The organism is Pseudomonas sp. W2Aug9, from assembly GCF_023127755.1.
GTDB classification, from domain to species: domain Bacteria; phylum Pseudomonadota; class Gammaproteobacteria; order Pseudomonadales; family Pseudomonadaceae; genus Aquipseudomonas; species Aquipseudomonas synxantha_A.
This window is the reverse complement of the sequence record NZ_SPKL01000037.1, coordinates 367,999-424,619: the sequence shown is the minus strand read 5'-3', so window position 1 is coordinate 424,619 and position 56,621 is coordinate 367,999. Positions and strand designations below refer to the sequence as shown.

Here is a 56,621-nt window from a genome sequence, read left to right as displayed (position 1 = left end):
GCGACGTCGATCGCCTGCAACGGACGGATCGGCGCGGGCGAGCGATGCTCGAAGTAGCTTTTGACCACCGCCGGTGGCAGGCCAAGGGTGCCGGCCATCAATGCGATGCTTTCATCGGGTTGGTCGAGTGATAGTCGCTGCGCCTTGCCGAGGGTCTGGATAATGGTGGCGATGGCCTGGGGATGTTGCTGGGCGAACGGGCCGTTGACCACAAAAAAACTGCCGGCAGGGTTAAGGCCCTGGCCATCACCCAGCACGCGAGCAGAGCCGTCGACTACGGCGGCCGAGTAGTACGGGTCCCAGACCACCCAGGCATCGACCTTGCCTTGTTCGAAGGCCGCACGGCCGTCAGAAGGCGACAGGTACACCACGTTCACGTCCTTCCATTGCAAACCGGCGCGCAGCAGGCTCTTGAGGAACAGGTTGTGTGCACTGGAGCCCTTGAGCAACGCCACGCGCTTGCCCTTGAGCTCCGCGACGTTCTGCACGGTGCTGGCCTTGGGCACCAGCACCGCTTCGGTCTTGCCGTCGTTGGGCTCGACGGCGAAGTACTGCAAGTCGATGCCTGCCGCCTGGGCAAAGATCGGCGGGATGTCGCCGATATTGCCGATGTCCAGGCTGCCGGCGTTGAGTGCCTCGATCAGCGGCGGGCCGCCGAGGAATTCGGTCCATTGCACCTGGGTGCCGGGCAGCGCAGCTTCGAAGAGCTTGTGCTCACGGGCGAGCACCATACTCACCGAGCTTTTCTGGTAGCCGATGCGCAGGGTGGGAGGTTCGGCGGCGAGCGCAGGCTGGGCCAGGACGGTGAGCGCCAGCAGCGAACCCCCTAGTAGTTTTTTCAGTTTTTTCATGGGTTGCCTCATGGTCGTGATCGTGAGCGGGTTGGCCGTGTGCAGTGAGTCAGGCGTGGCGTTCATTCCAGGTACAACCGCAGGCGGCCGTTAAGGGCGCGGGCCATGTAATCACTGACCGAGCGCTGGGAAACTCCTAGTTCGGCCGCGATCGCGGGGTACGTCAGGCCATTGAGTCGGGACAACAGGAACGTCGCTCTGACCTTGGCCGGCAGGCCGTCGAGCCACTGGTCGACGGCCTGCAGCGCCTCGCACGTCTGGGCCAGGTTTTCGGGGGACGGCACGCTAAAGGCTTCATCGTTATCCAGGGCGTCGAGATAGGCGCGCTCCAGGTCACGTCGCCGCCACAGCTGATACATCAGGCGCTGGGCAATGGTGGTGAGCAAGGCGCGAGGCTGACGGATCGGGGCGACGTCGAGTGCGCTCAGGAGCTGGACAAAGGTGTCGGCGGCGATGTCTTCGGCATGTGCACGGGAATCGAGTTGACGATACAAGCGGCTGCACAACCAGGCGTAATGGCTGCGGAACAGTGCGCCCACGTAGGCGGGGTGAGAGGTGTCGGCGCCGGACATAGTGGCTCCTGTCGAGTAGGGTGCGCGTTATGTCCGGTGTTCCGGTAGAGCGATCCTAGCAATGCCTCTTATTCTTTAATAATATTTAAAATGCATTTTTATATAGCTTTATTGAATATCCGTATAGCCAAGGCTGGCGGCTTGCCGTTGGTAATCCAACAGCACCTGATAGTCGTCTTCGCTAGCGGGGAGCACGGCTTGCACACCAAGGGTTTGCGCCACCTGCGGCAGGTCTTGCAACGCCAGGTTCATCGCTTCGCGGACCTGCTTCAGCTGCACATCGCTCAAGCCCGGCGGGCCGATATAGGGCAAGGTCGGGCTCGGCGCGCTGCGGGTAACCATGCGCAAACCCGCGACCTCTTCGGGCGCGAAACGCGCCAGGTAGTCGTAGGTCACGCTGTCGATGGCAGCAAGGTCCGCGCGATCTTCACGCAGCCAGCGCAGGCTCTCACGGTGGGCACCGCTGACGGCGACGCTGGCGAAGAAACGCCCGTCGCGCTGCAACGGTGCCAGGCAGTGGCGCAGTAGGTTCATGCCACTGTTGGAGTCGTGGCCGTTGATCACCCCGCGGCTGTTGTAGAACTGCGCCAGGATAGTACGTGGGTTGTCAACGCGGCTCAGCAACAGGCTGCAGTGTTCGCCATTGCTGCTATGGGGCAGCTCGTAGCGGGGGCGACCGACGACGCGAACCTGGCCACGCAGTTGGGTCATCAGCGGGTAGCCGCAGGTTTGGGTGACGAGCAATTCTGGCGCCAGCCACAGGCCGGGCAAGTCGAGGTGGTCGGCGTTACGCCGATGCAGGCCCAAGCGCTCAAGGATGCGCGCAAGCCACTGTTGATTGGCTTGCTCGATGGGCTCCGGGGCGACATACATGCGCAACTCGGCATAGTGCTCACTCATGGGCATCTCTCAGGCAAAGGGGTGCCGAGGGCTGTCGATAGCCTTGAGGCCATGGCGGCCGATCAACTGGCCGTAGCCTTGTACCAGGAACCCACCGCTGCGCGTCAGCCACTGCTCGCGGCGGGCGCGATACACCCTCGGCAGCAAGAACCAGGGAAGTTTCGGCAGGTCGTGGTGCACCAGGTGCAGGTTGTTGTTGAGGAACAGCCAGCGCCAGGGCCAGGACGCTTCGTTGAGCACCGTGCGCTGTTCCGGCCGCGGATGCGGGCGATGTTCATAGTAGGAACGGATCGACGCCAGCGACAAGGCCGGCACGCTCACCAGCAGCAGGTAATGCCACACCGGCAAGGCACTGTAATGGGCGATAAAACCCAGCATCAACAGGGTCACGGCGCCGTGGGCCAGCCACATCGGCCAAACCTCTGGCAGGCGTTGCCATTGATCGTGCACCAACCGGCTGATGGCCAGGGGTGCCGCCAGCAGCAAGCGACCGAATACGGTCTTGGTCAGCCAATGCACGCTGCGTTGCAAGCGCGAGCTGGCGTCCCACTGCTGTTGGTTAAGGTAGCGGCTTTCCGGGTCGATGCCGGGCAGGGTCAGGTCTTCGTCGTGATGATGCAACAGGTGGCTGTCGCGATACAGGGTATAGGGGTACCAAACGGCAAACGGCGCGTAACCGAGCAGTTTGTTCACCAACGGCAAACGGGTGGGATGGCCGTGTAGCAACTCGTGTTGCAGCGACAGCCAGAGGGTCACTAATGGGATCAGCAACAAGGTGCTGCACCACAGGCCCAGCCAGTGGCTGGCAAGCAACACACCGAACCAGCCGGCATACACGCCGAGCAACAGCAGCCAGGTCGGCCATTCGGTCTTCGCAGTAAAACTTGCAGCCAGGGCTTGAATTTCCCGGCGGTGGCTCAGGTCAAGGTAGTTGGCCATCGGCAGCTCAGAGCAGGTGTTTCCTACTCTGTGCCGCGAGACGCGCCAATCTTGCAGATCCTTTGGTTCTAAGCTTGTAACTCAGTGACCGAACAGGCCAGTCTCGGACTTCTTGGCTTTCTTGTCCGCACGCTTTTCATCGGCGGTCTTTGCCGGTTTTTTCTTCGCGGCTTTCTTTGAATCCATACCTTTGGCCATGATGCATGCTCAACTTAAGGGGATGTAGCACTGGGTATACCACCTATTGCCCGGCAGAAGGCGCTTATAATCCCCAGCCCTGACCCCGCTGGCCCAAAGACCATGCCCGAACTGCACATCGAACCGCTGGCAGAGCCTCTGTGGCCACTGTTGAACAAGTTTTACCGCAGCCACAACTCTTCGATGAAGGCCCTCAAGGGCGGCCGTTTGTGGGTAGCTCGCGACGGCGAGATCGTGGCTGGGTTGTGCTTGAGCCCGGTGGTGGGTGGGCAGTGGCTGACGGGGGTGTTTGTCGATCCGGCCTATCGCGGCCAGGGGTTGGCGGCACGCTTGATTGAGCAGGCGGTAGCCGCAGTGGAGGGTACGGTGTGGCTGCTGTGCCATCCGGATCTGGAGGGGTTGTATCAGCGTATGGGGTTCAGTCAGGACACGCTGCTGCCGCAGTCCCTCAGCGAGCGGTTGGTGCGCTACAAACGGAACAAGCCGATGATTGCGATGGGGTTCTCAATCACCTGAATGATGCCGGATAAAAATGTGGGAGGGGACTTGCTCCCGATGGCGGAGTGTCCGTCGCTGAAATGTCGACCGGTCCACCGCTATCGGGAGCAAGCCCCCTCCCACATTGGGACCTCAGGTAGCCTGGTGTTTATTCGTCAGCTGTCGGATCCAATTCCGGAAACATCACTTCGATAAACCCGAACTTGCTGAAATCAGTGATCCGCGACGGGTACAGCCGACCGATCAAGTGGTCGCACTCATGCTGCACCACCCGTGCATGAAAGCCGTCAGCAAAACGCACAATCGGCTCGCCCTTGGGGTCGAAACCTTCGTAGCGGATCTGTTGATAACGGTTCACGGCGCCGCGCAAACCCGGCACCGACAGGCAGCCTTCGAAGCCCTCTTCCAGCACCGGGCTCAGGGGCGTGATAAGCGGGTTGATCAGGATGGTCTGCGGTACAGGCGGCGCCTCCGGGTAGCGTTCGCTGGCCTCGAAACCAAAAATCACCAGTTGCAGGTCGACACCAATCTGCGGTGCAGCCAGGCCAACACCGCCCACGTGTTCCATGGTCTGGAACATGTCGTCGATCAGTTGCCACAACTCGGGGCTGTCGAACATTTCCGGCGGTACCGGTGGGGCGATACGCAGCAGGCGTTCGTCGCCCATTTTCAGGATTTCACGGATCATCGCGGCACTTCTTCAGGAGTGGGCTTGGAGTGGTCCCGGCCTAGGCCCGAGACGTGCTGTTTTTCATCGGTGTGACCGGGTTCGTCAAACTCCTTTTCACCTGGGTCCTTGCCTTCGGCCGACATGTGTTCGATCACGGCATTCATCTCCGCACCCAGCAGTAACACGGCGGAGGAAATATAGAAGTACAGGAGCAGGACAATGATCGCGCCGATGCTGCCATACATGGCGTTGTAGTCGGCGAAGGTCTTGACGTAATAACCAAAGCCCAGGGAAGCCACGATCCACACCACCACGGCCAACACCGAGCCTGGGGTAATGAAGCGGAATTTCTGCTCGACGTCCGGCATCACGTAATACATGAGTGCCACGGCGAACATCAGCAGGATCACGATCAATGGCCAGCGCAGGATGGTCCACAGGGTGACGACGAACTCCTGCATGCCGATCTGCCCGGCCAGCCACTCCATGACCTGCGGGCCAAGCACCATCAGCGCAGCGGCGGCCAGCAACATGCCGGCAATGCCGACGGTGTAGAAAATCGACAGGGGGAAGCGCTTCCAGATCGGCCGGCCTTCGACGACGTCATAGGCCGCGTTCATCGCACTCATCATCAGGCGTACGCCCGCAGAGGCGGTCCACAGCGCGATGACGATACCAACCGAAAGCAGGCCGCCCTTGGACTGTTGCAACTGGTCGATGACCGGGTTGACCTGCTCCAGCGCCTGGGGCGGCAACACCAGCTCCGACTGCAGGCGCAGCCAGGTGAAGAAGTCCGGCAGATGCAGGAAACCGATCAGGGCAATCAGGAACAGCAGGAAGGGAAACAAGGAGAACAGCATCTGATAAGCCAGTGCCGAAGCGTAGGTAGGCATCTCGTCATCGACGAATTCCTTGACGGTGCGTATCAGCACCTTGTGCAGCTTGAGACCATCGAGTACCGGAAAAATCATAGCGTCTCCTTTCGCCGCAAAGAGGTTGAGTTCGTGGGCGACTCAGGGGCCGTTTTCTACATCAAAGTAGCCCATTTGGCGACTTTGAAACAATTTCCAAAATTTAGTTGCAACAGTTCACACAAAAACGGCCATCCGTGGATGGCCGCCATACTGCTGGGCAAACCCAGGAGAACGCCTTATTCGGTGGCTTTTTTCACCGCGTCCTTGGTTTTCCCGACTGCTTGCTGCGCTTCACCTTTTTTCTCTTGGATCACGCCTTCAGCACGCAGCTTGTCGTTGTCTGTGACTTTGCCGACACCCTGCTTGATGTTGCCGACCGCTTCGTTCGCCAAACCTTTTGCCTTATCCGATGTGCTGCTCATGGTATTTCTCCTGGAACAATCGAGGGTTTTGGTCATTACGTAGAGGTTGACCCAGGGCGCTTCGGCAGAGTTTCAATTATTTTCGCGAGGCATTTTATCGCCTGCCGCAGGTTTGGCTTTATGTTTTGCGGCCAACCCACGAGAATGCCCGGCACATTCAGGCTGCAACGCTGAATAACAGATCCCGTAGGAAGGTTATGAAACTCAATAAAGCACAGGCTATCGCCCGCAGAAACCAGGAACTGGGCGGTGCCGTACTCGGCGTCAACAACTGCCATTTCACCGACCTGGACCACAAGCGCAACATCTGGTGGTTCGACCTGCCCGTTGCGCGGATTGCCGTGGGCCAGTACGAGTGGATCCATCTGCTGATGCATAACGCCGAGACGGACCAGTTGTTGCACCTGAAGGTGCCGACTGTGTTTCTGCGCGAAAAGCTGGAAGGGTTGGTGGTACGCAATGCGGGCAAGCGCAAGCCGGAGATTACCCTGGAACTGAGCGCCGACAAGGACTCGTTCCTCAAGGATGTGCGCCCGGCGGGTGCCGGCGTGAGCTTTGCCCAGTTCACTCTGTAACCATCGCCCCTAACCGGCGAGAGCGTGACTGCTGTGCCAGCAGTCAGGCTCTCGCGCACTTTCAGGCGGTTGCCACTGACCGACCGGCAATGCGCTGAGCCAGGGCGATGGCAAACAGGCAAAACAGCGACATGACCAGAATCCCCATCATCAGCCCCATGGCGGTGCTGGTGTGCCCCTCAGAGAAAAAGAACAGCGCCACTGCCGCGCCCGCCATCTTGATCGCGCCTTGCAGCGCACTCCCGGTACCGGCATGTTTTGCCTGGCCATGCAGACTGATCCCCAACAGCAAGGGTGAGGACAGGCCACAGCCGAGAGCGACCAAAAAGCCATACGCCACCAGCGCCGGGGCCGTGACCAGCTTGAATGCCTGGAGAACCAGCGGAGCGAGCGCCGCCAACACCGTCAGCGCCACCAGGGACGTCATCAGGATGCGCTCAGGCGAGTAACGATTCAAAAACCGCTTGGTCAGGTAAGAACCCAAGACGATACCCGCAGAGTAGCCAACGAACAGCAGGCCGTTTTCCTGGCTCTGCAGATGGAACTGCAATTGATAGATGAATGGGCTCGCGGTGAAGTAGCCGATGGTGATCGCAAACAGTACCGCAGAGACCAGGCTGTAAACCATGAAGTTGAAGTCGCGCAGCAGTACTTTGAAACCCTCAAGCCGTTTGGAAGGCACGCCCTGCAGCGGAGCTGTTTCAACCAGTGTGGCCTTGATAAATACGGCGCCGAGCAGCGTGATCAGGGTCAGTGCGTAGAAATTATATTGCCAAGGAAGTGCAGCAGTAATAAAACCACCCAGCACCGGCGCAAGCGCAGGCGAGACCTGGGACGCCATGGAGAACACCGTCAGCGATTTGGACAACTCGGTTTTATCTTTGAACGTATCGCTCAATATTGCCCGGCTTATCACGGGGCAACCGCCAGCACCGATACCTGTTAACAAACGAAACAGATAGAGCGCCTGAATACTGTCCGCCGTCGACGTCAGGTAATTGCCCAAGGCGCCGAGGGCAAGGGAGACCATAATCACCGGTACCCGCCCTTTTCTATCGGAGATCGGCCCATACACCAACTGGGACAGTGCAAAGCCTGCCAGATAGAAGACCACCAGGTTTTGGGACTGCGCGTCAGTTACTGAAAATACCCGTGCAATCTCCGGCAAGGCGGGGTTGTACAAGTCAATGGAAAACAACCCCAATACCAGGATCAGGCAGGAGTTGGTGATCACCATTCTAGAATTCACGACAGGCTCCTTACAGTAATGGATGGTCTTTCAAGCGTGTGCCGTATTCGCTATTGGGCGTGGTATGTCGCCCGTCGCATTTGATTTCAATCAGATGAGGTGCGGCGGTGCTCATGATGCTTTCAATACAATCTTGCAAGGCCTGTGGGGAGTCCACGCACGTCGCGCTCACGCCCAGGCTCTGGGCAAACAGGCACCAGTTGTAATCGGGAATTTGCGTCAGCGCGGCTAAGTTGTCTTTGTTATTGAAGTAACTTGCCGAATAGGACCGGTTATTGAAAACGACGAAGACGATATTCAACCCATGTTTCGCGGCGGTCGATAGCTCAAGGCCCTGCATCAGCATGCAGCCATCACCGGTAATCACCATGGTTTTGCCATCGGGGCGGGCGAAACTTGCACCGATGCCTGCCGGGATACTCCAGCCCATCGGGCCTAATGTGGTTGCCGATAAATAGGCCGCCGCTCCCCGCGCGGTCCAGTAGTGGCCGAAGAAGGATCGATGGGAGCCCGAATCGACACACACCACGCCATCACTGGGGAAAAACGCTTGCAGCACCGGGATATAGGCGGCGGGATGGTCGGCAAGATTGCCCGTAGCTTTGGCATCGACCGGGTAATGCAGCGGCACCCGTTGAAGATCATTCGACCATCTGGAGCGACTCTCCTGGCTGGCCTCCAGCTCTTGTGCGTGAACCTCGCTGACCAGCCTCAGGAAACCCTCCCCCGTCGCCACCACACCGTGATCAATATCAAGATACCGTCCCAGATAATCTGGGTTCTCATCCACCTGGATCGCGCCAAATTGAGGCCTTAGCTCATGGGACCAGAGCATGGTGCTCCATTGAGTGGTATCGAGCCCAAGGAGAATCACACCGTCCACACCGCCCTTGAACGCCTCGATAGCGCGCTTGTTTCCCGAATAACCGTAAACGCCCAAAGCGTTGGGATGGTCCTCCGGGAACAGCCCTTTGGCGCTCAAGGTGGTCGCGACCGGAATCGAAAAGCGCTCGGAAAATGCCAGGAGCGCAGCGCCAACCTTGGAGTTTTTGCAACGTAGCCCCGCGAGAATGACGAGATTGGTCGAGCGCTTGAACACGGCCTTGATCGCCGCGCTTTTGATCTTTTCAACGGCAAGCGCTTGGTTGCTCCACGACTCCAGTACGTTGGCAGCGATATCGGCGCGGCTCGTGGATTTCTCGTACAGTGCTTCCTTGCTGACGGCCAAGTAGGTCGGGCCTTTTTCCAGGCCTTTCAACAACCGCACCGATTCGCGCAAAAACGCCGACAAGGGTTGCCCTGCCTTGACCTCGAGGGCACTGCGGGTGATGGGTTTGAATACATCACACAGATTCACGCCGGTTTGGCTCCCGTCCTGCAGCACGTTTTGCATTTCCAGCGATGACGCAATCTGGCCCGACAAGAGCAAGACCGACTGGTGGTCCGTGTAAGCGGAAGCGATCCCGGTCAGCGCGTTGGTAACACCCGGCCCGCCTATCACCAGGCACACCCCGAATGTTTCACTGGCACGCGCATAGCCTTCGGCCATATAGGACGCGCCTGTTTCACACGCTGTAACCACCGGTTCAATGTCAAGCGTTGTAGAGCCATCACTGGGATAACAACGCATAAACGCATTGATCAACTTGCCAGGCACCATGAAGAAGTGCGTAACCCCCAAAGACTGAAGTTGGCGAAGAATGTAATGTGCACCGGTTTCGCCAGTACTTTGCAATTCCATTGCAAATCCCCTGTTCAGATCTCGATAAATGTGATGTTCTCGCCCTTCATCTTCAACACGGCATCTTGTGAAAAAGAAGAGGGGTAGCGCACATTGGGCATATCGGCAAAATATGGCTTGGGGCTGTTGGGCAAATAGTCCGAAACATGCAGACTGCGCTCAGCCCGGGCACGCAGGTAGGTAATGTAGGATGCGTTATGTTTGGTCGAAGCAGAAACAGTCCACTGAATGGCCAGCTTTGTTTCCACAGGCGTCTGATCCGGCGCACTGCTGCGATGAGTTACTCGATTATCCCAAATAACCAGATCGCCGGCCTTACTCATGATCGTGCGCTCGAATTTTACCGGCTCGGCGAGCCTGATCTTGACTTCATCTTTACTGAGCTTGTGCGACCCCGGCAGTAAGGTGATGCCGCCGCCCGACACAGGATCATTATCTTGAAGATAATAAGCACACTGTAAGAATTCGGGAAATGCGCTAGGCGAAATCACTTCGTCGGGAAGAAAGTACGCATCATTGTGCCATGGTATATAAACGCTCTCGCGCACCGTAAAATTCGGTAACAGCGAAAAATCCGACTGAAAAATATCCTTTATCGCCTGAATAGCACCAGGATGGAGCAGTGCATTGACCATATCACTAAATTGCAGAAACGCCGTTGGCAACAGCGTGCTCTGCTCGGTCTCTGCCAAACTATGGACATACGTTTTACGCAACTTTTCCACCTGCTCGCTGCAGAGTACTCCTGGAATAACGACGTACCCATCCCGCTCAAGCTTTTCTCGAAAGTTCATGATCTATAATCCGTTATATAGAGGGTGACCCAGGCCACCCTCCCTTTAATTCAAAGATAAAAAGTCAGACTTCAACATGCTTGGCAGCTGTCGAGCTTTCTTCAAACGACACGCCCAGACGTTCAAACTCCTGGAAGAAATCCGGAAAGGAACAATGAACGTCCTGATAACCATCCAACTCATTAAGCTGTTGGCACCGCAAGGAAGCCACAAACAATGACATGAAAATTCGATGGTCACCCCAGGCTGACAACACTGCATCACCGGCGTAACTCGGTTCACCACGAATAACGAAGCCATCGTAGACGCCGTTTTTAAACAACGGCTGTATGTCCACACCCATTTTCACCAGCTCGGTCACCATCGCCTCAATGCGTGGCGACTTGTGCAAGCGCGTAATGGAGCCGCCGGTCACTTTGAACTCACCCTGCACATAAGCACCGATCGCCGCCAGTGTCGGCACAATATTGGGGTAATCACTCGCATCGAAATGATACTTGCCTTTTAACTCAGCCAACTTATTAACAATGCGTACTTCATTGGCAGCGTCATTGAACTCAACATTGACGCCCAGCGCCTCGGCCACTTTGAGAATCGCACGCTCGCCCTGCAAACTCTTGCTGTTCATGTTCTTGAGCGTCAACTCGCCCGGAAAGATGATGCCGGCCGCGATCAAATAGGACGATGAGGTGTAGTCACCGACGATCGTATAGTTCGCGCTGCGATAGTGGCCGGGATACACCGTAATTTGTGAATAGTCAGCGTTCACCTCATAGCTGATCCCCGCAGTGCTGAGGGTTTCCAAAGTCTGCTTGATATACGAAAGCGACAGAATTTCACCGCGGATATTCACCACCGTAGGTTGTTTGGCGAGGGGGGCGCAGAACAGAATCGCAGTGATGAATTGCGAGCTGATATTGCCCTCAATCGTACACTCTCCCCCTTTATAACCCCCCCAGTTCACAATCGGGGCCTTGCCACTGTGGTTGATGCATGAAATATGGGCCCCCAGCCCTTCCAGGGCGACAAACAAAGGCTCCATGACACGCCCCCGCAGAACTTCATCACCGGTAATAACCGCCGGCGTCGTTGTAAAGCACGTCAACGCAGCAAACACTCGAAATACCAACCCGGAGCCTAGAGCGTCGATCACCTTCTTTTCGGGCTTGATCAAGCCGCCTGTGCCAGTTACCACTAATCTGCCTGGTTGCTCCTCAATAATTGCACCAATACTACGACATGCCTTTTTCATTGTTTCGGTTTCAAGGCAACGAAGGTCGTTGTAAATATAAGAAGTTCCCGAGGCGAGGCTGGCGGCAATAATTGCCCGTTGTGTTTCAGGTTTTGAGGACGGGATGGTGGCGATAGTGCCGATCGATGAGGTAGGAAAGACTTTCAAGCGTTTTTGGGTCGACATGCATTGCTCCCTAAGACAGTAGATCCAATGTGATCGGCGAGCGGGCATTACGCTCACCGACGCGACAGAAATATCTTGTTACAACCACTAAAAACCTATCCTAGGGTTTAACGCGTTTCAAATAACAAAATGGAATAAGATTGGATCCAATCTATGACTCATTGAATTTTTTCGTTTTACTTCAATCCGTTACGGCACACAAAAAAAAGCAAAACCCATAAAAAAACCGCCATCGCTGGCGGTTTAAATTTGAAAAATTCTAATATTTCATATGGCACAACGACATCTTTGGCTATCCATTAGAAGATACCCGGGTAGGCGCCGCCATCGATAAGGATGTTCTGACCGGTCACATAGGCAGCCTGATGACTGCATAAAAAAGCGCACAATGCAGCGAACTCAGCCGGGTCACCAAAGCGCCCCGCCGGAATGGTTGCCAGTCGACTTTCAGCCATAGCGTTCGCTGTTTTTCCTGAACGCTCTGCCGCCACTTGAAAGGTATTTTCCAATCGCTCGGTTTTGAACGCACCGGGGAGAATATTATTGATCGTGGTGTTTCTCGACGCGAAGTCTTTCTGACGCGCCAAGCCCGCCACAAAACCGGTAAGCCCACATCGGACTGAGGTTGAAAGCCCCAATGCATCCAGGGGCGCTTTAACCGCGCCGGAAGTTATATTGATTATCCGGCCGAAGCCTCGACCTGCCATGGAATCGATCACTGACTTGATGAGTTCGATAGGTGCCAACATATTGGTATCAATTGCTGCACGCCACTCTTGATCGGTCCAATCACGAAAGTTCCCAGGCTTGGGCCCCCCGGCATTATTGATCAATATATCAACTTGCGGGGCAGCATCGACCAATGCCTGGCGAATCGAAGGGTCAGTAATATCACCTACCACCGTGATGACTTCTCCCTCAGGGTTTCTGAGTTTCAAACGCTGTGCGGCAGCCTCTAAGTCAGGCGCGCCCCGTGCGTTAATCACGATGTTTACCCCCTCGTCCGCAAGCGCCTGGGCACAGCTATAACCCAACCCTTTACTGGCAGCGCAGACGACAGCCCATTTACCTCTAATCCCTAAGTCCATCATCACTCCTCGATCAGCCGTCAACTTGCAAGCGTCGCGTATTTAGCGAGCGTGCGTCGTTATTAGTCGATATCACACAAGCCCGTGGAGTGACAAGCCGGGCATTACGCCGCGCCAGAGGCAAAAAAATACCCCTCAGCGAGGGGTACTTTTCAATTCACGCTTTACCGGGCTATTTCTTCACACCCAGCTTTTTCAGTTCTTCATCACGCAATTCACGCCGCAGAATCTTGCCGACGTTAGTTGTAGGCAACGCATCACGGAACTCAACAGCCTTGGGCACCTTGTAGCCGGTGACGTTGGCGCGCATGTGCTCCATCACCTGGTCCTTGGTGAGGGTGGCGCCTGGCTTGACCACGATGAAGATCTTGATGTGCTCTCCGGACTTCTCGTCCGGCACACCGATGGCTGCGCACTGCAACACGCCCGGCAGGCCTGCCAGTACGTCTTCCAGTTCGTTGGGGTAGACGTTGAAGCCGGAGACCAGAATCATGTCTTTCTTGCGGTCGACAATGCGCATATAGCCGTCTGGCTGGATGATCGCGATGTCACCGGTTTTCAGCCAACCTTCGCTGTCGAGCATCTCGGCGGTGGCGTCTTCGCGCTGCCAGTAGCCCTTCATGACTTGCGGGCCCTTGACGCACAGCTCGCCGGTTTCACCCAGCGCCAACTCGGTACCGTCGTCGGCGATGACTTTACACACTGTGGACGGTACCGGAATGCCAATGGTGCCGATCTGGATATGCTGGATCGGGTTCACCGTGGCCACCGGGCTGGTTTCGGTCATGCCGTAGCCTTCGCAGATACCACAGCCGGTCACGGCCTTCCAACGCTCGGCGGCCGCCAATTGCAGGGCCATGCCGCCCGACAGGGTGACTTTGAGCGCGGAGAAATCGAGTTTGCGGAAGGCTTCGTTGTTGCACAGCGCCACGAACAGGGTATTCAAGCCGACGAACCCGCTGAACTTCCACTTCGACAGTTCCTTGACCATCGCCGGCAGGTCACGCGGGTTGCTGATCAGGATGTTGTGGTTGCCGATCAGCATCATCGCCATGCAGTGAAAGGTGAAGGCATAGATGTGGTAAAGCGGCAGCGGTGTGATCAGGATCTCGCAGCCTTCGTTGAGGTTGGACCCCATCAGCGCCTTGCATTGCAGCATGTTGGCGACGAGGTTGCGGTGGGTCAGCATCGCGCCCTTGGCCACACCGGTGGTACCACCGGTATATTGCAACACCGCCACATCGCTGCTGGCCGGGCTGACATCATTCACCGGCTGGCCATGGCCCTTGGCAAGCACGTCATTGAACGTGATGGCCTGGGGCAAGTGATAGGCCGGGACCATCTTCTTCACGTACTTGATCACGCTGTTGATCAGCAGGCGCTTGAACGGCGACAGCAGGTCGGCGACTTCAGTGACGATCACATGCTTGACGGCGGTCTTGGGCACGACTTTTTCAGCCAGGTGCGCCATGTTGGCCAGGCAAACCAGGGCCTTGGCCCCGGAATCATTGAATTGATGTTCCATTTCCCGCGCGGTGTACAGCGGGTTGGTGTTGACCACGATCAGGCCGGCACGAATGGCGCCGAACACGGCGACCGGGTATTGCAGGACGTTGGGCAGTTGCACGGCGATTCGATCGCCAGGCTTCAAGTCGGTATGCTGTTGCAGATACGCGGCAAATGCCCCGGACAATTCGTAGAGTTCACCGTAGGTGATGGTCTTGCCCAGGTTGCTGAAAGCCGGTTTGTTGGCGAAGCGCTGGCAGGACTGCTTCAGTACCGCCTGAATATTCGGATACTCGTCTGGATTGATCTGTGCAGCAATCCCGGCGGGGTACTTATCCTTCCAAAAGTCTTCATTCATGGAAGCCCACTCCTCAGCGACGCGAATTCATCATCGCATTTGATGCGATTATTATTGGTGTATGTTTTTAGGTGAATCTGGCGCTTTCAAGCAGGCCGAGACGTCACAAAGCGCGCCGAGAGTAGCAGCTTTGCCGAGGGCCGCCTAGAGCCAAAAGAGGGCCCTACAGTCATAAACATGACTCAAGAATATCCAATGGTCACTTTTAGAGCAAAAATTCTATATCAATGAAATACGCTCTGGAATGGGCTTTCCTGGGCGACGGATAACAAATGTGGGAGGGGGCTTGCTCCCGATAGCAGTGTGTCAGTCAACAGAGTCTTTGGCTGATCCACCGCTATCGGGAGCAAGCCCCCTCCCACATTTTGACCCTATTTCAATTCAGGCGATGTCGCGAAGCTCGCGCCGCAGAATTTTCCCCACCGGCGTCATCGGCAAAGACTCCCTCAGCACAATGTGCTTGGGCACCTTGTACCCCGTGAAATTGGCCTTGCAGTACGCCTTCAGCTCCTCAATGCTCACCCCTTGGGCCCGCGCTACCACGAACAGCTTCACCGCCTCCCCCGTGCGCTCGTCCGGCACGCCGATCACCGCGCAGCTGGCTACGGCCGGGTGGGCCATCACCACATCTTCGATTTCGTTGGGATAGACATTGAAGCCGGAGACGATAATCAGGTCTTTCTTGCGATCAACAATGCTGACATAGCCGTCGGTGTCGATCACGGCAATGTCACCGGTCTTGAGCCAGCCTTCAGCGTCCAGGGTTTCGGCGGTGGCCTGGGGTTGCTGCCAGTACCCCTTCATCACCTGCGGGCCCTGGATGCATAACTCGCCGCGCTCACCCAACGGCAGTTCGTGCCCTTGATCATCAACCACTTTCATGGCGGTGCCCGGCACCGGAATGCCCACGGTCCCCAGGCGCGACAGGCCGCCGTATGGGTTGGTGCTGGCCACCGGTGAGGTTTCGGTGAGGCCGTAGCCTTCGCCGATGGAGCAACCGGTCAGCGCCTTCCACCGTTCCGCCGTGGCCTTGACCAGAGCTGTGCCGCCGGAGTTGGTGATCTTGAGATGGGAGAAATCCAGGCTCTTGAAATCCGGGTGATCCATCAACGCCACAAACAGGGTGTTGAGCCCCAGCAGCCCGGTGAAGCGCCACTGCTTGAGCTCCTTGATAAAGCCGCCAATGTCCCGTGGGTTGGTGATCAGCACGTTGTGGTTGCCGGACACCATCATGCACATGCAGTTCGCCGTGAATGCATAGATATGGTACAGCGGCAGCGGTGCGATCATGACCTCCTGCCCTTCCTTGATCAGCGGGTGGCCGTCTTCACCCAGTTGCGACATGCACGCCCGCACCTGCTGCATGTTCGCCACCAGGTTGCCATGGGTGAGCATCGCGCCCTTGGCCAGGCCGGTGGTGCCGCCGGTGTATTGCAGCACGGCAATATCGTCCAGGGTTACCGGATGGCGCGTCACCCCAAGGCCCGCGCCCATGCGCAACGCACGCTTGAACGACACAGCCCGTGGCAGGTGGTAGGCCGGGACCATCTTCTTCACCTTGTCGACCACGGTGTTGACCAGCCAGCCTTTGGCGGCGGGCATGAAGTCGCCCATCCTGGCTTCGATCAAGTAGTCGATCTCGGTGTCGGTGCAGACCTCCTGCACCCGCGAACCGAACAGGTTGAGGTACACCAGCGCCCGCACACCTGCGTCCTTGAACTGGTGGCGCATCTCGCGGGGGGTGTACAGCGGGTTGGTATTGACCACGATCAGCCCGGCGCGCAATGCGCCGAATACCGCAACCGGATAATGCAGCACATTAGGCATTTGCACCGCGATGCGCTCGCCAGGCTTGAGGTCGGTGTGCTGTTGAAGGTAACCGGCGAACGCCGCACTCTGGCGTTCAAGCTCGGCGTAGGTCAGGGTAATGCCCATGTTGCTGAACGCCGGACGGTCGGCAAAGGTCTTGCAGGAACGCTCGAAAACTTCGATCACCGACTTGTAGGTTGTGAGGTCGATGTCATTGGGAACGCCCGCTGCGCGTTTGTCATTCCAGAAATCAGGTTGCATTATTCTTGTCCTCTTACCTGAGTATGTCCGGCCGCTTTAAGCGTTTATAAAAAGCGGAGCTTTGGGGACGTTAGCAGCTATGAGCAAACAGGCAAATACGCTAAATCGTGTCATTGATTGTATGAATCTTGCGTCTAACGTGTAGGCAGATACCCCGCAACTCTGCGAATGAGCTATACACTGCAACGACCCTGAGCAAAGGAAGCCGCCATGACCCACAGCACCTTCTGGCTGACCGCGAATGACCACAGCCGCCTGTACGTCAATCAATGGCTGCCAGACACCCCGCCCAAGGCGGTGGTGATGCTCTCCCACGGCATGGCCGAACACAGTGGTCGTTATGCTCGCCTGGCCGACGCCTTGTGCAGCGCCGGCTACGGGGTGTATGCGCTGGACCAGCGCGGTCATGGGCGTACTGCCGATGAGGGCACCCTGGGGCTGTACGCTGAAAAGGATGGCTGGAACAAAGTGGTCGGCGACCTGGCCAGCCTCAACCAGCATATCGGCCAGCAAAAACCGGGCCTGCCGATTATTTTGCTCGGCCACAGCATGGGCAGCTACATCGCCCAGGGCTATTTGCTGCACCACAGCGCCAGCCTGCATGGCGCGATTCTCAGCGGTTCGAATTTCCAGCCGGTAGCGTTGTATAGCGCGGCACGGCTGATCGCACGTATCGAACGCATGCGCCAGGGGTTGCGCGGCCGCAGTGCGTTGATCGAGTTCCTGTCATTCGGCTCGTTCAACAAAGCGTTCAAACCCAATCGCACCGCCTGCGACTGGCTGAGCCGCGACCCGGACGAAGTCGACAAGTACATCAACGACCCGCTCTGCGGTTTTCGCTGCACCAACCAGTTGTGGATCGACCTGCTGGGCGGCTTGCAGCAAATCAGCAAAGCGTCCAATCTCGCGCAGATCGACCCGGGCTTGCCGATCCTGGTGATGGGCGGCGAATGTGATCCGGTAAGTGAAGGCAAGCGTCTCAAGGACCTGGCCCATGCCCTGCGTGAGGCCGGCTGCCAGAACATACAATTGAACCTCTACCCGCAGGCGCGGCATGAAGTATTCAACGAAACCAACCGTGATGAAGTCACCGCCGACCTTCTGAGCTGGCTGGAACAGGCGCTGACGTTGCGCAGGCCAGCCCGCTGCGAATAGTTTTTGCTTTAAAATCAGCCGATTAATTACCGATAAGCCACAGGATGCACCTTTAGATGACCCAGGTAACCAACACCCCGTACGAGGCGCTCGAAGTGGGCCAGACCGCCAGCTTCAGCAAGACCGTCGAAGAGCGTGATATCCAGTTGTTTGCCGCCATGTCCGGCGACCACAACCCGGTGCACCTGGATGCCGAATACGCCAAGGCAACCATGTTCAAGGAGCGCATTGCCCACGGCATGTTCAGCGGTGCGCTGATCAGTGCGGCCGTAGCCTGCGAGCTGCCTGGGCCGGGCACTATCTACATCGGCCAGCAAATGACCTTCCAGAAGCCGGTCAAGATTGGCGACACCCTCACCGTGCGCCTGGAAATTCTCGAAAAGCTGCCGAAGTTCCGTGTGCGCATTGCCACGCGGGTGTTCAACCAGCGTGATGAGCTGGTGGTGGATGGCGAGGCAGAGATCCTCGCGCCGCGCAAGCAACAGGTTGTGACCCTGACAGAGTTGCCGCCGATCAGCATCGGCTGAGGCTAAGCGCAACCTTAAAAGTCACTCAATGCAAAATGTGGGAGGGGGCTTGCCCCCGATGGCGGTGAGTCAGTCACTGAATAGGTCGACTGATTCACCGCCATCGGGAGCAAGCCCCCTCCCACAGTTGCTACAGTGCGGGTCTTACGACTGAGCACGAGCCTGGTTACGCAGGGCTTTTACCTGGTCGTGGTTGCGCTGTACGCCGTGGTACTGACGCTCCACCAGGTCACGAATACCCAGCAGGTTGTGCTTGTTGATCTTCTCGATCGCTTCACGGTAAGCCTTCAGTGCGTGGTCTTCACCGCGCTCGGCTTCGTTCAGTACCGCTTCTTCATCCTTGCCAGTGACCATCGACTTCACGTCGACCCAGCCACGGTGCAGAGCACCCGCTACGCTGCCGGAATCTTCCGGATCGCCACCCAGGGCACGCACGGCGGTTTTCAATTCAGCGGCGGCAGTGGCGCAATCAGCAGAGCGCTTGGCAAACAGAGCCTTGAGTTCCGGATGCTTGATATCTTCAGCGCATTCCTTGAAACCCTTTTGGCCGTCGATGCTGGTTTCGATCAGGTCGTTCAGTACGGAGATCGATTCTTTATTGATGTCAGTCATTTTTCAATTCCTTGTACGGGTTAGAAGGGTGTCTTGGTTATTGCAGCGCCCGTGCCAGGTTTTTAAGAATTAACTTATCCTTTAATTTCAATAAGTTATGAAATATTGAACCATCTGTATGTGCGTTATTTGCATGATCTGTCATTTGGCCTTCATGCAGAATGCCTGTATTTTCGAAGACCTCGCCTCAATCCCGCGAAGCTCATGAATCCTGAAAAACTCGAACTGCTGATCACCCGCGAAATGCCCTTCGGCAAATACAAGGGCCGGATCATCGCCGACCTGCCTGGCCCCTACCTGAACTGGTTTGCCCGTGAAGGTTTCCCCCACGGCGAATTGGGCGGTCTGCTGGCCTTGATGCAGGAAATCGACCACAACGGCCTGGCCGAACTGCTCGAACCACTGCGGGCCAAACACGGCAAACCTGCCCCCCGCCATTAAGAGACTCGCCATGCCAAGGAATGCCGACAACGAACGCCACTGGCACACCATCGCCCAGTGCTATGACCTGCAACCCGGGCCGATCAACCTGGAAAACGGCTACTTCGGGCGTATGAGCCGTGCAGTGCAGGCGCAATACCTTGAGCACATCAGCTTTATCAACCGCAGCAACTCGGTGCATGTGCGCCAACGTTTCGAGCAAGGTGAAAACGTCGAGATTCGCCGCACGCTGGCGGCATTGATTGACGTCGACCCCGAGTCGATCGCCTTCACGCGCAACGCTACCGAAGCCTTACAGTCGCTGATCCGCAACTACAACCGCCTGCAACCCGGCGACCAGGTGCTGATCAGCGATTTGGAGTACGACACGGTCAAGGGCGCCATGCGCTGGCTTGCCGATGTTCGCGGCGTGGAGGTGATCGAGGTGTCACACACCCACCCGGCCAGTTTCGACAGCCTGGTGCAGACGTATAACAAGGCGTTCGCGCAGTATCCGCGTCTTAAACTGATGGCCCTGACGCATGTCACTCACCGCACCGGCCTGGTGATGCCCGTTGCGGCCATTGCCAAGGCCGCACGCGAACAGCATATCGACGTGATCCTCGACGGCGCCCACGCCCTGGGCCAGTTCGAGTTCAACCTGGCTGAACTGGGCATCCAATTCGCGGGCTTCAACCTGCACAAATGGATGGGTGCACCGCTGACCCTGGGCTTTTTATATATCGCCCCCGAGCGCCTGGCCGATATCGACCCGGACATGGGCGAGTTTCACTACCCGGCCACGGATGTGCGCGCTCGTACGTCCTACAGCACACCGAACTTTCCCGCGCTGATGACCTTGCCGTTGGTGTTTGAAGAACATCGGCAATTGGGTGGCGCCGCGGCCAAGGGTGCGCGGGTCAATTACCTGCGGGATCTGTGGGTAAACCAGGTGCGCCCCTTGCCGGGCATTGAAGTGCTGACCTCGGATGATCCGCGGCTGTATTGCGGGATCACCGCGTTCAAGTTCCTCGGGCGGGATCAGCAGGTGATGGTGGATCGTATGCTCAGGGACTACGACTTGTTTACCACCACGCGTGTGGGTGCGTCGTTTGGCACCTGTATTCGGGTGACACCAGGGTTGGTGACATCGGCAGCGGACATCGACGTGCTAGTCAACGCCATTAACCAGTTGAGCACAGATTAAACATGTGGGAGCTGGCTTGCCTGCGATGGCGGTGTATCAGCGCAAGAGATGTCAGCTGACCCACCGCTATCGCAGGCAAGCCAGCTCCCACAGTTGAACATCGGTGTTCTTGAGGTTTCTGCAGGCAAAAAAAAGCGGCACACCGACCAAGTGCACCGCAAAAATGCCGTTAAGCACAGCAACAACGATTCTGTAAATCCGCTCAGTCCAGCAGCGCCAGCGCCTGTGCGGTAACTTCCTGGATGCGTGCCCAGTCGCCGTTCCTGACCCACTCAGGATCAAGCATCCAGCTACCGCCCACGCACATCACGTTTTTCAACGCCATGTAGCTTTTGATATTGGCCGGGCCAACGCCGCCGGTCGGGCAGAATTTCACTTCGCCAAACGGGCCGCCCAGCGCCTTGATGGCCGCGACGCCGCCGCTGACTTCGGCCGGGAACAACTTGAAGCGGCGGTAACCCAGGCCGTAGCCTTCCATGATACCGGAGGCATTGCTGATGCCCGGCAGCAGCGGGATCGGGCTGTGTACCGAGGCTTCCAGCAGGTCGCGGGTAATGCCAGGGGTAACGATAAATTGCGAACCTGCCACTTCGGCCGCTTCGAGCATGTGACGATCAAGCACGGTACCGGCACCGGTGCACAGTTCAGGACGTTGCTCGCGCAAGACCTGAATGGCCTTGAGGCCGAACTCGGAACGCAGGGTCACTTCCAACGCGGTCAAACCGCCAGCTGCCAGGGCATCGGCCAGCGGCAGGATGTCCTGCTCGCGGGCGATGGTAATCACCGGCAGGATCCGCGCCTTGGCGCAGAGACTGTCGATCAAGGCAACTTTATCCGCCATGGACACGGTCGGTTGAGGGCTTTTCATAGCGGCTGATCCTTGGCTCATGGGCACCAGTAAATCTCTAGAGTAGGTTGCAAAAACGCGCGAATCGGCATGGCAGCAACATCGTCGCTGGCCAGCGCGGCGCTCAAGGTGGTCAATTTCGAACTGCCGGAAATCGACAGCACGGTGTAGTTGGCCGTCGCCAGCAGCGCACGACTCATGGTCAGGCGCTGGTGCGGCACGGTTGGCGCCAGCATCGGCCAGCAACGGCGAGTACCGTCGGCCTTCAGTGCGTCAGACAGGTTGGGGCTGTTGGGGAACAGCGAGGCGGTGTGGCCGTCATCGCCCATGCCCAGCACCAGCACATCAATGCCGGGCAGTTCGGCCAGCAGGCGATCGGCCTGCTCGGCAGCGTCTTCAAGGTTGGCGGCGGCACTGTACAGGCTGAGGAACCTGGCCGCGGCTGCCGGGCCTTGCAGCAGGTGCTGCTTCAACAGGCCGGCATTGCTGTCGGCGTGTTCGACCGGTACCCAGCGTTCATCGGCCAGGGTGACAGTGACCCTGGACCAGTCCAGCCCCTGCTTGGCCAGGTTCTGGAAAAACGCCACGGGGCTGCGTCCACCGGACACCACCAGCGTCGCCTCGCCACGGGCGCTGATGGCAGCGCGCAGTTGTTCGGCCACGTCATGGGCCAGGCCATCGGCCAGCAGCGTGGGCGTACGGTACTCATGGGCAGTAACGCCCTGAGGCAGTTTCAATTCAGATATCGCCATACCACGACCTCCCATCCCGCGTAATCAGTGCAATCGAGCTCATCGGCCCCCAGGACCCCGCCGCATATGGCTTGGGTGCATCACCGGACTTTTTCCAGCCGGCGATCAACTGGTCACACCACTTCCACGCAGCTTCGATTTCATCTTTGCGAACAAACAGGTTCTGATTGCCGCGCATCACTTCCAGCAACAACCGCTCGTAGGCATCCGGGATGCGTGCGCTGCGATAGGTGTCGGAAAAATTCAGTTGCAGTGGCCCGCTGCGCAGTTGCATGCCCTTGTCCAGGCCCTGCTCCTTGGTCATCACGCGCAAGGAAATACCTTCGTCCGGTTGCAGGCGAATGATCAGCTTGTTGCTGATCTGCAGGCGCTGCTCGGGGGCGAAGATGTAGTGGGACGGTTCCTTGAAATGGATGACAATCTGCGACAGCTTTTGCGGCATACGTTTGCCGGTACGCAGGTAGAACGGCACCCCGGCCCAACGCCAGTTGCGAATATCGGCACGCAGGGCGACGAACGTCTCGGTGTCGCTCTGGGTGTTGGAATTGTCTTCTTCCAGATAACCCGGCACGGCTTTGCCGGCACTGTAGCCGGCAATGTATTGGCCGCGTACCACCTGGGTGGTCAGGCCCTCGGGGCTGATCGGCGCCAGGGCCTTGAGCACCTTGACCTTCTCGTCGCGGATGCTGTCGGCGGACAGGTCGGCCGGCGGGTCCATGGCAATCAGGCAAAGCAACTGCAGCAGGTGGTTCTGGATCATGTCGCGCAGCTGGCCGGCCTTGTCGAAGTAACCCCAACGGCCTTCGATGCCGACCTGCTCGGCCACGGTGATTTCCACGTGAGAAATGTAGTTCTGGTTCCACTGGGTTTCGAACAGACTGTTGGCGAAACGCAGGGCGATCAGGTTCTGGACGGTTTCTTTGCCCAGATAGTGGTCGATACGGTAGGTGCGGTTTTCCGGGAAAAACTGCGCCACCGCATCGTTGACCTTGCGCGAGGATTCCAGATCCGAACCGATGGGCTTTTCCAGGACCACGCGGGTGTTTTCCGCCAGGCCCACCTTGGAAAGGTTCTCGCAGATAGCCCCGTACACCGCCGCGGGGGTAGCGAAGTAGGCGATCAGGCGTTGCTCGCCGCCGACCTTCTCGGCAAGGGCGACGTAGTCGTCAGCCTTCATGAAGTCGACATGCACGTAGGCCAGGCGCGCAAGGAAGCGCGCGGCCACGGCCTCGTCGAGTTCCTTGCCGACGTATTTACGCAATTCTTTTTCGATATGGGCCAGATGTTGCTGCTCGCTGCCGGCTTCACGGGCCAGGGCCAGGATGCGTGTATCGTCGTGCAGCAGCCCGGCGCCATCGAGTTGATAGAGGGCAGGAAATAACTTGCGCAGCGCCAGATCACCCAAGGCGCCAAACAGGGCAAAGGTGCAGGGTTCTACGGTTATCGAAGGCATGATGTTTGTTCTTTTATCAAGTTAAGCTACAAATACCTTTTTTCAAGGCATCACTCAAGGAAAAATGTAGTAATAACCACAACATTTTCCGGAAATACGCATTGCGAGTGGTGGTGTTCAGCTACCCTCAGTAGGATAGGCCACCGCGAAAAGCCAGTCGTCGATTGGTTGCCGCCCTTTATTTGCATCGTCGCCCGAAGGAAAGACTGAATGGACCGCGTGCGAAATCTTCTGGAACAGATCCGGAACCGCCTCGAAGAATTAAACAAGGCCGAGCGCAAAGTCGCTGAAGTCATCCTGCTCAACCCGCAGCAGGCTACACGCTTCTCGATCGCCGCCCTCGCCCAGGCCGCCTCGGTCAGCGAACCGACGGTCAACCGCTTCTGCCGTTCGTTCGGCGTCAGCGGTTACCCTGAACTTAAATTGCAGCTGGCGCAAAGCCTGGCCAGTGGCGCCGCGTATGTCAGCCGTGCCGTGGAGGCCGATGATAACCCCGAGGCCTACACCCAGAAGATCTTTGGCAGCGCCATTGCGTCCCTGGACAGCGCTTGCCAGGCCCTGGACCCGGCGCTGATCAGCAAGGCCGTGGATCTGTTGATCCAGGCGCGCCAGATCCACTTCTTCGGCCTGGGCGCCTCGGCGCCGGTGGCCATGGATGCGCTGCACAAATTTTTCCGCTTCAACCTGGCGGTGACCGCTCATGCGGACGTGCTGATGCAGCGCATGATCGCTTCGGTGGCGCATACCGGCGAGCTGTTCGTGATCATTTCCTACACCGGGCGCACACGCGAACTGGTGGAAGTGGCGCGTATCGCCAGGGAAAACGGTGCGTCAGTGTTGGGCGTGACCGCCGAAAACTCGCCGCTTGCCAAGGCCAGTACAGTAAGCCTGAACATCCCGTTGCCGGAAGACACCGATATCTACATGCCGATGACTTCTCGGATCATCCAATTGACCGTGCTGGATGTGCTGGCGACCGGCATGACCCTGCGCCGCGGAGTGGATTTCCAGCCGCATTTGCGCAAGATCAAAGAGAGCTTGAATGACAGCCGGTATCCGGTGGGGGATGAGTTCAACTAAGCCTGGACCTGTGTTGGCTGCACTGGCCTCATCGGGAGCAAGCCCCCTCCCACAGTTTGATGTGTGAATACCTTCAAATGTGGGAGCTGGCTTGCCTGCGATAGCGCCATCAGCCACACCGCTAAGCTCCAGCCCGAGCCTGCAGACTCAAATGCGCCCTCTCCCCCGGCGCCAGGCTCGCCCCGGCCATCGCCGATTCCACACACACAAACCCCGACGCCTCGTTAAAGCTCACGCCCAGTAATGGTCGGCTGCCCGGATGCCACACCACCGTGTCGGCGCTGTCGCCGGTGTCGATGCACAGTTCGCGCTGCCAGGCGTGATCCTTGAGTTGCAATTCACCCTCGTGCTGGAACACCCGCTGACAACCGCCGTCGACCCGCAGTTCACCTTCCTGCTGGCAGACCTGACGGTTGAGCTGATCATAACCTTGCGCGCCGTCGAGCCCAGACAGCGCTACCTCGTCAACGTGACCAATACGCCAGTAAGCGTGCAAAGCATGGCTCAACTGGCACGGCAACTCGTCCTGGTGCTCGGTGCTCAGGCGCAGTTCCAGGGTTTCGCCCAAGTGCGCGTGCAAGTCCACCTGCCAGTCGCACAATTGCAATTGCCAGTGCAGGCGCACGCCATCGTCATCGGTGCTGCTGTCGAGCAGCTTCCAGTCAATCAGGCGCGCCCAGCCATGGGACGGCCACGCATTTTCGCTGGGGTGACGGCCATACCACGGCCAGCACACCGGTACGCCACCACGGATAGCCCCGACTTGCGGCCATTTGGCGGCGCACCACAGCCACGGCTTCTGGCCCGTCGGTTGAAAGTGCAGCAATTGCGCACCCTGGCGACTGAACACCGCCTGGCACAGGGGGTGGTCGATCACCAACACATCGCGCATCTGAAAGCGCTCCCAGGCGAACACCGGCCGCTCGCGCAGGGATTTGAAAAAGCGTTGCAGCGGTTGCTCATGCATGTGCACAGGTTCCGAATATCACAGTGCAAGCCAAAAAAAAGCGGATAGCCATGGCTACCCGCAAATGCGCACAGAGAGAGGAGCTTATCGCAACAGCGTTAGAAGGTAGACTGAATTTTCAGGCCGGCGACCAAGGCGTTGTCGATCTCGTCATTGCCACCTGGGTGGGTAACGTATTGCAGGTTGGGGCGCACGGTCAGCCAGTTGGTCACGTGGAAGCCGTAATTGATTTCGTAGTTGTATTCTGTGCTGCGCACCGGCGTGAAACCGGCTTGGTCGTAGTCGGTGAAGCCACCACCTGCGTTCAGCAACTCAGCGTTTTTCTTCACATCATCGTTAACGTGGATACGGGCGAAACCAATACCGACGTCATCTTTTGGACGCGCATCGAAGGGGCCTTTGTACACAAGCATCAGCGACTGATAGTTATCGATGAAGTTAGTGTCTTTATCGTGGAACGTCGCGTTGGCGGCAATATTCAGACCACGAGAGGCGTCGCCGTTATGTGTAGTGAGTTGCTGTTGAAGGACGCCCCAGTAGCCGTGTTTGCTGCTGTGAACGCGATAACCGTCACCGCTGATCGCAGCGTCATTGCCATTAGCATCTTCGCGCACGTCACTGGCGTCAGCCGTGCTCTTGTAGTAACCCACACGGTATTCGCCCGGCAGGCCGTTGACCTTGGGTGACCAAACCAGTTCTACCGGCAATACAGTGCCCTTGGTGCCGCTGCCGCTGAGCTTGAAGCCGTTGCCGTGTTCAAGCTGCGAGGGGTTCTGGTTGTACGCGCCAATTTGCGCATACAGCTCAGGCGTGATGTGGTATTTCACACGCAGAGCGGCCTGGCTGACCGGCCAGTTGTACCAGATGTTGGTGGCCCAGTTACCCACTTGGGAGCCGCAGAACGCCAGGTTCTGAAAATCGCAGGGGAAAGTGTTGAAGTCTTCGCCTTCACCGAAGTAACCGGCTTTAACGTCCAACTTGCCATCGAGGAATTGGTGCTGGATCCACAATTGGGTCAGTCGCACCATGTGGCCGCGACCGTAGACTTCTTGAGAGGAACTCAAAGTCGCCGGACCTCTGCTGGAATCACCAACACGGTCATTGGAAATGTTCTGGCCATTACGATTGGTCAACTGGATCTTGGCCTGGGTGTTATCCCAGCCCCACAGTTTTTGCAGGTCCAGTGCCACGCCAAGACCAAACTGGTCAGAGTAGCGACCGGTCTTGTCGTCGTTGTAGCCACCGTGAGCGTTGTAGCCCATCTCCCCAACGTAGTCGGCCTTGATGTCGATACCTTGCTCGATCAGCTTGGTACGCTCGCCGCCCCAATCGCCGGTCATCCACTTGGAATCGGCACTGAAGGCTTCATCCGCCATCGCATTGGCGGACAAAACCAGGGCTGCTACCGCTGACAGCTGGCAGATCAGCCGGGTGTTGTTGTGTTGCTTTTTCATCCCTACATCCTCGTCTTTATTGTTATTAAACTGTTTTTATCTAACGCGGGTTACATTTTTTAATTAAAACAACTGGTTATCTTCTTTTTCCTGTGGGAGCCGGGCTTGCCCGCGATGCAGGCGCCTCAGTCCTGCAGTTACAACGCGGTGACACCATCGCGGGCAAGCCCGGCTCCCACAGATGCCCCCAGTGAGCCAGCAGTCCCCAATCGCTCACCGGTCTTGGCGTCAAACAGCAACACCTTGGTCGGGTCGAATTGCAGCGTCAGGGTCTCGCCCACCTGCGGCGCGACGTCCGGCGCCAAGCGGCAGCAGACCTTGGTGTCGTTGAGCTGCACAAACACCAGCGTGTCCGGGCCGGTGGGCTCGGTCACCTGTACTTCGGCACGAATACTCGAGGAGCCATTGCCCTCGCCCGCCGCCAGCACGATCTGCTCCGGGCGCAGGCCGAGGATCACATCGCGGTCTTCAAGCCCGGCGTCGTTCATGCTCAGCGGCAGCTCGCAACGGGCCTGGCCGCTGTCCAGCAGCGCGACCAGACGACCGTCCTTGCGTTGCAGGCGCAAAGGCACGAAGTTCATCGGTGGTGAACCGATAAAGCTTGCCACAAACAGGTTGGCCGGGTCGTTATAGATTTCTTTCGGCGTGCCGAATTGTTGGATGATGCCGTCCTTCATCACCGCCACCTTGTCGCCCAGGGTCATCGCTTCGATCTGGTCGTGGGTGACGTAGACGGTGGTGGTTTTCAGACGCTGGTGCATCAGCTTCATTTCGGTGCGCATCTCGACGCGCAATTTGGCGTCGAGGTTGGACAGCGGTTCGTCGAACAGGTAGATCTTCGGCCGCCGCGCCAGCGCTCGGCCCATGGCCACACGCTGCTGCTGGCCACCGGACAGTTGGCCCGGCTTGCGGTTGAGCAGGTGTTCGATCTGCAGCAGCTTGGCCACGCGTGCGACTTCGGCGTCGATGTCGGCTTGCGGCATCTTGCGGATCTTCAGGCCGAATTCGATGTTCTCGCGCACGCTCATGGTCGGGTACAGCGCGTAGGACTGGAACACCATGGCGATGTCGCGGTCCTTGGGGCTCATGCCGCTGACATCCTGGTCGCCGATCATGATCGCGCCGCCGGTGATGGTCTCAAGGCCGGCGATGCAGTTCATCAGCGTGGACTTGCCGCACCCCGAAGGGCCGACCAGGATCAGGAATTCGCCTTCCTTGATCGACAGTTCGATGTTCTTCAAGGTGTCGGGCAGGCCGGCGCCGTAGGTTTTGTTTACATTGCGAAGTTCAAGCGTAGCCATGATTACCCCTTGACCGCGCCGGCCGTGAGGCCGCGCACGAAATACTTGCCTGCGATCACATAGACCAGCAGGGTCGGCAGCCCGGCGATCATCGCCGCCGCCATATCCACGTTATATTCCTTGGCCCCGGTGCTGGTGTTGACCAGGTTGTTCAGCGCCACCGTGATGGGCTGCGAGTCGCCACTGGAGAACACCACGCCGAACAGGAAGTCGTTCCAGATCTGCGTGAACTGCCAGATCAGGCAGACCATGATGATCGGCGTCGACATCGGCAGAATGATCTGCCGGAAGATGGTGAAGAAACCCGCACCGTCCAGGCGTGCCGCCTTGATCAGCGCATCCGGGATGCTTACGTAGTAGTTACGGAAGAACAGCGTGGTGAACGCCAGGCCGTAGACCACGTGGATAAACACCAGGCCGGTGGTGGTGCTCGCCAGGCCCATCTTGCCGAGGGTGAACGACGCGGGCAGCAGCACGGTCTGGAACGGCAGGAAGCAGCCGAACAGCAACAATCCAAAGAACAGTTGCGAACCTCGGAAGCGCCAGAACGACAACACATAGCCATTCAAGGCCCCAATGGCGGTGGAAATCAGCACGGCTGGAACGGTGATCTTGATCGAGTTCCAGAAGTAGCCATCCACAGTGGCCCAGGCCTTGACCCAGCCGATGCCACTGACCACGGTCGGCCAGCTCAGCAGGTTGCCGCTGCTGATGTCTTCGGGAGTCTTGAAGCTGGTGAGCAGCATCACCACCAGCGGCACCAGGTACAGCAGCACGGCGAGGATCAGCACCGCATAGATCGCGATACGACTCAGGCTGATGGCAGGTTTGGAGGCGAGACTAGTCATTACGTTTGGTCCTCAGCTCGGAGTAGAGGTACGGCACGATGATCGCGAGGATCGCACCGAGCATCAGGATTGCACTGGCCGAGCCCATGCCCATCTGGCCACGGCTGAAGGTGAACGAGTACATGAACATCGCCGGCAGATCGGACGAATAGCCCGGGCCACCCGCGGTCATCGCCGCCACCAGGTCGAAGCTCTTGATCGCAATGTGCGCCAGGATCATCACTGCACTGAAGAACACCGGACGCAGGCTTGGCAGCACCACGCTCCAATAGATGCGCGGCAGGCTGGCACCGTCGATCTGGGCGGCGCGGATGATCGATTGATCAACCCCACGCAGGCCAGCCAGGAACATCGCCATGATAAAGCCCGAGGCTTGCCACACAGCGGCGATCACCAGGCAGTAGACCACGCGGTCGGGGTCGATCAGCCAGTCGAGACGGAAGCCTTCCCAGCCCCAATCCCGCAGAAGTTTGTCCAGGCCCATGCCCGGGTTGAGCAGCCATTTCCAGGCGGTACCGGTGACGATCATCGAAAGCGCCATCGGGTACAGGTAAATGGTGCGGATAAAGCCTTCGCGGCGGATTTTCTGGTCGAGGAAAATCGCCAGCAGCACACCGATCACCAGGGTGATGCCGATGAACATGCCGCCGAATACGGCCAGGTTCTTGCTCGCCACCCACCAGCGGTCGTTGTCGAACAGCCGCTGATACTGCGCCAGGCCCGCCCATTTGTAGCTGGGCAGGAACGTGGAAGTGGTGAACGACAGCACGAACGTCCACAGGATGTAGCCGTAAAAGCCTACCAGCACGATGAACATGCTCGGCGCCAGCACCAGTTTGGGTAGCCAGCGTTGCAGCACATCGAACGGCGAGGCCTTGCTGAACACAGCAACAGAACTCATGGGAAAATCCACTACAGGGAAAAAGGACTACAAGGTGAGTCTCTTGTCGAACGCGGTTTGTGTGGGAGCTGGCTCGCCTGCGATGGCATCACCTCGGTGTCACCGGTACACCGAGTTGTCTGCATCGCGGGCAAGCCCGGCTCCCACAAAAATCCGCTACCAAGTGTTACTTGGCCGACTTGATCGCAGCACCCAGCTTCTTGGCGGTGTCGGCCGGGTCGGCTTTCGGGTCGTTGATGTAGTTGGTCACTACGTCAAAGAACGCACCTTGCACCGCCAGGGTAGTGGCCATGTTGTGCGCCATGCTTGGCTGCAGGCCGCCCGTCTTGGCGTCGGTCAGGAAGTCCTTGGCGGCGGTCTGGGCGCAGGAGTCGAAGCCGTAGGAATCCATCTTGGTCAGCATGTCGTTACGCACAGGGATCGAGCCCTTGTTGATGCTGAACACTTTCTGGAAGTTTTCACCCAGCACGACTTTGGCGATGTCCTGCTGGCCAGCAGCAGTGCCTTTGTCTTTCTGCTTGAACACCGCCAGGGAGTCGATGTTGTAGGTGAAAGCTTTGTCGGTGCCCGGGAACGCTACGCACTCGTAGTCCTTGCCGGCGACTTTCTTGGCGGCAGTCCACTCGGACTTGGCCCAGTCACCCATGATCTGCATACCGGCCTTGCCGTTGATGACCTTGCCGGCTTCGAGGTTCCAGTCCTGGCCTTTGCCGTCGACATCCATGTAGGTCGCGACTTTCTTCAGCTCGGTGAGTGCCTTGACCATTTCCGGGCCGGTCAGCGCGCCGTTATCCAGGTCGACCAGGGCTTTCTTGTAGCCATCAGCCCCCATGACCGAGAGCACTACCGCTTCGAAAACGGTGCTGTCCTGCCAAGGCTGGCCGCCGTGGGCAAGCGCAATGAAACCTGCAGCTTTGAGCTTGTCGCCGGCTGCGTAGAATTCTTCGAGGGTGGTTGGGTTCTTGGTGATACCGGCTTTCTTGAAGACTTCCGGGTTGATCCACAGCCAGTTCACGCGGTGAATATTCACCGGTACGGCTACGTAGTCACCGTCGTACTTCACGGTGTCGGAGACTTTCTTGTCGAGCAGGGAATCCCACTTTTCTTCTTTGGCGACGTCTTTGAGCACGTCGGTATCGAGCAGGCCAGTGGACGCCCATTCCTGAATGTCGGGGCCTTTGATCTGGGCTACGCCCGGTGGGTTGCCGGCAACCGCACGGCTTTTCAGCACGGTCATGGCCGTGGCGCCACCGCCACCTGCAACGGCACCGTCTTTCCAGGTGAAGCCGTCTTTCTCAACTTGGGCCTTCAGGACATCCACAGCCGCTTTTTCACCACCGGAAGTCCACCAATGCACCACTTCCACCGTACCTTTGGAGTCGGCGGCAAATGCACTGAGGGGAAACAACGAGGCAATGGAAATAGCGACGGCGAGGCGATTAATCGCGTTCATCTGAGTACCTTTTCTTGTTGTTATGCATGCAAGTCTAGAGCTTGCGCTGCACGGAGTTTAAACAGGGATTTTCCAGGCGCAGGTAACAAAGGGACGCACAAATGTCACCACTTGGTGACATAACGCCCGTTGCCCAATGCACTGGCCAGGCTGGGTGCCAAGGGTAACGCAGGCAGCACGACCGCTTGCCAGGCATGGTACAGATCAGGTTTGCCGCCCCAGATTTTGCTGCTGGGTTGGTTGTGCGGGCTGAGTTCGTGGTGCCAACTGCCATGGAGCCGATCGATGAAGTGGGTTTCACAAAACTCCCAGATGCGTCGATACCAGATCTCGTAATGCAGTTCACCGGTACGTTTGAGCAGTGCCTGAGCAGCGGCGCTGGCTTCTGCGTGGGTCCAGTGCAAGCGCTCGCGTACAACCGGGCGCCGACTCCAATCCAACGTGTAGACAATGCCCGGTGCACCATCCACGGCCCAGGCATATTCACAGGCGCTGGCAAACAGCCCTTTGGCGTCGTCAACCAACCAAGCCGGCGTATCCAGCCCGGCCTGCAGGCGCGCAGCTTCCAGGTGCAGTAGCAGCCGCGCCCATTCGAAACCGTGGCCGGGGGTTATGCCGTAAGGGCGAAACCCATCAGCGGGGTTATCTTCGTTGTAGCCCAGTAGAGGTTTCCACTGCGCATCAAAGTGCTCGATCACCATGAACTGGTTGCTGGCGGCGTGGGTGTGGATCACCCGCTCGACGATGCGCAGCGCACGGTCCAGCCAACGGCTGTCAGCGGTGACATCGGCCAGGGCCAGGAAGGCCTCGGTGGCGTGCATGTTGCTGTTGGCGCCGCGATAGCCTTCGACACCACTCCAGTCTTGGGCGAAAGATTCAAGCATGACGCCCTCCTCCTCGCTCCAGAAGAACTGGTCGATGATATGAATGGCGTCGTTCAACAAGGTTTGCGCACCCGGCGCGCCAGCCACCACCGCAGAGCTGGCGGCCAGGGCCACGAATGCATGCAGGTACGCTGCTTTGCCGGTGTTGCCATCCAGGGCTTGGGGCGCGGCGAACCAGCCACCGTGCTCACTGTCGCGCAGCGGGCCGCTGAGAGCCGTCACGCCATGCGCCACCAGCTCGGCATAACCGGGCAGCCCCATCGCATGGGCCATGGCGAAGCTGTGGGTCATACGGGCGGTGTTCATGGTTTCGGCGCGGGCATCGGCGGGCAACTGGCCTTTATCGTCGAGGTTGCCGAACCCGTCCGGCAGGCGCGATGCCTTGGCGAACGCCAACAGGCGCTGGCCTTCAGCGGCGAGCCAGGCGTGGTGGGCAGGTGCATTCAGCCAACTGCTCGCAGGCAGTGGATGGGTGGTCATGGGTGGCCCTTATTGTTTTTTGTGGGATGACCGGAGTCTAAACAAGGGCGCGGTAGGGGCAAGTAACGAAGGGGAGAAGAAATGTCACTATCTGGTGACAATCAATCTCCAAGTGAAAATCCAAAATGTGGGAGGGGGCTTGCTCCCTCCTACATTTAGATCTCATTCAAAGGCCATAACTTCGTTCATTGACCCAGCGGTGTGGCCGCAGCAGGCGCATTGAGGCGCTGGTTCAGATTCTGCACCTGGCTCTGCAAGGTGGTGATATTGCGCGTGGTCTGGATGCGGAACACATCAAACTCCTTGTTGGTCGGCGCATCGACGTTGGCAGGCTGGTTTTCCTGGGCACTCTTGAGTACCAGCAAATCCTGCTCAAGACGGGCGATGGCGGCGCCTGGATTGCCCTGCTTCTTCAAGGCTGCCACATCAGTGGACAAGTCCTTGATCTCACCTTGGGCCGCCTTGAGGCTGGCGACAGCGTCGGTCAGGGCCTGCACCTGGCCTTGCAGCTTGGCATTGGCAGCCGTCAGTTCGGTGGTACTGGCGCTCATCTGGGCCAGGCGACTGTCCAGCTCGGTGGCTTGGCCGGCGACGCCCAACTGTTGCTTGCCCTGCTCCTGCAACTGGGCTTGCAACTGCTTGATCTGCAATTTCAGCGCCTCGCTGCCGTTGTTCACGCTGGCTTCGCTGGCCACGACCTTGCCGGAAATATCCTGCAGGCGCCCCGCCGCTTCCTCGCTGATGCGGGCGAAGCTTTCCTGGGTGGCGACCAGTTGCTGGCCCATCAGGGAAATCTGCTGGAAGCTCCACCAGGCCAGGCCGGCGAAAGCAATCAGCAATGCGCCTACCAACGCCCACAACGGGCCGGTGCTGGCACTTTTAACTTTGACCACTGGTGTGGTTCGCGAGCGCACCGAAGTGGCGGCAGTCGGCACGAAATCATCGTCGTCCCCGAGGTCTGCCCGCAGGCTGGGCACGTTGTCGAAGTCGTCTTTTGCATCGTTACGCATGAATCTACCTTGAATCAATGAGGTGGCTGCTCAGAGGCCGAGCGGCGCAAGTATAAACCGTGCCCCAGACGCATAGGTCGACACGGTCCGGCGAATTCGGTTCCCGATGTGTTGCTGGTTATGAACTTACTTGAGGCCCGGATCCTGGGCTTTCCACCAACTGCAGAACTCATCGAGCGCGGCCCACAGGGTGACCTTGGGGTCGTAGTCCAGATAATGCCTGGCACGGCTGATGTCGAGGGTGAAATCTTTGTTCATCACCTGCATGCCCAAACGCGATAACGAAGGCTCCGGCCGCCCCGGCCACATCGCACAGAACGCCTCATTCAAGGCCGCCACGCTGTAGGACAAACCGTAAGACCGATAACGGGTCACTTGGGGCAGCTCCATTTGCCGCATCACATAATTGACCACATCCCATATAGGCACCGGTGCGCCGTTACTGATGTTGTACGCCTTGCCCAGCGCCGAGCCGGGTGCGAGCAGGCTGCTGAGCAGCGCTTCATTGAGGTTGTGCACGCTGGTGAAGTCGACCTTGTTCAGGCCGTCGCCGACAATGGCCAGGCGGTTCTTGCGCTGCATCTTCAACAGCCGCGGGAAGATGCTCATGTCGCCGGCACCGGTGACAAAACGCGGGCGCAACGCCAACACCTCAAGACCGAACTCCTGGGCACCGAAGACCTTCTGCTCGGCCAGGTATTTGGTGGCGGCATAAGGATGCTTGAAACGTTTGGGCACCTGCTCTTCGGTGATGCCTGAATGGTCGCGGCCGTCGAAGTAGATCGACGGCGACGACAGGTGCACCAGGCGCCCCACGCGCTGCTTGAGGCAGGCTTCGACCACATTTTCAGTCACCAGCACATTGCCTTGGTGAAAGTCCTGATACTTGCCCCACAACCCGACGGCGCCGGCGCAATGCACCACGGCTTCAACGTCGCGGCACAGGTCACGCACCAGGTCGGCATCATTCAAGTCACCCTGGATAAACTCGGCACCGCGCCGGACCAGGTGTTCGACACCCTCGGCGCGTCGCCCGTTGACCCGCACATCCAGGCCCTGTTCAAGGGCAAAACGCGCAAAGCGCCCGCCGATGAAGCCGCTTGCGCCGGTGACCAGAATTTTCATGTAGTACTCCGTGTTCTTTCGTTTTTCATCGCTGTGGCCTTGACGCCCACCATCACTTCAACGGCACCAACCAGTGGCCACAAACCTGGGCCAGATGGTCGGTCAACAAGCCCAACAGTTGCCCGCCACTGCGCCAATGATGCCAGTACAGCGGCACATCGATGGGCTTATCTGGCAATAACTCCACCAATACGCCGGTTTCCATCTGGTCGCGCACCTGTAACTCGGGCACCAGGCCCCACCCAAGACCGGCTTCCGTCAGGCGAATAAAACCTTCGGACGACGGGCATAGATGGTGCTCAAAACCTCCGTTCACCCCGAGGGAAGCCAGGTAACGGTGTTGCAGGAAATCATCCGGGCCGAACACCAGCGCCGGCGTGCGCGCCAATTGATCGGCGCGCACGCCCGCCGGAAAATGCCGGGCAATAAACGCCGGGCTGGCCAGCGCCCGATAACGCATGGCGCCCAGTAACAGGCTGCGAGCGCCAGCCACCGGGCGCTCGCTGGCACAGATACAGGCCGCAACCTCACCGGCGCGCATACGCTTGAGGCCCACGGTCTGGTCTTCGACCACCAGATCCAGCAGCAAGTGCTGTTCGGCGCAGAAGTCGCTGATGGCCTCGGCCCACCATGTGGCCAGGCTGTCGGCATTCAGGGCGATGCGCAAGCGCTCGGGCATACCCTCCTCGTCCAGCGCCGGCACCTGGCTTTGCAGGTCACGCTCCAGCAAACGCACCTGTTGCACATGGTTGAGCAGGCGTCGGCCGATGGCGGTCGGGGTTGGGGGCGAGGCCCGTACCAGCACCGGCTGCCCGATACGCGCCTCCAGCAGCTTGATGCGCTGGGAGATCGCCGACTGCGACAGCCCCAGCACCTGGGCACCGCGCTCGAAGCCGGCTTGTTCCACCACCGCCGCCAGGGCGGAAAGCAACTTATAGTCGAACATCAGTTTTCCTAATGAGCGATCAGCAATATTGGTTTTTCTTATACAGGTCCGACCCGCACCATAGCCAGCATCGTTTAAGCATCAACAAGGATCCTTCAGTATGTGGCAGAGCTATATGAACGGCTTGCTGGTGGCCCTCGGGCTGATCATGGCAATCGGCACCCAGAACGCGTTCGTCCTCGCGCAAAGCCTGCGCCGCGAGCATCACTTGCCCGTCGCGGCCTTGTGCGTGATCTGCGATGCGCTGCTGGTGGCCGCCGGGGTGTTCGGCCTGGCCACCGTGCTGGCCCAGAGCCCGATACTGCTTGCGGTGGCACGCTGGGGCGGCGCGGCGTTCCTGCTGTGGTATGGCGCATGTGCGCTGCGCCGGGCCTGTTCGAAACAGAGCCTGGATCAGGATGCCAGTCTCAAGACCCGCTCATTGCGCGCGGTCCTGTTGAGCGCGCTGGCGGTGACCCTGCTAAATCCCCATGTGTACCTGGACACCGTGCTGCTGATCGGTTCCCTGGGCGCGCAACAAACGCAGCCGGGGGCTTACGTGGCCGGTGCCGCCAGCGCTTCGTTCCTGTGGTTCACCACCCTGGCACTCGGCGCGGCGTGGCTGGCACCCTGGCTCGCACGCCCGGCCACCTGGCGCCTGCTGGACTTGCTGGTGGCGGTGATGATGTTCTCGGTGGCCTACCAATTGATCAGCGCCTGACCAATAGTTGAAAACGCGCTGGAACCTCTATCCCACACAGTTGTTGCGTGGTTATGCCGCACCCCCGGTGCTATGATCGGACCCCTGCGCCGCAAAGAGTACAAACTCCCCGGCGCATGTTTGGCCGCCCGTGATCGGCCTTGCGCTCACCGCAACTGACCTGATTAGGAGAATCATCATGGCTTTCGAATTGCCGCCGCTGCCCTACGCACACGATGCCCTGCAGCCGCACATCTCCAAGGAAACCTTGGAATACCACCACGACAAGCACCACAACACCTATGTCGTGAACCTGAACAACCTGGTGCCTGGCACCGAGTTCGAAGGCAAGACCCTGGAAGAAATCGTCAAGTCTTCCTCGGGCGGCATCTTCAACAACGCCGCTCAGGTCTGGAACCACACCTTCTACTGGAACTGCCTGGCGCCAAACGCCGGCGGCCAACCAACCGGCGCACTGGCTGAGGCCATCAACGCCGCGTTCGGTTCGTTCGACAAGTTCAAGGAAGAGTTCACCAAGACGTCCGTCGGCACCTTCGGTTCCGGTTGGGGCTGGCTGGTGAAAAAGGCTGACGGTTCCCTGGCCCTGGCCAGCACCATCGGCGCCGGCAACCCGCTGACCAGCGGCGACACCCCGCTGCTGACCTGCGACGTATGGGAACACGCCTACTACATCGACTACCGCAACGTGCGTCCAAAGTATGTGGAAGCGTTCTGGAACCTGGTCAACTGGAAGTTCGTGGCTGAGCAGTTCGAAGGCAAGACCTTCACTGCCTAAGCAGCGCGTTCAGTAAAAAGAGCCCGGCGATTGCCGGGCTTTTTTGTGCTCGCCAGGCAGACCGCCCAGAAATAGCGGAACTCAACAGTAACAATTCACCACACAAACGCCAGGAGGAATAAACCTCCTAAACCAATGTGGAGAATGACGATGGATCCTATTTCGATGGCAGCAGGGGTTATGGGTGCAATCCCAATGGTGGCGGGTATTGCTGATAAAGGGATGGATCTGGCAAACGGCGCAATGGGCGCGGGACACAAAGTCCTGGACATGGCAAACAAAGTCCTGGACATGGTCGGTGAAGGCGCCAGGATCGGTGGGGAACAGCCAAAGCCTCAGGGTCAGATCAATTTTTCTTAAATCGTCACCCACTCGAAGGCGGATCTCCTCCGCCTTCTCTCCTGCCGAGCGTGCAGCCCCTAGCCTTTCCTGTTTACGACAAGCCCGAATATCCGCGGGCGCCCACCTGCGTTTATCCAGCTCAAACCTCAATTGAGCTCAGCCCCCAATGTCCCTTTGACTGCCATCCTCAGATTGCCAATACTCATGGCATATTGACGGCCACCCGCATGAGACAAGGAATGCCCCTTTGAAGCTGGAACTCAAAAACAGCTTGTCGGTGAAGTTGCTACGGGTTGTGCTGCTGTCGGCCTTGATCGTCGGCGTGGCGTTGAGCGTGGCGCAGATTGTTTTTGATGCCTACAAGACGCGCCAGGCTGTGGCTGGCGATGCGCAACGTATCCTCGACATGTTTCGCGACCCCTCGACCCAGGCCGTCTACAGCCTGGACCGCGAGATGGGTATGCAAGTGATCGAAGGGTTGTTCCAGGACGACGCCGTGCGCATGGCCTCCATCGGTCATCCCAACGAGACCATGCTGGCGGAAAAAAGCCGCGCGTTACAGCAATCCCCCAGCCGCTGGTTGACCGACCTGATTCTTGGCCAGGAACGCTCCTTTACCACCGCATTGGTCGGCAAAGGCCCCTACAGCGAATATTACGGCGACCTCAGTATCACCCTGGATACCGCCACCTATGGCAGAGGTTTTCTGGTCAGCTCGGTCATCATCTTTATCTCGGGCGTATTGCGCGCCCTGGCCATGGGGCTGGTGCTGTACCTGGTGTATCACTGGATGCTGACCAAACCGCTTTCACGGATTATCCAGCACCTGACATCGATCAACCCGGACCGCCCCAGCGCACACAAGATCCCTCAGCTCAAGGGCCACGAACGCAACGAACTGGGGCAGTGGATAAACACCGCCAACCAGTTGCTCGAGTCCATCGAGCGCAATACCCACCTGCGCCACGAGGCCGAATCCAGCCTGTTGCGCATGGCCCAATATGACTTCCTGACCGGCCTGCCCAACCGCCAGAAGCTGCAGGAACAGCTGGACAAGATCCTCACTGACGCCGGCCGCAGGCAGCGCCGGGTGGCGGTCTTGTGCGTTGGGCTGGATGATTTCAAGAGCGTCAACGAACAATTCACCTACCAGGCCGGCGACAAACTGCTACTGGCCCTGGCCGATCGCCTGCGCGCCCACAGCGGACGCCTCGGCACGCTTGCCCGCTTGGGAGGCGACCAGTTCGCCCTGGTGCAGGCCGATATCGACCAGCCTTACGAAGCCGCCGAACTGGCGCAAAGCATTTTGGATGACCTGGAGGCGGAGTTCGCACTTGAGCATGACCTGATCAGGCTGCGTGCCACCATCGGCATCACGCTGTTCCCTGAAGATGGCGACAGCACCGAGAAGTTGCTGCAAAAAGCCGAGCAGACCATGACCCTGGCCAAGAGCCGCTCGCGCAACCGCTATCAGTTCTACATCGCCAGCGTCGACAGCGAAATGCGCCGGCGCCGCGAATTGGAAAAGGACCTGCGCGATGCGCTGAGCCGCGACCAGTTCCACCTGGTGTACCAGCCGCAAATCAGCTACCGCGACCATCGCGTAGTCGGCGTAGAGGCCCTGTTGCGCTGGCAACACCCGGAACACGGCCTGGTACCGCCGGATCTGTTTATTCCGCTGGCGGAACAGAACGGCACCATCATCCCGATCGGCGAATGGGTGCTGGACCAGGCGTGCCGGCAACTGCGCGAATGGCATGATCAGGGCTTCACCACGCTGCGCATCGCCGTCAACCTGTCCACCGTGCAACTGCATCACACCGATTTGCCGCGGGTGGTCAACAACCTGATGCAGATCTATCGCTTGCCGCCCCGCAGCCTGGAACTGGAAGTGACCGAGACCGGCCTGATGGAAGACATCAGCACCGCCGCCCAGCACCTGCTGAGCCTGCGTCGCTCCGGGGCGCTGATCGCCATTGATGACTTCGGCACCGGTTATTCATCCCTGAGCTACCTGAAAAGCTTGCCGCTGGACAAGATCAAGATCGACAAAAGCTTCGTCCAGGACCTGCAGGATGATGACGATGACGCAACGATCGTGCGCGCCATTATCCAACTGGGCAAAAGCCTGGGTATGCAGGTGATTGCCGAAGGCGTGGAGACCGCCGAACAAGAGGCGTACATCATCTCCGAAGGCTGCCATGAGGGTCAGGGTTATCACTACAGCAAACCGCTGCAGGCGCGGGAGCTGGCGGCTTATTTGAAGCAGTCCGAGCGTAATAACGCGGTGAGTCTGTGAATTAACCAACCAATACCAAATATTTCCCGCGTATAAGCCTTTACACAAAATGCAAATCTTTCGCATTATGTCGCAGCTTTTGCGCTCCCCGCGCGCCCTATTCACACTCGAAGCAGGATGTTCGCCATGATTCGTATGCCCCTGGCCACCGCCAGTCTGCTGGCCATTGCCATTTCTCTCGCCGGTTGTGGCGAAGGTAAAGACAAGGCCGCCGCGCCTCAAGCACCCGCCGCCGCCAGCACAACCGCACCGGCTGCCGGCCAGGTCGACGAAGCAGCCGCCAAGGCGGTTGTCGCGCACTACGCAGACATGGTGTTTGCGGTATACAGCGATGCCGAATCCACCGCAAAAACCCTGCAGACAGCGGTCGACACCTTCCTCGCCAACCCGAACGACGAAACCCTGAAAGCGGCCCGTACCGCCTGGATCGCCGCGCGCGTCCCGTACCTGCAAAGTGAAGTGTTCCGCTTCGGCAACACCATCATCGACGACTGGGAAGGCCAAGTGAACGCCTGGCCCCTGGACGAAGGCTTGATCGACTACGTCGACAAGTCCTACGAGCACGCCCTGGGTAACCCGGGCGCCAACGCCAACATCATTGCCAACAGCGAGATCCAGGTCGGCGAAGACAAGATCGACGTCAAGGAAATCACCCCGGAAAAACTCGCCAGCCTCAATGAGCTGGGCGGTTCCGAGGCGAACGTTGCCACCGGCTACCACGCCATCGAATTCCTGCTCTGGGGCCAGGACCTCAACGGCACCGGCCCAGGCGCGGGCAACCGTCCGGCCTCTGACTACCTGACGGGTGACGGTGCCACCGGCGGTCACAATGAGCGCCGCCGCACTTACCTGCGCGCAGTGACTCAACTGCTGGTCAGCGACCTGGAAGAAATGGTCGGCAACTGGAAACCCAACGTCGAAGACAACTACCGCGCCACCCTGGAGTCGGATCCGGCTACCGACGGCCTGCGTAAAATGCTGTTCGGCATGGGCAGCCTGTCTTTGGGCGAGCTGGCCGGCGAGCGCATGAAGGTGTCCCTGGAAGCCAATTCGCCGGAAGACGAACATGATTGCTTCAGCGATAACACCCACAACTCGCAGTTCTACGACGCCAAGGGCATCCGCAACGTTTATCTGGGTGAATACACCCGCGTTGACGGCACCAAGCTGACCGGCGCCAGCCTGTCGTCCCTGGTGGCCAAGGCCGATCCGGCTGCCGATGCCGCCCTCAAGGCGGACCTGGCGGCAACCGAAGCGAAGATCCAGGTCATGGTCGACCGCGCCAACGCCGGCGAGCACTACGACCAGTTGATCGCCGCAGGCAACGACAAGGGCAACCAGATCGTACGCGACGCGATTGCCGCCCTGGTCAAGCAGACCGGTTCGATCGAGGCCGCTGCCGGCAAGCTGGGCATCAGTGACCTGAACCCGGACAGCGCTGATCACGAGTTCTGATCCCTGCGGTACTGAAAAAGGCGACCTTGTGGGAGGGGCGGTGCGACGGTTCGACTTGCTCCCGATAGCGGTGGATCAGCAGATACATTCTGCGCTGATCAGCTGCTATCGGGAGCAAGTCCCTCCCACATTTTGCTCCGGGTAACCTCAAGCACTCTGGTTTACATGCCCAGCACCGTCGGTAGAATGGCGCCTCTGCCCAATCACCCGAGCGAACTTCATGGCGTTGCCGACCCTACGTATCATCGGTTTCATCATCGGCATCTTCCTGATCACCCTTGCCGTCGCCATGGTCATCCCGATGGCCACCCTGGTGATCTTCGAACGCACCAGCGACCTGCCCTCATTCCTGTGGGCCAGCCTGATCACCTTTATCGCCGGGTTGGCCCTGGTCATCCCCGGTCGCCCGGAGCATGTGCACTTGCGCCCCCGGGACATGTACCTGCTGACCGTCAGCAGTTGGGTGGTGGTGTGCATCTTCGCCGCCCTGCCCTTTTTGCTGACCCAGCACATCAGCTACACCGACTCGTTCTTTGAAAGCATGTCCGGCATCACCGCCACCGGCTCCACCGTGCTGAGCGGCCTGGACAGCATGTCGCCGGGCATCCTGATGTGGCGTTCGCTGCTGCACTGGCTCGGCGGTATCGGCTTTATCGGCATGGCGGTGGCGATCCTGCCGCTGCTGCGTATTGGTGGTATGCGCCTGTTCCAGACCGAATCCTCGGACCGCTCGGAAAAGGTCATGCCCCGCTCGCACATGGTGGCGCGGCTGATCGTGGCCGCGTATGTGGGCATCACAATCCTCGGCAGCCTGGCATTCTGGTGGGCCGGAATGGGTTTGTTCGATGCGATCAACCACGCAATGTCGGCGATTTCCACCGGCGGGTTCTCCACCTCGGATGAGTCCCTCGCGCACTGGAAACAACCGGCCGTGCACTGGGTCGCGGTGGTGGTGATGATCCTCGGCAGCTTGCCGTTCGCCCTGTATGTGGCCACGTTGCGCGGCAACCGTCGAGCGCTGATCAAGGACCAGCAGGTGCAAGGCTTGCTCGGCCTATTGCTCGTGACCTGGCTGGTGCTCGGCACCTGGTACTGGTGGACCACCGACCTGCATTGGCTCGATGCCTTGCGCCATGTGGCGCTGAATGTGACTTCGGTAATGACGACCACCGGATTTGCACTGGGGGACTACAGCCTGTGGGGCAACTTCTCACTGATGCTGTTCTTTTACCTGGGCTTTATCGGCGGCTGCTCGGGCTCCACGGCCGGCGGCATCAAGATCTTCCGTTTCCAGGTCGCCTATATCCTGCTCAAGGCCAACTTGAACCAGTTGATCCACCCACGTGCGGTGATCAAGCAAAAGTACAACGGTCATCGCCTCGACGAAGAAATTGTGCGGTCGATCCTGACCTTTTCATTTTTCTTTGCCATTACCATCTGCACCATCGCCCTGGCCTTGTCACTGCTGGGCGTGGACTGGATGACCGCGCTGACCGGTGCCGCCAGCACCGTGTCCGGCGTCGGCCCGGGCCTGGGTGAAACCATCGGCCCGGCCGGCAACTTCGCCACCCTGCCGGATGCAGCCAAGTGGATTCTGTCGCTGGGCATGCTGCTGGGTCGACTGGAGATCATTACCGTGTTTGTGCTGTGTATTCCGGCATTTTGGCGCCACTGACCGACGACATTTCCTGCAGCCGTGCCCGGTACTCGCCGGGCGTGGCATTGAACCAGCGGCGAAACGCGCGGAAGAAGTTGCTCGGGTCGGCGAACCCCAGCAGGTAGGCAATTTCCAGCAAGGTCATGTTTGGCTGCGCCAGGTATTGCTCGGCCAGCTCGCGGCGGGTGTCATCGAGCAAGGCCTGGAAACTGGTGCCCTCCTCCTGCAAACGTCTTTGCAAGGTACGTTGGGACAGATGCAGTGTCTGGGCCACCGCTTCGCGCTTGGGCTCCCCCTGGGGCAGCAGGCGGCACAACACCTGTCGCGCGTTGTGGGTGACGCGACTTTCAGAGAAACGCGCCAGGTACTCACCGGCAAAACGATCATGCAATAGCGCCATGGCCTCGTTGGCCGTGGGCAGCGGTGCATCCATGTCGGCTTGCTCGAAGATCAGCGCGTCATAGGGCGCATTGAATTGCAGCGGCGCATGGAAGGCCTGTTTGTACGGCGCCAGGTCCGCTGGTTGATCGCCTTGCAGCAGCACTTTGCGCGGTTGCAGGGTGCGCCCGGTAAGCCAGCCGCACAGCGCCAGCGCACTGGCCAGCGAGGCTTCGGCGCTTTGCCGGGTCGGCGGCAGATGATCGCCATGCACTGTCAGAATCAACGCATAGCCTTCGGGTAAGAGTCGGAAGCTCAAGTCGGCGCTTTCGGCGATGATGCGCTGGTAGCGCACCAATCGCATAAAGCCTTCAGCCAGAGTGTTGCTGGACATCAGTGCATAACCGGCAACATGGAACGAGGCCGGCCGCACCACCTTGCCCATGTTCAAGCCAATCGCCGGGTTGCCTGACACCTCCACCGCCCGCTGCCACAGGCGGGTCATGGAATCCTGGGGAAAACGCGCGTCCGGGTCACTGAGGGCGGCATAGTCCAGGCCCAGTTGCTTGAACAACGCACGGCAATCCAGGCCGTCCATTTCCAACGCCTTGACTATCCCCATCGCCCAGCTTGCAGAAGTTGTTCGTTCGCTCATGGCGTCTTCTTATTGAAAGCAGGCTCAAACGGCAGCCAGGAAGCCAAGGATACTAAAGTGGCATCTATTGTCACTGGCTGATACCACTGATCACTCTAGACTCAAATAAGCTCCCCGCCGAACACCTGTTGGGCGGCACAACAACCAGAGGGCCGGCCACCGTGGAAAACACCAGGAAATTCAACAGCTTTGCCGAGTTTTACCCGTACTACCTGAGCGAACATGGCAACAGCACCTGCCGGCGCTTGCATTTCATCGGCACCACCCTGGTGATCGGTATCCTCGCGTACGCCATAGGCCGGGGGTCACTGCTCCTGTTGCTGGCCTTGCCAATCGCTGGCTACACCTTTGCCTGGATTGGCCACTTCTTTTTCGAAAAGAACCGTCCGGCGACCTTTCAGCACCCGTTCTATAGCTTGCTGGGGGATTTCGTGATGTACCGCGACATGATCCTGGGCAAGGTACCGTTCTAGGGGGCGTTCTCATGTCACTTGCGTCGCAAGTATTAAAAATTGTGCGTCCGCCGAGATAAAAGTCTTTTTGTCATTTACGGTGCTGTATCCTGCCAAGGCTTTTTGAGAGCGCGCAATCACCTGCGATTGAAAACAGACCTTGCGAGGAGCGACGACGATGCACGAGATACCTAATCTCCCCTTCCCAAGCCTGCACCCAACCGAGCAGCCAACACCGCAGCAGGCCAGCAACAAGCAGCCTGCGACCAAAGAAGCAAAACCAGTCGACAGCAAACGCCAAGACTGACGCCGTACCAGACCGTGTGGAAAGCGCACCTTTGAGCGCTTTCCACACTGCCTGAATCATTCGAGACGCTCATCATGACCACAACCCTTCCCGATACGCCGGATGCCGCCGTGCTCGACGCTGCCTTGCAGATGGTCGAAGTCTGGAACCGCCTCAGTGCAGACAAGCAAGCCGCACTGCTCAAGCGCTTCGGCACCCAGGAAAATGCCCTGGCAGCCCTGGTGACGACTCAATTGCTGGCTCCCGCCCAAGCCTGATGCATCTTTGCTCCGAGGTTTTACATTTTTGCCGCCCTGCCCGGCCTGCGCGCCGGTATCATTAGCAGCCTATCTTTACCTGCTGCGACAGTGGACCTCTCCCATGCCAGATACCCAGCGACCCATGGCCGTCACGCTGCAAGTCGTCTCCATCGTGCTGTTTACCTTTATCGGCTACCTGAATATCGGCATCCCCCTGGCTGTATTGCCGGGCTATGTGCATAGCCAATTGGGCTATGGCGCCGTGATCGCCGGGCTGGTCATCAGTGTGCAATACCTGGCGACCCTGTTGAGCCGCCCCTATGCCGGCAAGATTATCGACAACCTGGGCAGCAAGCGCGCCGTGCTGATTGGCCTGGTGGGCTGCGGTTCAAGTGGCCTGTTCATGTTGCTGGCGGCGTGGTTTTCCAGCCTGCCGGCAGTGAGCCTGGGCAGCCTGTTGATCGGTCGACTGGTGCTGGGCAGCGCCGAAAGCCTGGTGGGTTCAGGCGCGATCGGCTGGGGCATCGGCCGCGTTGGCGCGGCGAACACCGCCAAAGTCATCTCCTGGAACGGTATCGCCAGCTACGGCGCGCTGGCGGTCGGCGCACCATTGGGGGTGCTGTTGGTCAGCCGGTTCGGGCTGTGGAGCATGGGCGTGAGCATCATTCTGCTCGCCGTGCTGGGCGTGTTGTTGGCCTGGAAAAAACAAGCCGCGCCGATTGTACCCGGCGTACGTCTGCCGTTCATGAATGTGCTGGGCCGCGTGTTGCCACACGGTTGCGCGCTGGCGCTGGGCTCCATCGGCTTTGGCACCATCGCCACCTTTATCACCCTGTATTACACCACCCAGCACTGGGATAACGCGGTGTGGGCCTTGAGCCTGTTCGGCGCCAGTTTTATCGGCGCACGCTTGCTGTTTGGCAATTTGATCAACCGCATTGGCGGCTTTCGCGTCGCGATTGCCTGCCTGTCGGTGGAAGTCCTCGGCCTGCTGTTGCTGTGGCTGGCGCCGGATGCCCAACTGGCGCTGGCTGGCGCGGCGTTGAGCGGCTTCGGCTTTTCTCTGGTATTTCCGGCGCTGGGCGTGGAGGCGGTCAACCTGGTGCCCGCCTCCAGCCGTGGCTCGGCGGTAGGCGCCTATTCGCTGTTTATCGACTTGTCCCTGGGCATCACCGGGCCACTGGCGGGCGCCGTGGCAGCAGGTTTCGGCTTTGCATCGATCTTCCTGTTCGCCGCCCTCGCCGCCGCCGCCGGTTTGCTGCTGAGTCTGTACCTGTACCGCCAGGCACCCAAGGCCCGGGAAACGCGCGATGCCTAGAAGTCGACCTTGCCTCGCCCGGCCTTGATGCTGCCGCGCTTGGTCTTGGACTCCAGGCGGCGCTTCTTGGACCCCAGGGTGGGCTTGGTCGGACGGCGCTTTTTCTCGACCTTGGTGGCGCTCTGGATCAACTCCACCAGGCGCTCCAACGCATCGGCACGATTCTGCTCCTGGGTACGGTATTGCTGGGCCTTGAGCACCAGCACACCTTCGCTGGTAATACGGCTGTCGCGCAGCGCCAGTAGGCGCTCCTTGTAGAACTCCGGCAAGGACGAGGCAGGAATGTCAAAACGCAGGTGCACTGCGCTCGACACCTTGTTGACGTTCTGACCACCGGCACCCTGGGCGCGAATGGCGGTCAGCTCGATCTCGGCATCGGGCAGCTGTACGTTATTGGAAATCACCAGCATGAGTAACACGGTCCTCCGGAAGAAGCCCTAGGATACGCGAATGCACCTTGGCCATCCCCTCAAACAACAAACCCGGCACAAGGCCGGGTCTGCTTAACAACATTGACGCTTACTTCACCGCGGGGACCGCCATATCCATGGACTGCTGCGCCCGCTTGTTCTTGATCCAGTAACACACCCCCATGAACGCCACCCACACCGGGATCGCGTACACCGAGCGGTCAATGCCCGGAATCATCAACATGGTGCCCAGGATAAACACCACGAACGCCACGCAGATAATGTTGCCATACGGATACCACAGCGCCTTGAACAGCGGCACCTGGCCGGTGCGGTTCATGTGCTGGCGGAACTTGAAGTGCGAGAAGCTGATCATCGCCCAGTTGATCACCAGCGTGGCCACCACCAGCGACATCAGCAGTTCCAGCGCGTTATGGGGCATCAGGTAGTTCATCAGCACCGCCACCAGGGTTATCGCCGCCGAGGCCAGGATCGACCGCACCGGCACGCCACGCTTGTCGATCTTCGCCAGGGCCTTGGGCGCGTCGCCCTGCTCGGCCATGCCCAGCAACATACGGCTATTGCAGTAGGTGCCGCTGTTGTACACCGACAGCGCTGCCGTCAGCACCACGAAGTTGAGAATATGCGCGGCGGTATTACTTCCCAGCATCGAGAACACCTGCACGAACGGGCTGCCACTGTAGGCATCGCCGGAGGCGTTGAGGGTCGCCAGCAGGCTGTCCCACGGCGTCAGCGACAACAGCACCACCAGGGCGCCGATGTAGAAAATCAGGATACGGTAGATCACCTGATTGATCGCCTTGGGGATCACGGTGCGTGGTTGATCGGCTTCGGCGGCGGTAAAACCGAGCATTTCCAGGCCGCCGAACGAGAACATGATGATCGCCATGGCCATCACCAACCCGCCAACACCATGGGGGAAAAACCCGCCGTGGTCCCACAGGTTGCTCACCGAGGCTTGCGGGCCGCCGCTGCCACTGACCAGCAGGTAGCTGCCCAAGGCAATCATGCCGACAATTGCCACCACCTTGATGATGGCAAACCAGAACTCGGCTTCACCGAAGACCTTGACGTTGGCCAGGTTGATCACGTTGATCAGTACGAAGAAGGCCGCCGCAGACACCCAGGTCGGGATCTCCGGCCACCAGTAGTGCACGTATTTGCCGACAGCGGTCAGCTCCGACATGCCCACCAGAATGTAAAGAATCCAGCAGTTCCAGCCCGACAGAAAGCCGGCGAAACCGCCCCAGTATTTGTGGGCAAAATGGCTGAACGAACCGGCTACCGGCTCCTCGACGATCATTTCGCCAAGCTGGCGCATGATCATGAAGGCGATAAAGCCGCAGATGGCATAGCCCAGGATCATCGACGGGCCGGCGGATTTGAGCACCCCGGCCGAGCCCAGGAACAGACCGGTGCCGATGGCGCCACCGAGGGCGATCAACTGGATATGCCGATTTTTCAGGCCGCGTTTCAGCTCGCCTGAAGAGGAATGGGTTCCACTCATGAAAGGGTCTCACGCAAGGTTTGAGGATATGAATGCAGGTTGCTGCCTTGAATTACCAACTCAAGCAGCGCCGTTCAAACCCCAGCGCAGGCACCAGGAGTACAGCGTCTTTCTAATGGTCATACGTCACCTGTTTGTTTTTATCTGTGACGAAATCGAACCCGTCCGGCTCGTGGCCAGGCGGAATGATCAGGGGGATCGAACCCTGAGGTCTTGGCCTTTTGCGTGGGTACGCAAGGGGGGTCACAGTAAAACGCGGCGCATTGTACACCGCTCGACAGCTTCGGCACGCCCCAACAGAGTGCACGCGACAAACTGTCAGCCAATCCTTACAGCTACAGGTCGCCCAAGACTCCCGGGGCAAATTCGTAAACTTATCGTTACAATGCGGAAACACTGCGTTACAGCCAGGTTTTATGGACAGCCAACGGAAAATTGTCAGTGGGGATTTTCTGAATAAACGGTTCAGCCAATACGCTGTTTTTTCTGAATAAAAAATAGCTCGCCAAAAACAGAAGAAAAAATCCAAATGAAACCGTGTCAATATTTTTTTTGCATTTTGAAACACTCTCTTCTAGGTTCTTTCCACTTGCCCACGAAGCCCGCGGGCAAGCCGTTCTCAATCAACGTCCTCTAGGAGATGCACCATGCAAGCACTGGAAAAAGACCTGGAAACCGAACTGCAACTCGACGATTGGTTTGAAGCGCCGACCCATGAGGCCGCCGTTGAAATGATGCAAGCCGATGCCGTTGTGCCTTTCGGCACCGCGATGTGGCCTTTCTAATACCCGGCAGGCATCCGGCAGGTGCTGTGCACGGCACCTGCCCCCTTACCCAAGGCACAGAAGGACACCCGTCATGGACAAGGCCCGCGCCGTCGAACACTTTCTCTACTACCTCGCACACCACCCAGCCCTCAGCGGCCTGAGTCGCCCCACCGTGCTGCTGGGCCATACCGAACGCTACGACGCCATCGCCCAGGCAATCACCCACGGCAGCGCCGCCCGCTTCAACTTCCAGTTGCAACGCCTGGACCTGGCTCCCAGCGAAGCCCTGGTGCAAGCCATCGAAGACTGTGACCTGTACCTGTTTCTCTACGACTCCTCCACCCTGCCCAACCCACGCGCCGAAGGCCCGGACTTTATCCGCGCCCTGCACGGCGTGATGGCCGAGCACTGGAAGAAATCCCTGCTATTCAAGGATTATGGTGATTACTTCTACGACACCTTCAGCGTCGAGCCACAGCGTATTGCCGACCTTAACGCCACGCTGATCCGACGCATGTCCCAGGCCAATGTACTGAGCTTTACCGACAAGCACGGTTCACGTCTTGAAGCGCCGATGAGCAGCATCAAGAAGTGGACCAATATCAACGGCGTCGGCAACCACGACCTGGCCCCCGGCGAAATCGCCACCCACAGTGAAGCCATCAACGGCCAGGTGCGGTTTGTCGGTACCTTCCTCAGCACTATTCCGTTTGCGCGCAAATACGGCGTGCTGCAATCACCGCTGGAATTGTGGATCGAGAACTCGACCATTTGCAGCGTGGCCAGCGACGTGCCGGGGCTGGCGGATGATTTCAACAAGTACCTGAATGCCAACCCGTCCAACCGTCGGGTGGAGGAGCTGGGGATTGGCACCAACGAAGGGGTCAAGGATCTGTATGCGCGCAATGCCGGGTTCGAGGAGCGCCATTGCGGGCTGCACCTGGGCCTGGGCGGCGGGCAGAAAGGCAGTCATCACTTGGATTTGATCTTTGCCAGTGGGGTGTTGGCGCTGGATGACAAGCCAGTGTTTGATGGCTCCTTTGCCTTTTAAAAGATCATCAGACGTGTAGATATCCCTGTGGGAGCCGGGCTTGCCCGCGATAGCGGTGGGTCAGTTAGCACAAAGGTGACTGGCTCACCGCTATCGCAGGCAAGCCAGCTCCCACAGTTGATTGCATTTCAAATTCAGATCAAAAAAAACGCCAACCCTAGGGTTGGCGTTTTTATGCAGCGCTTAACGCATCACTGCGGCTTCTTGCGACCAAAACCAGGACGCTGACCCGAACCTGCCGGGGCGCCACGGCGCTTGCCAGATGGTTCATCAGCTACCAGTTTCGGGCCAGGGCGCTTGTTCGCCGCTGGCTTGGCTGGACGCTTGGTACTGGCATTGTCGGCCGGGCGATCGGCTTCACCACGGTTGCTGCGACCGCCGCTTGGCGCTTCGCCACGGGCCGGGCGCGGTGTGCGTGGTGCACGATCACCTTCCTGGCGGGACGGTGCGGTTGGGCGACGCTCACCTTCGATCTGCGGCTCGCGAGAAATACGACCGCCGGTTGCCGGTGCATTCAGCGCCGGGCGCAGGGTGCGAGCCACGCGCTCGGTACGCGCAACAGGGCGCGACGATTTACGCTGCATACGCTCAAGCTTGTCTTTGCTCTTGGCGTTCATCTGCGGCATGGCGACCGGCGTCAGGCCAACTTCGGCGCTGAGGATGTCGACTTCGTACTGGCTCATTTCGCGCCAGCGGCCCATCGGCAGGTCGGAGTTCAGGAACACCGGGCCGAAACGCACGCGCTTGAGGCGGCTGACCACCAGCCCCTGGGATTCCCACAGGCGACGCACTTCACGGTTACGCCCTTCCATCACCACGCAGTGGTACCAGTGGTTGAAACCTTCGCCGCCTGGCGCCTGCTTGATGTCGGTGAACTTGGCCGGGCCGTCTTCCAGCACCACGCCGGCCTTGAGGCGTTCGATCATCTCGTCATCGACTTCACCGCGTACACGCACGGCGTATTCACGATCCATCTCGTAGGACGGGTGCATCAGGCGGTTGGCCAGTTCGCCGTCAGTGGTGAACATCAGCAAGCCGGTGGTGTTGATGTCCAGACGACCGATGTTGATCCAGCGGCCTTCCTTGGGCTTGGGCATCTTGTCGAACACGGTCGGACGGCCTTCCGGGTCGTCACGGGTGCAGATTTCGCCATCGGGCTTGTTGTACATGATCACGCGGCGCACCGATTCGGCGGCCTCTTCACGCTTGATGACCTTGCCATCAATGGTGATTGCATCGTGCAGGTCGACGCGCTGGCCGAGGGTAGCCTCGACGCCGTTGACCTTGATGCGCTTCTGGGTAATCCAGGCTTCGACGTCGCGGCGCGAGCCCACGCCGATACGCGCCAGCACTTTTTGCAGCTTTTCGCCTGCTGGGCCGATTTCCTGGTCTTTCTGGTCTTGGTCATTCATCGTAAGCACCTCCCGGTGGGTCGATTCAGGCGTGGCCTGAGGGGTCTTGAAAGCGGGGCCTTGGCCGAATAGGTCGGCAAGGGGTCGCGAATCATACGCGCATGGCGCGTGTTGCGCATCACAGACTAGTCGATAACGCCCAAGTCATTTGCTTTTCCGCCGACCGGTGGCACCCAGCGCCAGCAATCGCAGCTCGGCTTCAGCCAGCACCGTGCGCTTGTCGACTTTGTCGAGCTTCTTCCAGGCGCGGATTTCGCGCTTGCTGCGGCCACAACCGACGCAGATGTCGTCGGCGAACTTGCAGATGCTGATGCACGGGTCTTTGGTGGAACTCATGTTTTCTCCCAGACAGTGGAGATCCAATGTGGGAGGGGGCTTGCTCCCGATAGCAGTGGATCAGTTGATGCATCTGCTGCCTGACACTCCGCTATCGGGAGCAAGCCCCCTCCCACAGTTTTTATTGCGTCAGTCTTCGAGTTGGCGGCGTTCGTTTTCGATGGCTTCGGCCAGCGCCCGGGCTTCGTCTTCTTCGTCGCTGAGCGGCGGCTGTTCCAGGGCGGCGACGGCGGCCAGCAGTTTTTCCCGGGCATCGGCGACGCCGAGGATGTCTTCTTCGACTTCGGGCTCGGGTTCAACGTTCACCTCGGTCTGCGGCTCGTCGGCAGCATCACGCAAGAGGTCGTCAAAATCAGTCTTGATCCCTTGCTCCATATCATCGAGCTCCAACAGCAGCGTATGGAAGCTGGTTTCGTCCTTGGGCTCCTCCGGCTCGGCGCTGGCATCGGCCAGTTCCTGCAGGCTTTGCGGCACCGGCGCATCGTCGAAGTCGAGCACCGGCTCGGCCTCCATTTCGCGCAGTTCAGCCAGGGGCGGCAGGTCGTCGAGGTTCTTCAGGTTGAAATGATCGAGGAACACCTTGGTGGTGGCGAACATCGCCGGTTTGCCGGGCACGTCGCGGTAACCCACGATGCGGATCCACTCGCGCTCCAGCAGGGTCTTGACGATATGGCTGTTGACCGCCACACCACGCACGTCCTCGATTTCGCCACGGGTAATCGGCTGGCGATAGGCGATCAGCGCCATGGTTTCCAGCATTGCCCGCGAATAACGCTGCGGCCGCTCTTCCCACAAGCGCCCCACCCACGGCGAAAACTTCTCACGGATCTGCAGGCGATAACCCGACGCCACTTCGCGCAACTCAAAGGCACGGCCGTCGCAGGACTTGCGCAGGATCTCCAGCGCCTTCTTGAATACCGGCGGCTCCGGGCGTTCAGCTTCTTCAAAGAGTTCGAACAGGCGCTCCAGGGATTGCGGTTTACCCGAGGCCAGGAGAAAGGCCTCCAGCAAGGGTGCCAGTTCGCGGGGTTCAGTCAGATTCATCGATTCAGCTCGTTATTCGGCTCGCGCCCGCACGTGGATAGCCGCAAAAGGCTCATTCTGCACCAGCTCGACCAAGGATTCCTTGACCAGTTCGAGGATCGCCATAAAGGTCACCACCACACCTAGTCGGCCTTCTTCGGCGGTGAACAGCTCGACAAACGGCACAAACCCACCACCCTTGAGGCGCTCCAGCACATCACTCATGCGCTCGCGGGTAGACAGCGCTTCGCGGCTGACCTGGTGGCTTTCAAACATATCGCCACGGCGCAGCACCTCGGCCATGGACATCAGCAATTCTTCCAGGCTCACGTCCGGCAGCAATTTGCGCGCACGGGCCTCGGGTGCGTCGAGCTTGGGCACCACCACATCACGGCCCACGCGGCTCAGGCCGTCAATGCCTTCGGCGGCGGCCTTGAAGCGTTCGTACTCCTGCAAGCGGCGGATCAGTTCGGCGCGCGGGTCATCCTCTTCGGCTTCGACGGTCTCCGAACGCGGCAACAACATGCGCGACTTGATCTCGGCGAGCATGGCGGCCATCACCAGGTACTCGGCGGCCAGCTCCAGGCGCACCGACTGCATCAGCTCGACGTAGCCCATGTACTGACGGGTGATTTCTGCCACCGGGATGTCGAGGATATTGATGTTCTGCTTGCGAATCAGGTACAGCAGCAAGTCCAGCGGGCCTTCGAAGGCTTCCAGGAAGACCTCCAGGGCATCCGGTGGAATGTACAGGTCCAGGGGCATTTCCATGACCGCCTGGCCATAGACCATGGCGAACGGCAGTTCCTGCTGGGCGCCGGCCTGGGGATCAGCGGTTTCCACGGCCGACATTCAGGCCTCGACCATAAATGGCGCCGGATCGCCACAGCCCACACGCACCACTTCAGGCTCGCCGTCAGCCAGGTTGATCACCGTCGAGGCTTTGTTGCCGCCGTAGCCGCCATCGATGATCAGGTCGACATGCTTTTCCAGCAGGCGCCGCATTTCGTAAGGGTCGTACAACGGTTCGGTTTCACCGGGCAGGATCAACGACACGCTCATCAGCGGCTCACCCAGCTCGGCCAACAGCGCCAGGGCTATCGGGTGTTCCGGCACGCGCAGGCCGATGGTGCGCTTCTTGGGGTGCAATAACAGCCGCGGCACTTCGCGGGTGGCATTGAGAATGAAGGTATAAGGCCCCGGCGTATGGGCCTTGAGCAGGCGGAACGTACCGGTGTCGACCTTGGCGAACAGGCCCAGTTGAGACAAGTCGCTGCAAATCAGTGCGAAGTTGTGCTTGTCGTCCAGCTGGCGCAGGCGCCTTACACGCTCGACCGCGCCCTTGTCGCCGATCTGGCAACCGATGGCGTAGGACGAATCAGTTGGATAGATCACCACGCCGCCGGCTCGGATGATCTCCACGGCCTGTTTAATCAGGCGCGCCTGAGGGTTTTCCGGATGAATCTGGAAGAATTGACTCACGTGCTCTACCTGTTCAGACGGTGGCAATAATGGGGTCATGCTTGAATCGCCCCCACAACAGCGGCAGATCTTCCGGGACCTGGCGATACTCGCCAATCTCGGACCAGCCGCCTGGGCCATGAAAATCACTGCCGGCACTGACCAGCAGACCAAATTCGCGGGCAAGGATCGCCAGGCTGCCGACCTGTTCCGCCGGTTGATGCCCGTTGACCACCTCGATCGCGTGGCCACCCGCACCAATATAGTCGCTGATCAGCTTGCGGCGCTTGCTGCGGGTGAAATCGTAATGCCAGGGATGCGCCAGGCTGACCCAGGCCCCGGAAGCCCGCAAAGTCTGGACGGTGTCTTCCAGGGTCGGCCAATGCAGCTTCACATCGCCCAACTTGCCGGCCCCCAGCCATTTGCGAAAGGCTTCGGCGCGATCCTTGACATAGCCTTCGCGCACCATCCAGTCGGCAAAGTGCGGACGGGCCGGTGCGTTGCCGCTGTCCCCCAGTTCCTGCTGGATGGCACGGGCGCCGTCGAGGGCGCCGGGCATACCTTTAAGGCTGAGCTTGCGGCTTATTTCTTCGGACCGCAGCCAGCGGCCATCGTGCAATTGGGCAATGGCCGCCACCAACGGCGGGGCATTCTGATCGAAACCGTAGCCAAGTACATGAATGGTGGCGCCGCCCCAGGTGCAGGACAATTCCACCCCGTTGACCAGTTGCATGCCCAAAGAACGCGCGGCTTCGCGGGCTTCATCGAGACCCTCGAGGGTGTCGTGGTCGGTCAACGCCAGCACTTGCACGCCTTTTTCAAACGCACGCGCAACCAGTACCGCGGGCGCCAGGGCGCCGTCGGAGGCCGTGCTGTGGCAGTGCAAATCAACATTCACGTGGGTATGTAACCTCAAGTCAGCTGGCGCTATCGCAACCAAGGATGTTTGTTATTATGCCGCCACATCCAGCTTCTGGCTCTTACTGTGAAACAATTCATCGACTTCATCCCGCTGTTGCTGTTTTTCATCGTTACCAAACTCGACCCCAGGGTCATCGAAATCGCCGGTCACGAGCTGTCGTTCGGGGGTATCTACAGTGCCACTGCCGTACTGATCATCAGCTCCATCGTGGTCTACGGCGCCATCTTCATCTCCCAGCGCAAGCTGGAAAAAAGCCAATGGCTGACCCTTATCGCCTGCCTGGTCTTTGGCGGACTGACCCTGGCCTTCCACAGCGAAACCTTCCTTAAATGGAAAGCCCCGGTGGTCAACTGGCTGTTTGCCCTGGTCTTTATCGGCAGCCACTTCATCGGTGACCGCCTGCTGATCAAGCGGATCATGGGCCACGCGCTGACCTTGCCGGAACCGGTGTGGGTGCGCCTGAACGTGGCCTGGATCGTGTTTTTCCTGTTCTGCGGTGCCGCCAACCTGTTCGTGGCCTTTACCTTCCAGGACTACTGGGTCGACTTCAAGGTGTTCGGCAGCCTGGGCATGACCGTATTGTTCCTGATCGGCCAGGGGATCTACCTGTCGCGTCACCTGCATGACACCGCGCCTACCACGCCGAAAACCGAGGACTGACATGCTCTACGCCATCATTGCCACCGATATTGCCAACTCGCTGGAAAAACGCCTGAGCGTACGCCCTGCCCACGTCGAGCGCCTTAAACAGCTGCAAGCCGAAGGCCGTATCGTACTGGCCGGCCCGCACCCGGCGGTCGACAGCAATGACCCGGGCGACGCCGGTTTCACCGGCAGCCTGATTGTCGCCGAGTTCGCCTCCCTGGCCGACGCCCAGGCCTGGGCCAAGGCCGACCCCTATGTCGCCGCAGGCGTCTACGCTGATGTGGTGATCAAGCCGTTCAAGCAAG

Annotated in this window: 57 protein-coding genes (2 of these 57 only partly in view); 20 read left to right on the top strand and 37 right to left on the bottom strand. The window is 59.0% G+C overall.

The genetic code is table 11. From position 1 onward, the window contains the following. The 4 genes from E3O56_RS26490 to E3O56_RS26475 form a co-directional block, all read right to left on the bottom strand. On the bottom strand, positions 1–851 hold the 5' portion of the coding sequence (locus E3O56_RS26490) for an aliphatic sulfonate ABC transporter substrate-binding protein (RefSeq protein WP_216092006.1). Its footprint begins 91 nt before the window's first position; 851 of the gene's 942 nt are visible here — the first part of the coding sequence; the start codon lies at positions 849–851; its stop codon lies beyond the left edge, outside the window. Positions 852–913: 62 nt separating this feature from the next. Next, on the bottom strand, positions 914–1,423 hold the full coding sequence (locus E3O56_RS26485) for a sigma-70 family RNA polymerase sigma factor (protein WP_248129199.1): 510 nt from the start codon (positions 1,421–1,423) through the stop codon (positions 914–916). Between the two features lie 108 nt (positions 1,424–1,531). Further along, complete coding sequence (locus E3O56_RS26480; RefSeq protein ID WP_248129198.1) at positions 1,532–2,323, bottom strand: PhnD/SsuA/transferrin family substrate-binding protein; 792 nt, start codon at positions 2,321–2,323, stop codon at positions 1,532–1,534. A gap of 9 nt (positions 2,324–2,332) precedes the next feature. After that, positions 2,333–3,262 (bottom strand): fatty acid desaturase, encoded by a 930-nt coding sequence (locus E3O56_RS26475; protein ID WP_078822148.1) that lies wholly within the window; start codon positions 3,260–3,262, stop codon positions 2,333–2,335. Between the two features lie 300 nt (positions 3,263–3,562). On the opposite strand from E3O56_RS26475, the gene E3O56_RS26470 reads away from it, so the two are divergent. Next, positions 3,563–3,976 carry a GNAT family N-acetyltransferase gene (locus E3O56_RS26470; RefSeq protein WP_103734756.1) on the top strand — a complete coding sequence of 138 codons (414 nt, stop codon included), beginning with the start codon at positions 3,563–3,565 and terminating at the stop codon, positions 3,974–3,976. 130 nt (positions 3,977–4,106) lie between these two features. Here E3O56_RS26470 and def read toward each other — a convergent pair whose 3' ends face one another. The 3 genes from def to E3O56_RS26455 form a co-directional block, all read right to left on the bottom strand. After that, on the bottom strand, positions 4,107–4,646 hold the full coding sequence (def, locus tag E3O56_RS26465) for a peptide deformylase (RefSeq protein ID WP_005790734.1): 540 nt from the start codon (positions 4,644–4,646) through the stop codon (positions 4,107–4,109). Continuing rightward, positions 4,643–5,599 carry a YihY/virulence factor BrkB family protein gene (locus E3O56_RS26460; protein WP_223017842.1) on the bottom strand — a complete coding sequence of 319 codons (957 nt, stop codon included), beginning with the start codon at positions 5,597–5,599 and terminating at the stop codon, positions 4,643–4,645. Before E3O56_RS26460 ends, def begins: the two co-directional genes overlap by 4 nt. A 179-nt stretch (positions 5,600–5,778) precedes the next feature. After that, positions 5,779–5,964 carry a CsbD family protein gene (locus tag E3O56_RS26455; protein ID WP_032879770.1) on the bottom strand — a complete coding sequence of 62 codons (186 nt, stop codon included), beginning with the start codon at positions 5,962–5,964 and terminating at the stop codon, positions 5,779–5,781. A gap of 197 nt (positions 5,965–6,161) precedes the next feature. On the opposite strand from E3O56_RS26455, the gene E3O56_RS26450 reads away from it, so the two are divergent. Further along, positions 6,162–6,539, top strand: coding sequence for a hypothetical protein (locus tag E3O56_RS26450; protein WP_005790741.1), 378 nt, complete (start codon positions 6,162–6,164; stop codon positions 6,537–6,539). A 61-nt stretch (positions 6,540–6,600) separates the two neighbouring features. On the opposite strand, the gene E3O56_RS26445 is transcribed toward E3O56_RS26450, so the two are convergent. The 7 genes from E3O56_RS26445 to fadD2 form a co-directional block, all read right to left on the bottom strand. Beyond that, positions 6,601–7,788: a multidrug effflux MFS transporter gene (locus E3O56_RS26445; RefSeq protein WP_148852594.1), complete on the bottom strand. Its 1,188-nt coding sequence runs from the start codon at positions 7,786–7,788 to the stop codon at positions 6,601–6,603. Between the two features lie 10 nt (positions 7,789–7,798). After that, on the bottom strand, positions 7,799–9,529 hold the full coding sequence (locus E3O56_RS26440) for a thiamine pyrophosphate-binding protein (protein ID WP_078822152.1): 1,731 nt from the start codon (positions 9,527–9,529) through the stop codon (positions 7,799–7,801). A gap of 14 nt (positions 9,530–9,543) precedes the next feature. Then, positions 9,544–10,323 (bottom strand): phytanoyl-CoA dioxygenase family protein, encoded by a 780-nt coding sequence (locus E3O56_RS26435; protein WP_148852596.1) that lies wholly within the window; start codon positions 10,321–10,323, stop codon positions 9,544–9,546. Positions 10,324–10,387: 64 nt separating this feature from the next. Further along, positions 10,388–11,740 (bottom strand): 3-phosphoshikimate 1-carboxyvinyltransferase, encoded by a 1,353-nt coding sequence (gene aroA, locus E3O56_RS26430; RefSeq protein WP_032879766.1) that lies wholly within the window; start codon positions 11,738–11,740, stop codon positions 10,388–10,390. Between the two features lie 299 nt (positions 11,741–12,039). After that, positions 12,040–12,828: an SDR family oxidoreductase gene (locus E3O56_RS26425; protein ID WP_248129197.1), complete on the bottom strand. Its 789-nt coding sequence runs from the start codon at positions 12,826–12,828 to the stop codon at positions 12,040–12,042. Positions 12,829–13,000: 172 nt separating this feature from the next. Then, on the bottom strand, positions 13,001–14,692 hold the full coding sequence (fadD1, locus tag E3O56_RS26420; protein ID WP_005790755.1) for a long-chain-fatty-acid--CoA ligase FadD1: 1,692 nt from the start codon (positions 14,690–14,692) through the stop codon (positions 13,001–13,003). Between the two features lie 381 nt (positions 14,693–15,073). Continuing rightward, on the bottom strand, positions 15,074–16,762 hold the full coding sequence (gene fadD2, locus E3O56_RS26415) for a long-chain-fatty-acid--CoA ligase FadD2 (RefSeq protein WP_078822156.1): 1,689 nt from the start codon (positions 16,760–16,762) through the stop codon (positions 15,074–15,076). A gap of 210 nt (positions 16,763–16,972) precedes the next feature. Here fadD2 and E3O56_RS26410 point away from each other — a divergent pair, with 210 nt between their 5' ends. Together E3O56_RS26410 and E3O56_RS26405 are read left to right on the top strand one after the other, a co-directional pair. Continuing rightward, positions 16,973–17,917 (top strand): alpha/beta hydrolase, encoded by a 945-nt coding sequence (locus E3O56_RS26410; protein WP_248129196.1) that lies wholly within the window; start codon positions 16,973–16,975, stop codon positions 17,915–17,917. Positions 17,918–17,973: 56 nt separating this feature from the next. Beyond that, positions 17,974–18,444: a MaoC family dehydratase gene (locus E3O56_RS26405; RefSeq protein ID WP_003193747.1), complete on the top strand. Its 471-nt coding sequence runs from the start codon at positions 17,974–17,976 to the stop codon at positions 18,442–18,444. A 144-nt stretch (positions 18,445–18,588) separates the two neighbouring features. Here the strand turns inward: E3O56_RS26405 and E3O56_RS26400 are convergent, their stop codons facing one another. After that, a complete protein-coding gene (locus E3O56_RS26400; RefSeq protein WP_003175720.1) occupies positions 18,589–19,056 on the bottom strand; it encodes a PA2169 family four-helix-bundle protein in 468 nt (155 codons plus the stop codon). A 204-nt stretch (positions 19,057–19,260) separates the two neighbouring features. Here E3O56_RS26400 and E3O56_RS26395 point away from each other — a divergent pair, with 204 nt between their 5' ends. Together E3O56_RS26395 and E3O56_RS26390 are read left to right on the top strand one after the other, a co-directional pair. Continuing rightward, positions 19,261–19,497, top strand: a complete 237-nt coding sequence (locus tag E3O56_RS26395) for a DUF3820 family protein (protein WP_005790761.1) — start codon at positions 19,261–19,263, stop codon at positions 19,495–19,497. Positions 19,498–19,507: 10 nt separating this feature from the next. Continuing rightward, a complete protein-coding gene (locus E3O56_RS26390; RefSeq protein WP_032879761.1) occupies positions 19,508–20,683 on the top strand; it encodes an aminotransferase class V-fold PLP-dependent enzyme in 1,176 nt (391 codons plus the stop codon). Positions 20,684–20,885: 202 nt separating this feature from the next. On the opposite strand, the gene E3O56_RS26385 is transcribed toward E3O56_RS26390, so the two are convergent. The 3 genes from E3O56_RS26385 to zwf are packed head-to-tail and all read right to left on the bottom strand — an operon-like array spanning position 20,886 to position 23,735. Beyond that, complete coding sequence (locus E3O56_RS26385; RefSeq protein WP_032803689.1) at positions 20,886–21,551, bottom strand: bifunctional 4-hydroxy-2-oxoglutarate aldolase/2-dehydro-3-deoxy-phosphogluconate aldolase; 666 nt, start codon at positions 21,549–21,551, stop codon at positions 20,886–20,888. Between the two features lie 17 nt (positions 21,552–21,568). After that, complete coding sequence (pgl, locus tag E3O56_RS26380) at positions 21,569–22,282, bottom strand: 6-phosphogluconolactonase (protein ID WP_216092013.1); 714 nt, start codon at positions 22,280–22,282, stop codon at positions 21,569–21,571. Next, positions 22,269–23,735, bottom strand: coding sequence for a glucose-6-phosphate dehydrogenase (zwf, locus tag E3O56_RS26375; protein WP_032879759.1), 1,467 nt, complete (start codon positions 23,733–23,735; stop codon positions 22,269–22,271). The genes pgl and zwf overlap by 14 nt, the downstream gene beginning before the upstream one ends. Before the next feature lie 219 nt (positions 23,736–23,954). On the opposite strand from zwf, the gene E3O56_RS26370 reads away from it, so the two are divergent. Beyond that, positions 23,955–24,815, top strand: coding sequence for a MurR/RpiR family transcriptional regulator (locus tag E3O56_RS26370; RefSeq protein ID WP_169856377.1), 861 nt, complete (start codon positions 23,955–23,957; stop codon positions 24,813–24,815). Between the two features lie 121 nt (positions 24,816–24,936). On the opposite strand, the gene E3O56_RS26365 is transcribed toward E3O56_RS26370, so the two are convergent. The 10 genes from E3O56_RS26365 to E3O56_RS26320 form a co-directional block, all read right to left on the bottom strand. After that, entirely contained in the window at positions 24,937–25,782 is an 846-nt protein-coding gene (locus E3O56_RS26365) for a D-hexose-6-phosphate mutarotase (RefSeq protein WP_005790774.1), read from the bottom strand. Positions 25,783–25,880: 98 nt separating this feature from the next. Continuing rightward, entirely contained in the window at positions 25,881–27,236 is a 1,356-nt protein-coding gene (locus E3O56_RS26360; protein ID WP_032879758.1) for a carbohydrate porin, read from the bottom strand. A gap of 137 nt (positions 27,237–27,373) precedes the next feature. Beyond that, positions 27,374–28,537 carry a sn-glycerol-3-phosphate ABC transporter ATP-binding protein UgpC gene (gene ugpC, locus E3O56_RS26355; protein WP_032879757.1) on the bottom strand — a complete coding sequence of 388 codons (1,164 nt, stop codon included), beginning with the start codon at positions 28,535–28,537 and terminating at the stop codon, positions 27,374–27,376. Positions 28,538–28,539: 2 nt separating this feature from the next. Next, entirely contained in the window at positions 28,540–29,385 is an 846-nt protein-coding gene (locus E3O56_RS26350; protein ID WP_005790778.1) for a carbohydrate ABC transporter permease, read from the bottom strand. After that, positions 29,378–30,286 (bottom strand): sugar ABC transporter permease, encoded by a 909-nt coding sequence (locus tag E3O56_RS26345; protein ID WP_003193765.1) that lies wholly within the window; start codon positions 30,284–30,286, stop codon positions 29,378–29,380. The genes E3O56_RS26350 and E3O56_RS26345 overlap by 8 nt, the downstream gene beginning before the upstream one ends. A gap of 166 nt (positions 30,287–30,452) precedes the next feature. Further along, positions 30,453–31,739: an ABC transporter substrate-binding protein gene (locus E3O56_RS26340; protein WP_032879756.1), complete on the bottom strand. Its 1,287-nt coding sequence runs from the start codon at positions 31,737–31,739 to the stop codon at positions 30,453–30,455. 104 nt (positions 31,740–31,843) lie between these two features. Beyond that, positions 31,844–33,103, bottom strand: coding sequence for an AGE family epimerase/isomerase (locus E3O56_RS26335; protein WP_032879755.1), 1,260 nt, complete (start codon positions 33,101–33,103; stop codon positions 31,844–31,846). Between the two features lie 185 nt (positions 33,104–33,288). Beyond that, positions 33,289–34,113 carry an ATPase gene (locus E3O56_RS26330; RefSeq protein ID WP_032879754.1) on the bottom strand — a complete coding sequence of 275 codons (825 nt, stop codon included), beginning with the start codon at positions 34,111–34,113 and terminating at the stop codon, positions 33,289–33,291. A 126-nt stretch (positions 34,114–34,239) separates the two neighbouring features. Next, the gene (locus E3O56_RS26325; protein WP_032879753.1) at positions 34,240–35,238 is read right to left on the bottom strand and encodes an NAD-dependent epimerase/dehydratase family protein; all 999 of its coding nucleotides are present in this window, start codon (positions 35,236–35,238) and stop codon (positions 34,240–34,242) included. A 52-nt stretch (positions 35,239–35,290) separates the two neighbouring features. Then, the gene (locus E3O56_RS26320; RefSeq protein ID WP_248129195.1) at positions 35,291–36,184 is read right to left on the bottom strand and encodes a LysR family transcriptional regulator ArgP; all 894 of its coding nucleotides are present in this window, start codon (positions 36,182–36,184) and stop codon (positions 35,291–35,293) included. Positions 36,185–36,284: 100 nt separating this feature from the next. Between E3O56_RS26320 and E3O56_RS26315 the strand changes: the two genes are divergently transcribed. From E3O56_RS26315 to E3O56_RS26290, 6 genes are all read left to right on the top strand, one after another. Further along, positions 36,285–36,884: a LysE/ArgO family amino acid transporter gene (locus E3O56_RS26315; protein ID WP_103734744.1), complete on the top strand. Its 600-nt coding sequence runs from the start codon at positions 36,285–36,287 to the stop codon at positions 36,882–36,884. Between the two features lie 178 nt (positions 36,885–37,062). Next, positions 37,063–37,659 (top strand): Fe-Mn family superoxide dismutase, encoded by a 597-nt coding sequence (locus E3O56_RS26310; protein WP_003212997.1) that lies wholly within the window; start codon positions 37,063–37,065, stop codon positions 37,657–37,659. A 150-nt stretch (positions 37,660–37,809) separates the two neighbouring features. Then, positions 37,810–38,019, top strand: coding sequence for a hypothetical protein (locus E3O56_RS26305; protein WP_146097885.1), 210 nt, complete (start codon positions 37,810–37,812; stop codon positions 38,017–38,019). A gap of 229 nt (positions 38,020–38,248) precedes the next feature. After that, positions 38,249–40,300 (top strand): GGDEF domain-containing phosphodiesterase, encoded by a 2,052-nt coding sequence (locus tag E3O56_RS26300; protein WP_248129194.1) that lies wholly within the window; start codon positions 38,249–38,251, stop codon positions 40,298–40,300. A 126-nt stretch (positions 40,301–40,426) separates the two neighbouring features. Then, positions 40,427–41,755 (top strand): imelysin family protein, encoded by a 1,329-nt coding sequence (locus tag E3O56_RS26295; RefSeq protein WP_078822164.1) that lies wholly within the window; start codon positions 40,427–40,429, stop codon positions 41,753–41,755. A gap of 220 nt (positions 41,756–41,975) precedes the next feature. Then, positions 41,976–43,430: a TrkH family potassium uptake protein gene (locus E3O56_RS26290; RefSeq protein WP_032879741.1), complete on the top strand. Its 1,455-nt coding sequence runs from the start codon at positions 41,976–41,978 to the stop codon at positions 43,428–43,430. Here the strand turns inward: E3O56_RS26290 and E3O56_RS26285 are convergent. Beyond that, a complete protein-coding gene (locus tag E3O56_RS26285; RefSeq protein ID WP_032879739.1) occupies positions 43,387–44,445 on the bottom strand; it encodes an AraC family transcriptional regulator in 1,059 nt (352 codons plus the stop codon). The two genes, E3O56_RS26290 and E3O56_RS26285, sit on opposite strands and share 44 nt — an antisense overlap. A gap of 161 nt (positions 44,446–44,606) precedes the next feature. Here E3O56_RS26285 and E3O56_RS26280 point away from each other — a divergent pair, with 161 nt between their 5' ends. From E3O56_RS26280 to E3O56_RS26270, 3 genes are all read left to right on the top strand, one after another. Continuing rightward, positions 44,607–44,918, top strand: coding sequence for a DUF962 domain-containing protein (locus E3O56_RS26280; RefSeq protein ID WP_005790802.1), 312 nt, complete (start codon positions 44,607–44,609; stop codon positions 44,916–44,918). A 360-nt stretch (positions 44,919–45,278) separates the two neighbouring features. Continuing rightward, complete coding sequence (locus tag E3O56_RS26275; RefSeq protein WP_032879737.1) at positions 45,279–45,461, top strand: hypothetical protein; 183 nt, start codon at positions 45,279–45,281, stop codon at positions 45,459–45,461. Between the two features lie 103 nt (positions 45,462–45,564). Next, on the top strand, positions 45,565–46,761 hold the full coding sequence (locus E3O56_RS26270) for an MFS transporter (RefSeq protein WP_248129193.1): 1,197 nt from the start codon (positions 45,565–45,567) through the stop codon (positions 46,759–46,761). Here E3O56_RS26270 and arfB read toward each other — a convergent pair. Continuing rightward, positions 46,758–47,171: an alternative ribosome rescue aminoacyl-tRNA hydrolase ArfB gene (arfB, locus tag E3O56_RS26265; protein WP_003193787.1), complete on the bottom strand. Its 414-nt coding sequence runs from the start codon at positions 47,169–47,171 to the stop codon at positions 46,758–46,760. The genes E3O56_RS26270 and arfB overlap by 4 nt on opposite strands. 109 nt (positions 47,172–47,280) lie before the next feature. Further along, on the bottom strand, positions 47,281–48,699 hold the full coding sequence (locus E3O56_RS26260) for an amino acid permease (protein WP_122733632.1): 1,419 nt from the start codon (positions 48,697–48,699) through the stop codon (positions 47,281–47,283). A 647-nt stretch (positions 48,700–49,346) separates the two neighbouring features. Here E3O56_RS26260 and E3O56_RS26255 point away from each other — a divergent pair. Both E3O56_RS26255 and E3O56_RS26250 read left to right on the top strand, forming a co-directional pair. Then, positions 49,347–49,484 carry a hypothetical protein gene (locus E3O56_RS26255; RefSeq protein ID WP_003237751.1) on the top strand — a complete coding sequence of 46 codons (138 nt, stop codon included), beginning with the start codon at positions 49,347–49,349 and terminating at the stop codon, positions 49,482–49,484. Between the two features lie 73 nt (positions 49,485–49,557). After that, positions 49,558–50,517, top strand: a complete 960-nt coding sequence (locus E3O56_RS26250) for a hypothetical protein (protein ID WP_032879733.1) — start codon at positions 49,558–49,560, stop codon at positions 50,515–50,517. 191 nt (positions 50,518–50,708) lie between these two features. Here E3O56_RS26250 and rluB read toward each other — a convergent pair whose 3' ends face one another. The 6 genes from rluB to E3O56_RS26220 form a co-directional block, all read right to left on the bottom strand. Beyond that, positions 50,709–51,929, bottom strand: a complete 1,221-nt coding sequence (gene rluB / locus E3O56_RS26245) for a 23S rRNA pseudouridine(2605) synthase RluB (RefSeq protein WP_005790814.1) — start codon at positions 51,927–51,929, stop codon at positions 50,709–50,711. A gap of 144 nt (positions 51,930–52,073) precedes the next feature. Beyond that, positions 52,074–52,265, bottom strand: a complete 192-nt coding sequence (locus E3O56_RS26240) for a DUF1289 domain-containing protein (RefSeq protein WP_032879732.1) — start codon at positions 52,263–52,265, stop codon at positions 52,074–52,076. A gap of 129 nt (positions 52,266–52,394) precedes the next feature. Beyond that, on the bottom strand, positions 52,395–53,309 hold the full coding sequence (gene scpB / locus E3O56_RS26235; RefSeq protein WP_032879731.1) for an SMC-Scp complex subunit ScpB: 915 nt from the start codon (positions 53,307–53,309) through the stop codon (positions 52,395–52,397). Positions 53,310–53,321: 12 nt separating this feature from the next. Further along, entirely contained in the window at positions 53,322–54,020 is a 699-nt protein-coding gene (locus E3O56_RS26230) for a ScpA family protein (protein WP_164365898.1), read from the bottom strand. 120 nt (positions 54,021–54,140) lie between these two features. Continuing rightward, a complete protein-coding gene (locus E3O56_RS26225) occupies positions 54,141–54,770 on the bottom strand; it encodes an L-threonylcarbamoyladenylate synthase (RefSeq protein WP_003193796.1) in 630 nt (209 codons plus the stop codon). Between the two features lie 13 nt (positions 54,771–54,783). Further along, positions 54,784–55,647: a PHP domain-containing protein gene (locus E3O56_RS26220; RefSeq protein ID WP_078822167.1), complete on the bottom strand. Its 864-nt coding sequence runs from the start codon at positions 55,645–55,647 to the stop codon at positions 54,784–54,786. Positions 55,648–55,734: 87 nt separating this feature from the next. Between E3O56_RS26220 and E3O56_RS26215 the strand changes: the two genes are divergently transcribed. After that, positions 55,735–56,331 carry a septation protein A gene (locus tag E3O56_RS26215; RefSeq protein WP_005790819.1) on the top strand — a complete coding sequence of 199 codons (597 nt, stop codon included), beginning with the start codon at positions 55,735–55,737 and terminating at the stop codon, positions 56,329–56,331. A gap of 1 nt (position 56,332) precedes the next feature. Beyond that, positions 56,333–56,621, top strand: the 5' portion of a protein-coding gene (locus E3O56_RS26210) for a YciI family protein (protein ID WP_005790820.1). Its footprint extends 11 nt past the window's final position; 289 of the gene's 300 nt are visible here — the first part of the coding sequence; it begins with the start codon at positions 56,333–56,335; its stop codon lies off the right edge, out of view.

Excerpts from the sequence above, each read along its gene's own strand:
- E3O56_RS26485 (WP_248129199.1), bottom strand. The coding sequence starts at position 1,423 with ATGTCCGGCGCCGACACCTCTCACCCCGCCTACGTGGGCGCACTGTTC.
- E3O56_RS26480 (WP_248129198.1), bottom strand. The coding sequence starts at position 2,323 with ATGAGTGAGCACTATGCCGAGTTGCGCATGTATGTCGCCCCGGAGCCC.
- E3O56_RS26475 (WP_078822148.1), bottom strand. The coding sequence starts at position 3,262 with ATGGCCAACTACCTTGACCTGAGCCACCGCCGGGAAATTCAAGCCCTG.
- E3O56_RS26470 (WP_103734756.1), top strand. The coding sequence starts at position 3,563 with ATGCCCGAACTGCACATCGAACCGCTGGCAGAGCCTCTGTGGCCACTG.
- def (WP_005790734.1), bottom strand. The coding sequence starts at position 4,646 with ATGATCCGTGAAATCCTGAAAATGGGCGACGAACGCCTGCTGCGTATC.
- E3O56_RS26460 (WP_223017842.1), bottom strand. The coding sequence starts at position 5,599 with ATGATTTTTCCGGTACTCGATGGTCTCAAGCTGCACAAGGTGCTGATA.
- E3O56_RS26455 (WP_032879770.1), bottom strand. The coding sequence starts at position 5,964 with ATGAGCAGCACATCGGATAAGGCAAAAGGTTTGGCGAACGAAGCGGTC.
- E3O56_RS26450 (WP_005790741.1), top strand. The coding sequence starts at position 6,162 with ATGAAACTCAATAAAGCACAGGCTATCGCCCGCAGAAACCAGGAACTG.
- E3O56_RS26440 (WP_078822152.1), bottom strand. The coding sequence starts at position 9,529 with ATGGAATTGCAAAGTACTGGCGAAACCGGTGCACATTACATTCTTCGC.
- E3O56_RS26435 (WP_148852596.1), bottom strand. The coding sequence starts at position 10,323 with ATGAACTTTCGAGAAAAGCTTGAGCGGGATGGGTACGTCGTTATTCCA.
- aroA (WP_032879766.1), bottom strand. The coding sequence starts at position 11,740 with ATGTCGACCCAAAAACGCTTGAAAGTCTTTCCTACCTCATCGATCGGC.
- E3O56_RS26425 (WP_248129197.1), bottom strand. The coding sequence starts at position 12,828 with ATGGACTTAGGGATTAGAGGTAAATGGGCTGTCGTCTGCGCTGCCAGT.
- fadD1 (WP_005790755.1), bottom strand. The coding sequence starts at position 14,692 with ATGAATGAAGACTTTTGGAAGGATAAGTACCCCGCCGGGATTGCTGCA.
- fadD2 (WP_078822156.1), bottom strand. The coding sequence starts at position 16,762 with ATGCAACCTGATTTCTGGAATGACAAACGCGCAGCGGGCGTTCCCAAT.
- E3O56_RS26410 (WP_248129196.1), top strand. The coding sequence starts at position 16,973 with ATGACCCACAGCACCTTCTGGCTGACCGCGAATGACCACAGCCGCCTG.
- E3O56_RS26405 (WP_003193747.1), top strand. The coding sequence starts at position 17,974 with ATGACCCAGGTAACCAACACCCCGTACGAGGCGCTCGAAGTGGGCCAG.
- E3O56_RS26400 (WP_003175720.1), bottom strand. The coding sequence starts at position 19,056 with ATGACTGACATCAATAAAGAATCGATCTCCGTACTGAACGACCTGATC.
- E3O56_RS26395 (WP_005790761.1), top strand. The coding sequence starts at position 19,261 with ATGAATCCTGAAAAACTCGAACTGCTGATCACCCGCGAAATGCCCTTC.
- E3O56_RS26390 (WP_032879761.1), top strand. The coding sequence starts at position 19,508 with ATGCCAAGGAATGCCGACAACGAACGCCACTGGCACACCATCGCCCAG.
- E3O56_RS26385 (WP_032803689.1), bottom strand. The coding sequence starts at position 21,551 with ATGAAAAGCCCTCAACCGACCGTGTCCATGGCGGATAAAGTTGCCTTG.
- pgl (WP_216092013.1), bottom strand. The coding sequence starts at position 22,282 with ATGGCGATATCTGAATTGAAACTGCCTCAGGGCGTTACTGCCCATGAG.
- zwf (WP_032879759.1), bottom strand. The coding sequence starts at position 23,735 with ATGCCTTCGATAACCGTAGAACCCTGCACCTTTGCCCTGTTTGGCGCC.
- E3O56_RS26365 (WP_005790774.1), bottom strand. The coding sequence starts at position 25,782 with ATGCATGAGCAACCGCTGCAACGCTTTTTCAAATCCCTGCGCGAGCGG.
- E3O56_RS26360 (WP_032879758.1), bottom strand. The coding sequence starts at position 27,236 with ATGAAAAAGCAACACAACAACACCCGGCTGATCTGCCAGCTGTCAGCG.
- ugpC (WP_032879757.1), bottom strand. The coding sequence starts at position 28,537 with ATGGCTACGCTTGAACTTCGCAATGTAAACAAAACCTACGGCGCCGGC.
- E3O56_RS26350 (WP_005790778.1), bottom strand. The coding sequence starts at position 29,385 with ATGACTAGTCTCGCCTCCAAACCTGCCATCAGCCTGAGTCGTATCGCG.
- E3O56_RS26345 (WP_003193765.1), bottom strand. The coding sequence starts at position 30,286 with ATGAGTTCTGTTGCTGTGTTCAGCAAGGCCTCGCCGTTCGATGTGCTG.
- E3O56_RS26340 (WP_032879756.1), bottom strand. The coding sequence starts at position 31,739 with ATGAACGCGATTAATCGCCTCGCCGTCGCTATTTCCATTGCCTCGTTG.
- E3O56_RS26335 (WP_032879755.1), bottom strand. The coding sequence starts at position 33,103 with ATGACCACCCATCCACTGCCTGCGAGCAGTTGGCTGAATGCACCTGCC.
- E3O56_RS26330 (WP_032879754.1), bottom strand. The coding sequence starts at position 34,113 with ATGCGTAACGATGCAAAAGACGACTTCGACAACGTGCCCAGCCTGCGG.
- E3O56_RS26325 (WP_032879753.1), bottom strand. The coding sequence starts at position 35,238 with ATGAAAATTCTGGTCACCGGCGCAAGCGGCTTCATCGGCGGGCGCTTT.
- E3O56_RS26320 (WP_248129195.1), bottom strand. The coding sequence starts at position 36,184 with ATGTTCGACTATAAGTTGCTTTCCGCCCTGGCGGCGGTGGTGGAACAA.
- E3O56_RS26315 (WP_103734744.1), top strand. The coding sequence starts at position 36,285 with ATGTGGCAGAGCTATATGAACGGCTTGCTGGTGGCCCTCGGGCTGATC.
- E3O56_RS26310 (WP_003212997.1), top strand. The coding sequence starts at position 37,063 with ATGGCTTTCGAATTGCCGCCGCTGCCCTACGCACACGATGCCCTGCAG.
- E3O56_RS26305 (WP_146097885.1), top strand. The coding sequence starts at position 37,810 with ATGGATCCTATTTCGATGGCAGCAGGGGTTATGGGTGCAATCCCAATG.
- E3O56_RS26295 (WP_078822164.1), top strand. The coding sequence starts at position 40,427 with ATGATTCGTATGCCCCTGGCCACCGCCAGTCTGCTGGCCATTGCCATT.
- E3O56_RS26290 (WP_032879741.1), top strand. The coding sequence starts at position 41,976 with ATGGCGTTGCCGACCCTACGTATCATCGGTTTCATCATCGGCATCTTC.
- E3O56_RS26285 (WP_032879739.1), bottom strand. The coding sequence starts at position 44,445 with ATGAGCGAACGAACAACTTCTGCAAGCTGGGCGATGGGGATAGTCAAG.
- E3O56_RS26275 (WP_032879737.1), top strand. The coding sequence starts at position 45,279 with ATGACCACAACCCTTCCCGATACGCCGGATGCCGCCGTGCTCGACGCT.
- E3O56_RS26270 (WP_248129193.1), top strand. The coding sequence starts at position 45,565 with ATGCCAGATACCCAGCGACCCATGGCCGTCACGCTGCAAGTCGTCTCC.
- arfB (WP_003193787.1), bottom strand. The coding sequence starts at position 47,171 with ATGCTGGTGATTTCCAATAACGTACAGCTGCCCGATGCCGAGATCGAG.
- E3O56_RS26260 (WP_122733632.1), bottom strand. The coding sequence starts at position 48,699 with ATGAGTGGAACCCATTCCTCTTCAGGCGAGCTGAAACGCGGCCTGAAA.
- E3O56_RS26255 (WP_003237751.1), top strand. The coding sequence starts at position 49,347 with ATGCAAGCACTGGAAAAAGACCTGGAAACCGAACTGCAACTCGACGAT.
- E3O56_RS26250 (WP_032879733.1), top strand. The coding sequence starts at position 49,558 with ATGGACAAGGCCCGCGCCGTCGAACACTTTCTCTACTACCTCGCACAC.
- rluB (WP_005790814.1), bottom strand. The coding sequence starts at position 51,929 with ATGAATGACCAAGACCAGAAAGACCAGGAAATCGGCCCAGCAGGCGAA.
- E3O56_RS26240 (WP_032879732.1), bottom strand. The coding sequence starts at position 52,265 with ATGAGTTCCACCAAAGACCCGTGCATCAGCATCTGCAAGTTCGCCGAC.
- scpB (WP_032879731.1), bottom strand. The coding sequence starts at position 53,309 with ATGAATCTGACTGAACCCCGCGAACTGGCACCCTTGCTGGAGGCCTTT.